The sequence below is a fragment of the Promicromonospora xylanilytica genome (genome assembly GCF_054782895.1).
The window spans coordinates 1-56801 of the sequence record NZ_BAAGRP010000071.1 but is presented as its reverse complement, the minus strand read 5'-3'; the positions used below and the strand labels follow the sequence as shown (position 1 = coordinate 56801).

48 protein-coding genes (1 of these 48 running past the window's edge) are annotated in these 56801 nt (G+C 72.3%); 26 read left to right on the top strand and 22 right to left on the bottom strand.

Annotation, left to right across the window (positions count from 1 at the left end):
* The 3 genes from ACYVK7_RS21230 to ACYVK7_RS21220 all read left to right on the top strand — a co-directional run.
* A protein-coding gene (locus ACYVK7_RS21230; protein WP_460889704.1) for an ABC transporter ATP-binding protein crosses the window boundary here: on the top strand, positions 1-493 show its 3' portion. It extends 293 nt beyond the left edge of the window; 493 of the gene's 786 nt are visible here — the last part of the coding sequence; the start codon falls outside the window, past its left edge; it ends in the stop codon at positions 491-493.
* A gap of 94 nt (positions 494-587) precedes the next feature.
* Positions 588-1703: a threonine aldolase family protein gene (locus ACYVK7_RS21225; RefSeq protein WP_460889703.1), complete on the top strand. Its 1116-nt coding sequence runs from the start codon at positions 588-590 to the stop codon at positions 1701-1703.
* A gap of 103 nt (positions 1704-1806) precedes the next feature.
* The gene (locus ACYVK7_RS21220) at positions 1807-3042 is read left to right on the top strand and encodes a glycoside hydrolase family 3 N-terminal domain-containing protein (RefSeq protein ID WP_460889702.1); all 1236 of its coding nucleotides are present in this window, start codon (positions 1807-1809) and stop codon (positions 3040-3042) included.
* Positions 3043-3072: 30 nt separating this feature from the next.
* Here the strand turns inward: ACYVK7_RS21220 and ACYVK7_RS21215 are convergent, their stop codons facing one another.
* Together ACYVK7_RS21215 and ACYVK7_RS21210 are read right to left on the bottom strand one after the other, a co-directional pair.
* A complete protein-coding gene (locus ACYVK7_RS21215; protein ID WP_460889701.1) occupies positions 3073-5352 on the bottom strand; it encodes a S9 family peptidase in 2280 nt (759 codons plus the stop codon).
* A gap of 92 nt (positions 5353-5444) precedes the next feature.
* Positions 5445-6752, bottom strand: coding sequence for an endonuclease/exonuclease/phosphatase family protein (locus tag ACYVK7_RS21210; RefSeq protein ID WP_460889700.1), 1308 nt, complete (start codon positions 6750-6752; stop codon positions 5445-5447).
* Between the two features lie 262 nt (positions 6753-7014).
* Between ACYVK7_RS21210 and ACYVK7_RS21205 the strand changes: the two genes are divergently transcribed.
* Positions 7015-7632, top strand: coding sequence for a septum formation family protein (locus ACYVK7_RS21205; protein ID WP_460889699.1), 618 nt, complete (start codon positions 7015-7017; stop codon positions 7630-7632).
* Here ACYVK7_RS21205 and ACYVK7_RS21200 read toward each other — a convergent pair.
* Positions 7613-8824: an MFS transporter gene (locus ACYVK7_RS21200; RefSeq protein WP_460889698.1), complete on the bottom strand. Its 1212-nt coding sequence runs from the start codon at positions 8822-8824 to the stop codon at positions 7613-7615. The genes ACYVK7_RS21205 and ACYVK7_RS21200 overlap by 20 nt on opposite strands.
* Before the next feature lie 255 nt (positions 8825-9079).
* Here ACYVK7_RS21200 and ACYVK7_RS21195 point away from each other — a divergent pair, with 255 nt between their 5' ends.
* Entirely contained in the window at positions 9080-11386 is a 2307-nt protein-coding gene (locus ACYVK7_RS21195; RefSeq protein ID WP_460889697.1) for an immune inhibitor A domain-containing protein, read from the top strand.
* 87 nt (positions 11387-11473) lie between these two features.
* On the top strand, positions 11474-12454 hold the full coding sequence (locus ACYVK7_RS21190; protein WP_460889696.1) for a Gfo/Idh/MocA family protein: 981 nt from the start codon (positions 11474-11476) through the stop codon (positions 12452-12454).
* A gap of 93 nt (positions 12455-12547) precedes the next feature.
* Here ACYVK7_RS21190 and ACYVK7_RS21185 read toward each other — a convergent pair whose 3' ends face one another.
* From ACYVK7_RS21185 to ACYVK7_RS21170, 4 genes are all read right to left on the bottom strand, one after another.
* A complete protein-coding gene (locus tag ACYVK7_RS21185; RefSeq protein WP_460889695.1) occupies positions 12548-13387 on the bottom strand; it encodes an amino acid ABC transporter ATP-binding protein in 840 nt (279 codons plus the stop codon).
* Positions 13374-14033: an amino acid ABC transporter permease gene (locus ACYVK7_RS21180; RefSeq protein ID WP_460889694.1), complete on the bottom strand. Its 660-nt coding sequence runs from the start codon at positions 14031-14033 to the stop codon at positions 13374-13376. Before ACYVK7_RS21180 ends, ACYVK7_RS21185 begins: the two co-directional genes overlap by 14 nt.
* 44 nt (positions 14034-14077) lie before the next feature.
* A complete protein-coding gene (locus ACYVK7_RS21175) occupies positions 14078-14875 on the bottom strand; it encodes an amino acid ABC transporter substrate-binding protein (protein WP_460889693.1) in 798 nt (265 codons plus the stop codon).
* Between the two features lie 77 nt (positions 14876-14952).
* Complete coding sequence (locus ACYVK7_RS21170) at positions 14953-15879, bottom strand: AraC family transcriptional regulator (protein ID WP_460889692.1); 927 nt, start codon at positions 15877-15879, stop codon at positions 14953-14955.
* A gap of 213 nt (positions 15880-16092) precedes the next feature.
* On the opposite strand from ACYVK7_RS21170, the gene ACYVK7_RS21165 reads away from it, so the two are divergent.
* The gene (locus tag ACYVK7_RS21165; RefSeq protein ID WP_460889691.1) at positions 16093-16848 is read left to right on the top strand and encodes a class I SAM-dependent methyltransferase; all 756 of its coding nucleotides are present in this window, start codon (positions 16093-16095) and stop codon (positions 16846-16848) included.
* 26 nt (positions 16849-16874) lie between these two features.
* Here ACYVK7_RS21165 and ACYVK7_RS21160 read toward each other — a convergent pair whose 3' ends face one another.
* Positions 16875-20390, bottom strand: coding sequence for a S41 family peptidase (locus ACYVK7_RS21160; RefSeq protein WP_460889690.1), 3516 nt, complete (start codon positions 20388-20390; stop codon positions 16875-16877).
* Between the two features lie 86 nt (positions 20391-20476).
* Between ACYVK7_RS21160 and ACYVK7_RS21155 the strand changes: the two genes are divergently transcribed.
* Positions 20477-21133 (top strand): nucleoside/nucleotide kinase family protein, encoded by a 657-nt coding sequence (locus ACYVK7_RS21155; RefSeq protein WP_460889689.1) that lies wholly within the window; start codon positions 20477-20479, stop codon positions 21131-21133.
* Positions 21134-21140: 7 nt separating this feature from the next.
* Here ACYVK7_RS21155 and ACYVK7_RS21150 read toward each other — a convergent pair whose 3' ends face one another.
* From ACYVK7_RS21150 to ACYVK7_RS21140, 3 genes are all read right to left on the bottom strand, one after another.
* A complete protein-coding gene (locus ACYVK7_RS21150) occupies positions 21141-21893 on the bottom strand; it encodes a VOC family protein (RefSeq protein WP_460889688.1) in 753 nt (250 codons plus the stop codon).
* A 154-nt stretch (positions 21894-22047) separates the two neighbouring features.
* Positions 22048-23124, bottom strand: a complete 1077-nt coding sequence (locus ACYVK7_RS21145) for an arsenate-mycothiol transferase ArsC (RefSeq protein ID WP_460889687.1) — start codon at positions 23122-23124, stop codon at positions 22048-22050.
* Positions 23125-23173: 49 nt separating this feature from the next.
* Positions 23174-23539, bottom strand: coding sequence for an ArsR/SmtB family transcription factor (locus tag ACYVK7_RS21140; protein ID WP_460889686.1), 366 nt, complete (start codon positions 23537-23539; stop codon positions 23174-23176).
* A 141-nt stretch (positions 23540-23680) separates the two neighbouring features.
* Here ACYVK7_RS21140 and ACYVK7_RS21135 point away from each other — a divergent pair, with 141 nt between their 5' ends.
* A complete protein-coding gene (locus tag ACYVK7_RS21135; protein WP_460889685.1) occupies positions 23681-25279 on the top strand; it encodes an FAD-dependent oxidoreductase in 1599 nt (532 codons plus the stop codon).
* Positions 25280-25540: 261 nt separating this feature from the next.
* On the opposite strand, the gene ACYVK7_RS21130 is transcribed toward ACYVK7_RS21135, so the two are convergent.
* From ACYVK7_RS21130 to ACYVK7_RS21105, 6 genes are all read right to left on the bottom strand, one after another.
* A complete protein-coding gene (locus tag ACYVK7_RS21130; protein ID WP_460889751.1) occupies positions 25541-26224 on the bottom strand; it encodes an aquaporin in 684 nt (227 codons plus the stop codon).
* A gap of 65 nt (positions 26225-26289) precedes the next feature.
* Positions 26290-26718, bottom strand: a complete 429-nt coding sequence (locus ACYVK7_RS21125) for an arsenate reductase ArsC (protein ID WP_460889684.1) — start codon at positions 26716-26718, stop codon at positions 26290-26292.
* Positions 26719-26758: 40 nt separating this feature from the next.
* Complete coding sequence (locus ACYVK7_RS21120; RefSeq protein ID WP_460889683.1) at positions 26759-28474, bottom strand: FAD-dependent oxidoreductase; 1716 nt, start codon at positions 28472-28474, stop codon at positions 26759-26761.
* Complete coding sequence (locus tag ACYVK7_RS21115) at positions 28471-29544, bottom strand: metalloregulator ArsR/SmtB family transcription factor (protein WP_460889682.1); 1074 nt, start codon at positions 29542-29544, stop codon at positions 28471-28473. The genes ACYVK7_RS21120 and ACYVK7_RS21115 overlap by 4 nt, the downstream gene beginning before the upstream one ends.
* 47 nt (positions 29545-29591) lie before the next feature.
* A complete protein-coding gene (locus ACYVK7_RS21110) occupies positions 29592-30635 on the bottom strand; it encodes a glycoside hydrolase family 5 protein (RefSeq protein ID WP_460889681.1) in 1044 nt (347 codons plus the stop codon).
* 96 nt (positions 30636-30731) lie between these two features.
* Complete coding sequence (locus tag ACYVK7_RS21105) at positions 30732-31991, bottom strand: NAD(P)/FAD-dependent oxidoreductase (RefSeq protein ID WP_460889750.1); 1260 nt, start codon at positions 31989-31991, stop codon at positions 30732-30734.
* A 194-nt stretch (positions 31992-32185) separates the two neighbouring features.
* On the opposite strand from ACYVK7_RS21105, the gene ACYVK7_RS21100 reads away from it, so the two are divergent.
* From ACYVK7_RS21100 to ACYVK7_RS21090, 3 genes are all read left to right on the top strand, one after another.
* Positions 32186-33583 carry an amino acid permease gene (locus tag ACYVK7_RS21100; protein WP_460889680.1) on the top strand — a complete coding sequence of 466 codons (1398 nt, stop codon included), beginning with the start codon at positions 32186-32188 and terminating at the stop codon, positions 33581-33583.
* Positions 33584-33658: 75 nt separating this feature from the next.
* Positions 33659-34921 (top strand): metallophosphoesterase family protein, encoded by a 1263-nt coding sequence (locus tag ACYVK7_RS21095; RefSeq protein WP_460889679.1) that lies wholly within the window; start codon positions 33659-33661, stop codon positions 34919-34921.
* 21 nt (positions 34922-34942) lie between these two features.
* A complete protein-coding gene (locus ACYVK7_RS21090) occupies positions 34943-35656 on the top strand; it encodes an MOSC domain-containing protein (RefSeq protein ID WP_460889678.1) in 714 nt (237 codons plus the stop codon).
* Between the two features lie 68 nt (positions 35657-35724).
* On the opposite strand, the gene ACYVK7_RS21085 is transcribed toward ACYVK7_RS21090, so the two are convergent.
* Positions 35725-36201, bottom strand: coding sequence for a DUF6194 family protein (locus ACYVK7_RS21085; RefSeq protein ID WP_460889677.1), 477 nt, complete (start codon positions 36199-36201; stop codon positions 35725-35727).
* A gap of 42 nt (positions 36202-36243) precedes the next feature.
* Between ACYVK7_RS21085 and ACYVK7_RS21080 the strand changes: the two genes are divergently transcribed.
* A complete protein-coding gene (locus ACYVK7_RS21080) occupies positions 36244-37047 on the top strand; it encodes a MerR family transcriptional regulator (RefSeq protein ID WP_460889676.1) in 804 nt (267 codons plus the stop codon).
* A gap of 15 nt (positions 37048-37062) precedes the next feature.
* Here ACYVK7_RS21080 and ACYVK7_RS21075 read toward each other — a convergent pair whose 3' ends face one another.
* Together ACYVK7_RS21075 and ACYVK7_RS21070 are read right to left on the bottom strand one after the other, a co-directional pair.
* The gene (locus ACYVK7_RS21075) at positions 37063-37554 is read right to left on the bottom strand and encodes a PH domain-containing protein (protein ID WP_460889675.1); all 492 of its coding nucleotides are present in this window, start codon (positions 37552-37554) and stop codon (positions 37063-37065) included.
* Positions 37555-37588: 34 nt separating this feature from the next.
* On the bottom strand, positions 37589-38257 hold the full coding sequence (locus ACYVK7_RS21070; protein WP_460889674.1) for a histidine phosphatase family protein: 669 nt from the start codon (positions 38255-38257) through the stop codon (positions 37589-37591).
* Between the two features lie 122 nt (positions 38258-38379).
* Here ACYVK7_RS21070 and ACYVK7_RS21065 point away from each other — a divergent pair, with 122 nt between their 5' ends.
* The 9 genes from ACYVK7_RS21065 (at position 38380) to ACYVK7_RS21025 (ending at position 48500) form a co-directional block, all read left to right on the top strand.
* Entirely contained in the window at positions 38380-40227 is a 1848-nt protein-coding gene (locus ACYVK7_RS21065) for an FAD-dependent oxidoreductase (protein ID WP_460889673.1), read from the top strand.
* Positions 40220-41176: a dioxygenase family protein gene (locus ACYVK7_RS21060; RefSeq protein ID WP_460889672.1), complete on the top strand. Its 957-nt coding sequence runs from the start codon at positions 40220-40222 to the stop codon at positions 41174-41176. The genes ACYVK7_RS21065 and ACYVK7_RS21060 overlap by 8 nt, the downstream gene beginning before the upstream one ends.
* Before the next feature lie 5 nt (positions 41177-41181).
* Positions 41182-42486, top strand: a complete 1305-nt coding sequence (locus tag ACYVK7_RS21055) for an ABC transporter substrate-binding protein (RefSeq protein WP_460889671.1) — start codon at positions 41182-41184, stop codon at positions 42484-42486.
* Complete coding sequence (locus ACYVK7_RS21050; RefSeq protein WP_460889670.1) at positions 42483-43325, top strand: ABC transporter ATP-binding protein; 843 nt, start codon at positions 42483-42485, stop codon at positions 43323-43325. Before ACYVK7_RS21055 ends, ACYVK7_RS21050 begins: the two co-directional genes overlap by 4 nt.
* Entirely contained in the window at positions 43322-44053 is a 732-nt protein-coding gene (locus ACYVK7_RS21045; RefSeq protein WP_460889669.1) for an ABC transporter ATP-binding protein, read from the top strand. The genes ACYVK7_RS21050 and ACYVK7_RS21045 overlap by 4 nt, the downstream gene beginning before the upstream one ends.
* A gap of 91 nt (positions 44054-44144) precedes the next feature.
* Entirely contained in the window at positions 44145-45068 is a 924-nt protein-coding gene (locus ACYVK7_RS21040; RefSeq protein ID WP_460889668.1) for a branched-chain amino acid ABC transporter permease, read from the top strand.
* Positions 45065-46108 carry a branched-chain amino acid ABC transporter permease gene (locus ACYVK7_RS21035; RefSeq protein ID WP_460889667.1) on the top strand — a complete coding sequence of 348 codons (1044 nt, stop codon included), beginning with the start codon at positions 45065-45067 and terminating at the stop codon, positions 46106-46108. The genes ACYVK7_RS21040 and ACYVK7_RS21035 overlap by 4 nt, the downstream gene beginning before the upstream one ends.
* 181 nt (positions 46109-46289) lie before the next feature.
* A complete protein-coding gene (locus ACYVK7_RS21030) occupies positions 46290-46433 on the top strand; it encodes a hypothetical protein (protein ID WP_460889666.1) in 144 nt (47 codons plus the stop codon).
* Positions 46434-47024: 591 nt separating this feature from the next.
* Entirely contained in the window at positions 47025-48500 is a 1476-nt protein-coding gene (locus ACYVK7_RS21025; protein WP_460889665.1) for a class-II fumarase/aspartase family protein, read from the top strand.
* 108 nt (positions 48501-48608) lie between these two features.
* Here the strand turns inward: ACYVK7_RS21025 and ACYVK7_RS21020 are convergent, their stop codons facing one another.
* The gene (locus tag ACYVK7_RS21020; RefSeq protein ID WP_460889664.1) at positions 48609-49220 is read right to left on the bottom strand and encodes a ribonuclease H family protein; all 612 of its coding nucleotides are present in this window, start codon (positions 49218-49220) and stop codon (positions 48609-48611) included.
* A 230-nt stretch (positions 49221-49450) separates the two neighbouring features.
* Between ACYVK7_RS21020 and ACYVK7_RS21015 the strand changes: the two genes are divergently transcribed.
* The 4 genes from ACYVK7_RS21015 to ACYVK7_RS21000 all read left to right on the top strand — a co-directional run bounded on the left by ACYVK7_RS21015 (position 49451) and on the right by ACYVK7_RS21000 (position 55146).
* Positions 49451-50581, top strand: a complete 1131-nt coding sequence (locus ACYVK7_RS21015) for a VIT1/CCC1 transporter family protein (RefSeq protein ID WP_460889749.1) — start codon at positions 49451-49453, stop codon at positions 50579-50581.
* A 223-nt stretch (positions 50582-50804) separates the two neighbouring features.
* A complete protein-coding gene (locus ACYVK7_RS21010) occupies positions 50805-52334 on the top strand; it encodes a DUF5585 domain-containing protein (protein ID WP_460889663.1) in 1530 nt (509 codons plus the stop codon).
* Between the two features lie 81 nt (positions 52335-52415).
* A complete protein-coding gene (locus ACYVK7_RS21005) occupies positions 52416-53555 on the top strand; it encodes a hypothetical protein (RefSeq protein WP_460889662.1) in 1140 nt (379 codons plus the stop codon).
* A 286-nt stretch (positions 53556-53841) separates the two neighbouring features.
* Positions 53842-55146, top strand: coding sequence for an MFS transporter (locus ACYVK7_RS21000; RefSeq protein WP_460889661.1), 1305 nt, complete (start codon positions 53842-53844; stop codon positions 55144-55146).
* Between the two features lie 110 nt (positions 55147-55256).
* Here the strand turns inward: ACYVK7_RS21000 and ACYVK7_RS20995 are convergent, their stop codons facing one another.
* The gene (locus ACYVK7_RS20995) at positions 55257-56714 is read right to left on the bottom strand and encodes a flotillin family protein (protein WP_460889660.1); all 1458 of its coding nucleotides are present in this window, start codon (positions 56712-56714) and stop codon (positions 55257-55259) included.
* Between the last annotated feature and the right edge of the window lie 87 nt (positions 56715-56801).

Sequence of the window (56801 nt, the reverse complement as noted above, 5' to 3'; positions counted from 1 at the left end):
CGGCTTCGTGCCGCAGAACAACAACGTGTTCCCCTCGCTCACCGTCGAGGAGAACATGCGCATGGGCGTGTTCCTGCGCCCCAAAACCTTCAAGGAGCGGTTCGAGTTCATCACCGACCTCTTCCCCAACCTGGGGGAGCGGCGCTCGCAGCGCGCGGGAGCCATGTCGGGCGGTGAGCGCCAGATGGTCGCGATGGCCCGCGCGCTCATGATGAACCCGTCGGTGCTGCTGCTCGACGAGCCGTCCGCCGGCCTGTCGCCGGTGCGGCAGGACGAGACGTTCCTGCGCACCCGCATGATCAACAAGGCGGGCGTCTCCGTGATCATGGTGGAGCAGAACGCGCGGCGCTGCCTGCAGATCTGCGACCGCGGCTACGTGCTCGACCAGGGCACGGACGCACACACCGGGACCGGCCGGGAGCTCCAGGCCGACCCGAAGGTGATCTCCCTGTACCTGGGCACTCTCGCGGAGGACGTCGACAAGGCCTCCTGATCCCCGCTGAGTGCTGGGTATCTGTCCGCCGGAACCGGTTGCGCACGACAGATACCCAGCACTCAACGGGTGGGGGGCGGGGGAGAATGGTCGGGTGCAGCACTTTGCGTCCGACAACTACGCCCCCGTTCATCCCGAGGTCATGGCCGCGATGGGCGCGGCCAACAGCGGGGCGGCCGTCTCGTACGGCGACGACCCCGTCTCCGCCCGGCTCCAGGAGCGCGCCACCGAGGTGTTCGGGGCGCAGGCCCGCATCTTCCCGGTCCTCAACGGCACGGGCGCGAACGTCATCAGCCTCATGGCCGCCGCACCGCGGTGGGGCGGCGTCATCGCCAGCGACGTCGCACACGTCCACACCGACGAGAACGGTGCCCCCGAACGGGTCGGGGGTCTCAAAGTCCTGGCCGTGCCGAGCGTCGAGGGCCGCATCGGGCCCGACGCCGTGGACCGTTACGCCGGCGACATCGGCAACGTGCAGCGCGCGCAGCCGGCGGTCCTGAGCCTCACGCAGGTCACCGAGCTGGGCACCGTCTACTCGCCGGCCGACCTCAAGCTCCTCGCCGACACCGCCCACGCGGTCGGCCTGCGCGTGCACGTCGACGGGTCACGCCTGGCGAACGCGGCGGCCACGCTCGGCGTCGCGCTGCGGGAGATCACCACCGACGTCGGCGTGGACATCGTCTCCCTGGGTGCGGCGAAGAACGGCGGCATGCTGGGCGAGGCGGTGGTGGTGCTGGCCGACGGCGCGGCGGCCCCGGGCGCGGCGGACGGCGCGGCGGCCGGACTCGTCGAGGCGGTGCCCTACCTGCGCAAGGCCACCATGCAGCTCGCGTCGAAGACCCGGTTCGTGTCGGCACAGCTCCTGGCCCTGCTCGGCGAGCCGGGCACACCGACGTCGGGCACGGGGCCGGACGCGCCGCTCTGGCTGCGCAACGCCGCGCACTCCAACGCGATGGCGGCGCGCCTGCGCGCCGGCGTCGAGGCGGCGGGCCTGACCGGGGCGGTCCGGATCACGCGCCCCACCGACGCCAACGTGGTCTTCGCGACCCTGCCCCGCGCCGCCGCCGACCGGCTGCGTGCCCACGCACGCTTCTACGACTGGGCCCCCGGCGAGACGGCGGACCGTGTCGAGGTGCGCTGGATGTGCGCGTGGGACACCACGGAGGCGGACGTGGACGGTTTCGTGCGAGCGCTCACCGCCGTCCTCTGAGCCGTTCCGGGCGTAGCGCCCGTACCGCCTGACGGCGCGGACGGAGGATCGTTGGGTGAGACTGAGAGCCATGACGCGGTTTCACCCACTCGGCCTTCTGGCGGTGCCCCTTCTTCTGGTCGCGGCCCTGGCCGGCGGTTGTTCCGGTCCGGCGCCGGAGCCGGATCCCACGGCGCTGCCCGGCCCTGTCCAGCCGGACGCCTCGCCGAGCACGCCGACGAGCACGCCGGAGAGCACACGGCCGAACACACAGCCCGGCACGTCGCCCTCCGGCCCGGAATCGCCGACGACGACACCGGATCCCGAGCCGGCGCCCGGCGCGCCCGACCTGTCGCTCGTGGCCGGCTGGACCCTGCGGGAGAAGGTGGGCCAGATCGTCATGGTCGGCCTGCCGGTGTCGGGCCCGTTCCAGCCGACGTTCGACATGCTCAGGGAGGAGCAGATCGGCGGGGTGTTCCTGCACGGCCGCACGACCGCCGGACGACAGCCGGTGAGGAATTTGGTGGACGCCGCCGTCGCCGCAGCGGCGAAGGAGCGACAGCCCCTCTTCGTGGCGACCGACCAGGAGGGCGGTGCGGTGCAGGTGCTGCGGGGCTCCGGCTTCAGCGACATCCCCAGCGCACTCGACCAGGCGGAACTGGACCCGTCCGACCTGCGGGAACGGTCCCGGTCCTGGGGCGACGAGCTGGCCGCGGCGGGCGTGAACCTGAACCTGGCACCGGTGCTCGATCTCGTGCCCGGCGAGACGGCGTCGTCGAACGCGCCGGTCGGCGTCTTCGGGCGCAACTACGGCTACTCGGCCGAGTCGGTGATCGCGCACGGCAACGCGTTCGCCCAGGGGCAGCGCGACGCCGGTGTGCAGACGTCCATCAAGCACTTCCCCGGCCTGGGGCGGGTCACCGGCAACACGGACGACACCGCGGGAGTGACGGACACGGTCACGGGAGCCGACGCCCCGTCGGTGGACGTGTTCCACGCGGGCATCGAGTCGGGTTCCGGGCTCGTCATGATGTCGTCGGCCGTCTACACGCGGATCGACCCGCAGGCACCCGCCGTGTTCAGCCCGGCGGCGGTGGGGCTGGTGCGCGAGCTCGGGTTCGACGGCGTCATCATCTCCGACGACCTGTCGGCGGCCGTGCAGGTCGCGAGCATCCCCGAAGGGAGGCGAGCGGTCCTCGCCGTCGGCGCGGGCGTGGACCTCGTGCTCGCCTCCGCGCGCCCGTCGGCCGCCCCGGCGATGGTCGACGCGCTGGTCGGGGCGGCCCGGGACGACCCGGACTTCGCCGCGAAGGTGGACGCGGCGGCGGCCCGGGTCGTCGCCGCCAAGGCCGGGCTCTGACACGTCAGGGCTCGGCCCCGGCCGGACGGCTCAGTGGTCGGCGAGGCCGAGTACGTCGAGCACCCAGGCGTGCTCGAACGCGATCTGCTCCCAGGCGGAGTAGCGCCCCGAGACGCCGCCGTGTCCCGCCGACATCTCGATCTTGAGCATCGCCGGCGCCCCGGCGGCCTGCAGCCGTGCCACCCACTTCGCCGGTTCCACGTACAGCACGCGGGTGTCGTTGAAGCTGGTCGTCGCGAGGATTCGGGGGTAGTGCGCCGCGTCGTCGGCCACGTTCTCGTACGGCGAGTACGAGCGCATGTACGCGTACACCTCCGGGTCGTGCAGCGGGTCGCCCCACTCGTCCCACTCGGTGACGGTCAGGGGGAGCGTCGGGTCGAGCATCGACGTCAGCGCGTCCACGAACGGCACCCCGGCGAGCACGCCGGCGAACAGCTCGGGCGCCAGGTTCGTGGCAGCCCCCACCAGGAGCCCGCCGGCGCTGCCGCCGTCGGCCACCATGCGGTCGGACGCCGTCCAGCCGGCGGCGACGAGGTGCCGGCCGGCGGCCACGAAGTCGGTGAAGGTGTTGCGCTTGGCGGCGAGCTTGCCGTCGTCGTACCAGGCGCGGCCCATCTCGCCGCCACCTCGCACGTGGGCGATCGCGAACACGACGCCGCGGTCCAGGAGGCTCAGGCGGGGTACCGAGAAGTAGGGGTCGATCGACATCTCGTACGCGCCGTAGCCGTAGAGGAGGAGGGGCGCCGGCTCGTCCGGCGCGCCGGACCCTGTGGCCGGGTCCGCCGCGAACCGCACCTTGTCCTTGCGCCAGACCAGGGAGATCGGGATGCGGGTACCGTCCTCGGCGACCGCCCACTCCCTGCGCTGGTCGTAGTCGCCCGGGTCGTAACCGCCGAGCACCGGCTGCTGCTTGAGCAGGGTGCGCTCGCCGGAGGCGACGTCGTACAGGTAGAGCGACTGGGGCGTCACGAACGACGTGTAGCCGGCCTTGAGGTTGGGCTGGTCCCACACGCCGACGCCCGCACCGACCGACTCCAGCGGCTGACCGAACGAGATCTCCTGGAAGTCCCAGTCCCGCTGGTCGAGGCGTGTCTCCAGCGGCAGCACCGCCGAGCGGGAGATCGCCTCGCGGCGGTAGTAGAGCACGAGGTAGCGCTTGCTCGCGCTCACACCCTCCAGGCGCACGTCCGGTGCGTGCGGCACGACGACGGTCGCCGCCTCCGGTGTGACCGTCTCGCCGGGTGCGGGCACCGGCGAGCAGACCAGCTCGAAGTTCAGGGCGTCCTTGTTGTGCAGGATCAGAAGCACGTCGCGGGTCGCGGACGCCGGGTCCTGGGTCTCGAGAGGCTCGACCAGCGAGGGCGGCTCGGACAGCGAAGGTGGCTCGACCAGCCCGGCGGGCAGCACCGCGTGCTCCACCGTGTACTCGACGCCCTCGCGGCGCGGCCAGACGACCCGGAACTCACCGGTCGGGTTGTCCGACTCCAGCAGCCACGACTCGCTCGTCACCTTGGAGCCGAGCTCGATCTGCAGGTACTTCTTGGACCGGGACAGCCCGACGCCCACCCAGTAGCGCTCGTCGGGCTCCTCGAACACGAGCGCGTCCTCGGACGCCGGCGTGCCGAGCCGGTGCCGCCAGACCCGCCAGGGGCGCCAGGCCTCGTCGACGGTGAGGTAGAAGACGTGCTCGCCGTCGGGGGCGAACAGAGCGCCGGGCGCCGTGTCCCGCACCTCGTCGGCAAGGTCCTCGCCCGTCGCCAGGTCGCGGACCCGCAGCGTGTAGCGCTCGTCACCGGCGGTGTCGGCCGCGTGGAGCAGCCGGGCGCCGTCCTCGGACACGTCGAGCGAGCCCAGCGCGAAGAAGTCATGGCCGTCGGCCGCCACGTTCTGGTCCAGGAGCACCTGCTCGCCCGGTACCGGCTCGCCGGGCTCGAGCAGGCGGGGCGTCCAGTCGTCCGGTCCGGCGGCGGGGTAGCGCGCGTGGATCGGGTACTGCTGGCCCTCGACCGTGCGGGCGTAGTACCACCAGTCGCCGTCGCGGGACGGGACCGAGAGGTCGGTCTCGAGGGTGCGGCCCTTGATCTCGTCGAACAGGGTCTGGCGCAGCGGTGCCAGGTGCTCCTGGCGGGCCAGCGTCCAGGCGTTCTGCGCCTCCAGGTGCGCGACGACCTCGGGGTCGTCCTTCTGGCGGAGCCACTCGTAGTCGTCCGTGACGGTGTCGCCGTGGAACGTGCGCGCGGTCGGGCGGCGCGCGGTGGAGGGGGGCGTGGTGGCGGGGTCGATCTCGGCGGGGGGAAGGGCGTCGGACACCGCGTCAGCCTATCCGCGAAGCGCACCGCTGAGTGCGGGATTCTCGCCCTCCAGACAGGGCCGGAGGGGCGAACATCCCGCACTCAGCGGTCTCAGGGCTTGAGGTCCGTCCAGACCAGGCGGTGGTCGCTGCTCGGGAACGGGTACTCGCCGGTGAGCCGGGACAGCGGGTCCGCAGCGGCGGGCCAGAAGACGCCGGCGTCCCGGACGCGCAGGTCACGCGACGGGAGCACGTAGTCCACGCGCAGGTTGCCGGGCGCCGTGTCGGCGAAGTCGGCGGTGTCCAGCGCGGGGTCGCCCAGGTGGTCGAGGTTCGCCCCGGCCTGGAGCGCGGCGGCCTCGGGGGCGCCCGCCGACGTCGCGAGCGGGTCGGTGATCCGCGGGTGGCGCAGCAGCTGGTCGATCGCCGAGTCCACGGAGTCGCCGTCGAGGGGGTCGGCGTTGTAGTCGCCCACGATCACGAACGACGATCCGGGACGCAGCCCACCGCGCCGGCCCTCGTCGTCGTACTGGTAGCGAGCGGCGCGGCCGCCGCGCACGTAGTCCGCCCAGAACCTGATCTCGTCATGGTTGCGCAGGCCGTTGCGGTCCTCGGCCCCGTCGAACGACGGCGGCGTGGGGTGCGCGGCCAGCACGTGCACCGTGTCGCGGCCGACGCGCACCGGGACGTCCCAGTGCGACTTGCTCGACAGCGGCAGGACCGCGAGCTCCTCGGCCGAGTACCAGTCGGCAGGAGCGTCGGTGGCCGGGTCGTCCGGCAGGAGTGCGCCGGGCATGTCCTGCCACCGGAAGTCCTGGAACGTGCGCACGCGGTCGTGCTGGATCGGGTACTTCGACAGCACCACCATGCCGTACTGCCCGGGGAACAGGCCGAAGCCGAGCGCGTCGTCGCCCCCGCCGACGGTCCCGTCGTTGTTCAGGTCGAACCCGCTCGGCACGCCGGTGTTCGACGGCGCCACGAAGGCGTACGGGTACTCCACCGGCGTGCCGGTGCCCTGCGGTACCTCGAGGTAGTTCTCGCGGAACAGGTCCGCGGCGGCGTAGGGGTCGGCGTCGCCGGAGTAGTCGAACTCGTTCAGCAGCACGACGTCCGGGTTCGCGTGCTGGATGACCTCGGCCACGGTCGCCGCCTGGGCGTCGTCGCCCGAGGACAGGTCGGCGACCAGCTCACCCTCCGTCGCACGGTTGAGCGACAGGTTGTAGGTGGCGGCGCGCAGGGTCCGGTGCCCGGCGCCGGGCCGGTCGCCGCCCGGTGCGGCGACCGCCGGCCCGCCGGCCGACGGTGTGCGTGCGGACGCCGGCTCGGCCGACGCCGTGCTCGCCGAGGCGAGGAATGCCCCGGCCAGCAGGGCCGCTGCCGCGGCTGCGCCGGTCAGGCGTGCGGGAGTACTGGCTCGCATGACTGCTCCTTCTTCGCCGGCGCCGTGGGTGCCACGGGTGCCGTGCGGTGGTGTGCTGCGCGGGTGGTCCGCAGCAGTCACCGTAGAACGCGGTCGGCTCGGCGGGGTGAACGGCGCGTGAACAGCCCGGCGCGGCGCGTCGTGACCGAATAGTTGCACGTCGGAGCCGTGCGAGGGCGTCCGTGACGGTAGTTTTCCGGAGCGGCCCTCCTGGCCGTGGCGCCGGCTCCGGTCGTCGCGCAGATCTTTCGAGGAAGAGTCGATGAACCGCACTTTCCGTTCCGTCAGCAACGTCGTCAGCAACGTCGTCCGCAGCGCCGAGCGGATGCCGGGCCGTCGCCCGGCCGGCCGTCCGGCCAGGCTGCTCGCGACCACCGCCGCGGTGGCCGTCTCGCTGACGATGCTCACCGGCTGCGGTGCCCTCGACGACCTCATCTCGGGCGGCGAGCCCCCGCGCGACGAGCCGGGCGGCGAGATCACCGCCTCGGCCGAGGCCGACGCGTTCGAGATCCGCACGGGCGACTGCATCGACCTCGGGGCGCTCGCCGGCTACGACGACCACGGGGAGGGCGAGGAGTACGAGGTCGAGTCCGTACCGGTCGTGCCCTGCGCCGAGCCGCACACCGGCGAGGTCTACGCCGAGCTGGTCATGGAGGGCGACGAGTTCCCGGGCGAGAAGGGCATGGCCAAGACGTTCGAGGACTGGTGCTACGCCGAGTTCGAGAAGTTCGTCGGCGTCTCCTACGACGAGTCGGTGTACAGCTTCACCGGTTTCTACCCGACCAAGGACACCTGGGAGCTGCTGGACGACCGCACCCTGCAGTGCATCGTCAGCTCGGAGGAGCCCGTGACGGGCACCCTCAAGGACGCGCTGCAGTAGCTCGCGTGGCGCGCAGGTCGACCGCGAGGACGACCAGCGCGCCCAGCACGAAAGCAGCCCCGACCAGGGGCACGGTGCCGACGCCGACCGTGGCCACCACCAGCGCCCCGAGTGCCGCTCCGCCGCCGATCCCGATGTTGAACACGGAGCTCGATATCGCGGTCGCCGACTCGGTGGCGCCCGGGGCGACCTGCATGGACAGGAAGGACAGGGCGGGCGGGATCGCGCTGAACGCGAGACCGAACAGGGCCAGCCCGACGAGGGCGAGAGCCTGGTTGTGCCCGAGCCCCCAGAGCAGCACCAGCGCGCCGGTCAGCAGGCCGAGAGCCACGACCACCGTCTGCCACGGCCGTTTGTCGAGCACCTGGCCGATCAGCAGCGTCCCCGTCAGGCCGGCGGCGCCCTGGCCCAGCAGCAGCGCGCTGAGGTACCGGTCGGGGAACCCCGCCGTCTCCAGCAGGAACTGGGTGACGAACGTGATCATCATGAACCCGCCGGTCACGAGCAGCACCGTGACCAGCATGAGCGCCAGGAACCGGCGCATGCTCGGGTGCGTGCCGCGGGCCGTCCCGCTCTGTTCGGCGTCGACGTTCGGCATGGCGATCGCCATCACGACGCACGCGACGAGGCTCACCACGGAGAACGCCAGGAAGGCGGTGCGCCAGCTCGACTGCTGCCCCACCCAGGTGCCGAGCGGCACGCCGAGCAGCGGCGCCAGCGAGTTGCCGATGGCGAGCCGCGCGATCATCTTGCCCCGGACGGCGGGGGCGAACAGGCTGGCGGCGGCCGGCGTGACGACCGACCAGAAGAGCGCCTGCCCCAGCGCCGTGATCATGCGTGCGGCCATCAGGTCCGCGTAGCCGATGGCGACCGCCGACCAGAGTGTTCCGACGGTGCACACCGCGGTGGTCGCCGCCAGCACGTAGCGGCGCGGGAACCGGCGCGTGACGCGCGAGAGCGGCCACGACGTGAGGACGACGACGGCGGCGTACGCGGTGACCAGCAGGCCGATCTCGGACGTGGTGCGGCCCAGGTCGGGGGCGATGAGGGTGAGCAGCCCGCCCGGCAGGTTCTCGGCCGTGACGAAGGTGAACGCGCTCACGGAGAGGGCGAGGAGCGCGACGGCCGCGCGCCGCTGGTCCACGGGGGGCGCGGCGAAGCTCGCTGCGGTGGCGGGCGTGCTCGCACTCATGCTGGTCTCCGGCTGGTCGGCGGGCTGGGCTTCACCCGGACGACGAAGAGGCCCGGCGGGCACGACAAAGATACGCGCCCTCGAATCGATTCTATCCAACCATCTCCGGCATACGGTGTGCACGAAACATGTGTCGTAGGCAACATTGTCGTAATATTTCCCTGCTTTCCTCTTCTGGGGACATTGGTGTCCCGGTAGGTCCGGCGACCAGATCCACCTCCTCGTCCCGGACGCCGCACTCTTCACGGAGGAAAGATGAACCGACGTATCTGTGCCGTCGGCGCGGGAGCGGCTCTGCTGCTCTCGACCGCCGTCGTGCCGATCACCGCCTCGGCAGCACCCCACGCCGAGGACGCACCGCCGCACGCGGCGCCGGCCAAGGAGGACAACCGTCCCGACGCCCTCGCCGAGAAGCAGACCGAGAAGCGGCAGCGCGCCGTCGACATGGTCGCGACCGGAGAGGCCGAGGTCGAGACCCGGGGCAAGGGCTCCCGCGCCTCGAAGGTGGTGGAGATCTCCCCGCGCGAGTACGTGCAGTACGGAGTCGAGGAGACGGCGCAGCTGTTCAGCATCCTCGTGGACTTCGGCGACGAGGTGGACGACCGCTACCCGGACGCCCCGGCGGGCCCCGCGCACAACGAGATCCCCGAGCCGGCCGAGGACGACAACTCCACCTACTGGGAGCCCGACTTCTCGCGCGAGCACTTCCAGGAGATGTTCTTCACCGGCCTGGAGGACCAGGGCGGGGAGTCGTTCCACGGCGTCTACGACGAGATGTCGTCGGGCCGGTTCGACCTGCAGGGCGACGTGTCCGACTGGGTCACGGTGCCGTACAGCACCGCGTCCTACGGCACCACCGAGTCCGGCGCGGACATGACGCGGTTCATCCAGGACACCGCGGACGCCTGGTACGCGGATCAGGTCGCCCAGGGCAAGACCGCCGAGGAGATCGACGCGTACCTCAAGTCGTTCGACGTCTGGGACCGCTACGACATGGACGGCGACGGCATCACGGCCGAGCCCGACGGGTACATCGACCACTTCCAGGCGATCCACGCCGGTGAGGGCGAGGAGGCCGGCGCACCCGAGTCGGCCATCTGGTCGCACCGCTGGGCGGTCAACCAGGGCGGTCTGGGCACGGACGGCCCGGCCGACTTCGAGAAGCTCGGCGGCATCAAGATCGGTGACTCGGACCTCTGGATCCGTGACTACACCACGGAGCCGGAGAACGGTGGCCTCGGCGTCTTCGCGCACGAGTTCGGCCACGACCTCGGCCTGCCGGACTACTACGACACCAACGGTGGCGAGAACGGCACCGGCTTCTGGAACCTCATGAGCTCCGGCTCGTGGCTGGGTCACGGTGACGGCACCATCGGCACCACGCCCAACCACATGGGCGCCACCGAGAAGCTCTTCCTCGGCTGGCTCGACTACGAGACCGTCGAGGCGGGCGAGAGCGGACGGGTCGACCTCGGCCCGTCGTTCCACGCCACCACCCGTGAGCAGGCCGCGATCGTGAACCTGCCCGACGGCGTCGCGCGGGAAGACCTCGAGGTGGAGGCGTTCGACGGCAAGTTCGCCTACTCCGGCACGGGCAACGACCTGAACAACACGTTCGTCTCGCCGTCGTTCACCGTGCCCGACGGCGCGTCGCTGACCGCGAAGGTCCAGTACGCCATCGAGCTCGACTTCGACTACGCGTTCGCGGAGATCTCCACCGACGACGGCGCGTCGTGGACCGCGCTGCCGAACAACCTCGCCGCCGCCGACGACCCGAACGGCACCAACCCGGGCAACGGCATCACCGGCAGCTCGGACGGCGCGTGGGTCGACCTCACCGCCGACCTCGCCGACTACGCGGGCCAGACGGCGTCGCTCCGGTTCCGCTACTCGAGCGACGGCGGTGTCGCGGAGAAGGGCCTCATGATCGACGACGTCACCGTGGGCACCGCGTTCGCCGAGGACTTCGAGGACGCGGCCGACTGGACCGCCGACGGCTTCCAGGTGGCCGACGCCGACGGCACCTACGAGGTCACGTACTCCCACTACTACGTCGCCGAGAACCGCGTGTACGGCGGCTACGACGCGACGCTGAAGTCCGGCCCGTACAACTTCGGCTGGACCTCGACCAACAGCGACCGGGTGGAGCACTACCCGTACCAGGACGGCCTGCTGATCTGGTACGTGAACAGCCGGTACGGCGACAACAACACGTCGCAGCACCCGGGTGGCGGCCAGGCCCTGCCGGTCGACGCTCGCCCCACATCGCTGACCTGGTCGGACGGCTCCATCGCCCGCAACAGGATCCAGTCGTTCGACTCGACGTTCGGTCTGCAGAAGACGGACGCGCTCTCGCTGCACCGTGAGGTGTCGGAGACCGAGATGACGCGCCTGTTCGCCTCGAAGCAGCGGCCCGTGCGGACCTTCGACGACAGCGACCCGGAGCGGTACTACGACCCGGCCAACCCGGGCCACTCCGTGAAGGTCGGCGGCACCGGCACCACCATCAAGGTGCTGAGCCAGGACACCCGCAGGGGCCACATGACCATCCAGGTCAACTGACCCCCGCACGACCTTCGTCCGCCAGACGCCCAGGCCACCGACGGTGACCTGGGCGTCTGGCACGTTCGGGGCATTACGCTCGAACTCATGACACACCTGCGATGGGGAATCCTGGGGGCCGGCGGAATCGCCTCGGCCTTCACTTCGGATCTGAACGACAACGGCTTCACCGTGCAGGCGGTGGGGTCACGGTCGCTGGAGAAGGCACAGGAGTTCGCGCAGCGCTCGGGCATCCCGACGGCGCACGGCTCGTACGAGAACCTCGTGAACGACCCCGAGGTCGACATCGTCTACGTGGCCACGCCGCACCCGATGCACGCCGCCGCCGCGAGGCTCGTGCTGGAGGCCGGCAAGCACGTGCTGGTCGAGAAGCCGTTCACGCTCAACGCCGCCGAGGCGCGCGAGATCACGGACCTGGCCGAGCAGAAGGGCCTCGTGGCGCTGGAGGCCATGTGGACCAGGTTCCTGCCGCACATGGCGCGCGTGCGCGAGATCATCGCCTCCGGCGTGCTCGGCGAGGTCCGGACCCTGATGGTGGACCACACCCAGGACCTGCCCGACGATCCCGCCCACCGCATCAACGACCTCGCCCTGGGCGGCGGCTCACTGCTCGACCTGGGGATCTATCCGGTCTCCTTCGCCTGGGACGTGTTCGGCGAGCCGCTCACGGTGCAGTCGCACGCGACGTTCAAGGAGACGGGCGCGGACGCGACCATCGCGACCATCTTCGGGTACGACGGCGCCCGCGTCGCCACGACGATCTCCGCCTCGGACACGAAGGGCCCCAACCGGGCATCGATCCTCGGCACGGAGGGCCGCATCGAGATCGATGCCGTCTGGTACAACCCCGCGACGGTCCACGTCTACGACGCGGCCGGCACCGAGACCGAGACCTTCCAGGTCGAGGTGACGGGACGCGGCATGCACTTCCAGGCCGCAGAGGCGGAGCGTCTGGTCGCGGCCGGCGAGCTGGACAGCCCGCTGCTGTCCCGCGCCGAGACGGTCGCGATCATGGCCACGCTGGACGAGATCCGCGCCCAGATCGGCCTGACCTACCCGGGCGAGTAGCCACCCCACCCCTCCGAGACCTCAGTCTGTTCGCAGTGCGGCCGCTCAAGGCGAAGGGACCTCAAGGCGAAGGGACTGAGGGCTCCGAGGGAGCTAGTCCAGGGGGTGGAGGATGCGGTCCAGGAAGCGGCGGGTGCGGTCCTCCGCGGGATCAGTGAAGAGCTGCGCCGGTGCGCCGCGCTCGACCACCACCCCGCCGTCGAGGAACAGCACCTCGTCGGCGACCTGGCGCGCGAACTGCAGCTCGTGGGTCACCACCACCATGGTCCAGCCCTCGTCCGCGAGCTCCTTCATGACGCCCAGCACCTCGCCGACGAGCTCGGGGTCGAGGGCCGACGTCGGCTCGTCGAACAGCAGGAGGTCCGGCTCGAGCGCGAGCGCACGGACGATGCCGACGCGCTGCTGCTGACCGCCGGACAGCTCGTGCGGGTAGGCGTCGCGCTTCTCGGCGAGGCCGACGCGGGCCAGGAGCTCCTCGGCGCGGCCGGTCGCCGTCGCGCGCGGCACCTGCTGGACCTGGCAGGGGCCCTCGATGACGTTCTCGAGCACCGTGCGGTGCGGGAACAGGTTGTGGTGCTGGAAGACCATGGCGGACCGGTCGCGCAGGGCCGCGCGCTCCGCCTTCGCCTGAGCGGCGGCGGCGCGCCGGCCGGACCAGCGGCCCGCCCGGGCAGCGGCCTGGGCGCCGAAGTCGACCACCGGCCCGCCGTCGAGCTCCAGGAGTCCGCCGTCGGGCGTCTCGAGCCCGTTGAGCGAGCGCAGCACCGTCGTCTTACCGCTCCCGGACGGCCCGATGAGGGCGACCACCTCGCCGCGCCGGACCTCCAGGTCCACCCCGCGCAGCACGTGGTTGGCGCCGAACGACTTCTGGATGCCGCGGGCGGTCAGCAGGCTCTCCGACCCGGGACGGTCGGCGCGGTCAGTGGGCGACATACCGGTCCAGCCTCTTCTCGAGTGCGTTCTGGCCGGTGGCGAGCACCGTGCAGAACAGCCAGTAGATCAAGGCCGCCTCCAGGTAGACCGTCATGAACTCGTTCGAGAACGTGGCGATCTCCTGAGCCTTGCGGAACATCTCGGTGACGAGGATGAGCGCCGCGAGCGACGTGTCCTTGACCAGCGAGATGAACGTGTTCGACAGCGGCGGCACCGACACGCGGGCGGCCTGCGGGAGGATGATCCGGCGCAGCGACCGGGCGGGGGACATGCCCACCGTCCAGCCCGCCTCCCACTGCCCCTTCGGGACCGACAGGATCGCCGCACGGATCACCTCGGCGGCATAACCGCCCACGTTCAGGGAGAACGCGATGATCGCGCTGGGCCACGGGTCGAGCAGGATGCCCACCGACGGCATGCCGTAGAAGATCACGAAGAGCTGCACGAGCAGCGGCGTGCCCCGGATCAGCGAGATGTAGGCGCCGGCGATCCACGACAGCAGCCGGTTCGGCGACAGGCGCATCAGCGCCACGACGAGCGCCAGCACCAGCCCGATCGCGAACGATGCCAACGCCAGCGGGATCGTGCCGGTGAGGCCGCCCAGCAGGAGCGGCCAGAACGAGTCGGCGATGAGCTGCCAGTCCATGTGTCCCTCTCCCCGCGGTCAGCGGAGAAGCGTCGCGGGGTGCGTCACTCGGAGACGTCCTCACCGAAGTACTTCTCGCCCAGCTCGGCGAGGGTCCCGTCGGTGCGCAGCTCCTCGAGGGCGCCGTCGATCGCCTCGGTGAGGGCCTCGCGCTCCGGGGTGGCGACGAACGCCGACTGCGACTCCTCGTCGGTCTCCGCTGCCACCTTGATGCCGGAGGCGTCCTCGGTGTTGGCGTAGTCGAGGTACGTGAGGGAGTCGTTGATCGTGGCGTCCACACGCCCCTGGTCGAGCAGTGCGATGGCCTGGGCCCAGCCCTCGACGGCCTCGACCTCGGCCCCGCTCTCCTGGGCGAGCGCGTTCCAGTTGCTCGTGAGCGACTGCGCGGTGGTCTTGCCCTCGAGGTCTTCGAAGCCCTTGATGTCGTTGTTGTCCGCGCTCACCACGAGCACGCCGTTCGACACGGTGTACGGCGTCGAGAAGACGTAGTCCTCCTCGCGCTCCGGGGTGATCGACACCTGGTTCGCGATGGTGTCGAAGCGGCTGCCGTCCAGGCCGGCGAAGATCGCGTCCCACTGCGTCTCCTGGAACTTGATCTCCACGCCCAGCTTCTCGGCGACGGCCTCGGCCACCTCGACGTCGTAGCCGACCAGCTTGCCCGACTCGTCGTGGTAGCTGAACGGCCGGTACGTGCCCTCGGTGGCGACCGTGAGCGTGTCCCCCGAGACGAGGCCGAGCTCCTCGCCGACACCGCCGGGCTCGCCGGAGCTGCCGCAGCCGGTCAGGGCCAGGAGGGCAGCCGAGGCTGCGGCGGCCGTGAGGAGGGCGCGGTTGCGAGACATGGGGGCTCCATTCGGTGAGTGACACAGATCGACATTGCCGATGCGCGCCCCAAAACTAACTGATGGACGGGGTGAACTCACAGCCGCTCGCTCCGTCGCCAGCGGTCAGGTGTGACCCCGTAGCGATCCCTGAACCGCCGGACCAGGTAGGTCGCGTCGCGCAGGCCGGTCCGTGCGGCCACGACACCGAGCGGCAGGTCGGTATCACGGAGCATCCGGCGCACCTCCGTCATCCGGCGCTCGGTGATCCACGCGAGCAGGGTGCGACCCGTGCGCTCGCGGACCACGGTGGTCAGGTACCCGGGCGTGTAGCCCAGCGCCGCCGCGACGCCGGCCGCCGACACCGGTTCCCGGAACGTCGCCTCGATCTCGTCGAAGACGCGCGTCACCAGCGGGTCGGCAGGGGCGGGGGCCGACGGCGCCAGCCGCGCCGCCCCGACGAGGATCCGCGTCAGCAGGGCGGCCGCCGCCTCGCGGGCACCCAGCCGGCCGGGCTCCGACAGCTCCTCCTCGAGCTCCGTCAGCCACGCCGACCAGCGCGGGCGCTCGACGGCGGGAACGGTGGCGTGCGCCCCGGCCGGCAGCGTCGCCAGCGCGAACAGGGCAAGGAGCGGGTGGTGGCCCCAGGCCAGGGGAGACACCGAGGCGAGCGACGGGACGGCGTCAGGCGTGAAGGCCACGCTCCAGGCCCGGCAGTGGCGGAGACCCGCGAGCGTCGCCGCGCCGATCGCCTGGCCCGGCGGGACGGCGTGCACGTCACCTCCGCGCAGCGGGGTGTCCTGACCGTTCAGCGTGACACTGCCGCCGCCGCGCTCGACGTAGACCAGCACGAGAAAGTCGTGCGCGTGCCGGTGGTCCGGCGGCACGTGGGCATGGTCGACGTCGACGTCGACCCGCGTGACCAGCACCGGCGGCGCCCCAGGGCCGGCCGGGTGCCCGTAGACGGGGATACCGTCCGGCCGCACCCTGCGGAGACGACCCGGTGCGGACTGCTGCCTCGGCACAGGAACCCTCCCACGTCGAGCCGGACCGGTGGACGGCGGAGCGCGCCACCACGACGATCCTAGCCGCGATCACCCGCATCATCCGAGGATCGTGCTATCACCACCGAACGACATGCTGCACTCCGACCGCAGGATGTCCGATGCTGGGGTGGCGAGACCTCGCGAACGGGCGCACGAGAGCGCCCGCTTCACCACCGGACGGAAGGCAGCCGGATGAACACGACCGTGCGAATCCTCGACCAGCGCACCCCCGAGGAACGTGATCGTGAGTTCCTCCCCGGGATGGGCAGGCCCTGGCTGCTCCCGTTCTACGACCTCTACTCGCGCCTGGCCCGCGTACCCGCCCTGCACGACCGGGTGGCGACGCTCGCGGACGTCGCGCCCGGCGAGTCGGTGCTCGACGTCGGCTGCGGCACCGCGAACCTGTCGCTCGCCGTGCTCCGTGCGCAGCCGGGCGCGGTCGTCACGGCCCTCGACCCCGACGGGGCTGCGCTGCGTACCGCCGCCCGCAAGGCATCCCGGCGCCGGGTCCCGCTCACGCTCGTCCGGGGGTTCGCCGAGAGGCTCCCGGCCGACGACGGCTCGCTCGACCACATCGTGTCCGCCCTCGCGCTGCACCACGTGCCCGAGGAGGACCGGGCCCGGTTCGCCCACGAGGCCTGGCGGGCGCTCCGGCCGGGCGGGCGGCTGACGATCGTCGACTTCGGAGACCCCGACGCCGGAGCGGAGGACGGCCGGCACGGCGGCGGTCGCGGGCGCCGCGGGCACGAGCACGCAGGGCACGGCGGCGGTCGCGGGCACGACCACGCGGGCCACGACCGGTCGCACCGCGGACACCCGCACCCCGCCCGGACGGGGGTCAGCCTGCTGCGCCTCCTCGCGGGCGCCGGGTTCGCCGACGCCCGCGAGGTGGAACGCGTGGAGCACCGCTTCGGTCCGCTCACGTTCGTGCAGGCCACGCACGGCTGACCGGATCCGCGCCCGGCCGACCAGGGCTACGCGCGGCGGCGCACCCGCGGCTCCGGGAGCGCGGGCGGCGTCGCCGCCGGACGCTCGGCGAGGCGGCGGAACGCCTCCGCCATACCGGCGTCGAGCTGCGGGTCGACGTCGGAGAAGTAGTCCGCCGGCGTGTGCCGCACCTCGATGTCGGGGTCGACGCCGTGGTTCTCCACGTCGAACCCCTTGCCGTCGAGCCAGAACCCGTACCGCGGCTGGGTGATACCCGTGCCGTCCACGAGGCTGAAGCGGCCGTCGATACCGATCACGCCGCCCCACGTCCGCACCCCGACCACCGGGCCGACGCCGAGCGCCTGCGCCGCCGCGTTCACGATGTCCCCGTCGGACCCGGCGTACTCGTTGGTGACCAGCACCACCGGCCCACGCGGGGCGCGGTCCGGGTAGGTGCTGGGCCGGTCGTAGTGCCGGTTCAGGCCCCAGCCGGCGACGCGCGCGGCGAGGCGTGCGATCACGAGCTGCGACGTGTGCCCGCCGCCGTTGAACCGCACGTCCACGACGATGCCCTCGCACTGGGTGGCGAGCCGCAGGTCGCGGTGCAGCTGCGCCCACCCGGTGCTCATCATGTCCGGTACGTGCACGTAGCCCAGCCGCCCCTCCGACCTCTTTGCGACGTACTCGCGGCGCGACCGCACCCAGGCCTGGTAGCGCAGGTCGGACTCTTCGGCGAGCGGCACCACGACGACCCGGCGGTCGGCACCGCTCGCGCCACCGCCGTCGGCCGAGCCGGGGCGTCGCAGCGTGAGCTCCACCGGAATGTCCGCCGCGCCGACCAGGTTCGCCGACGGGCCCGACACCGGGTCCACGGGCCGCCCGTCCACAGCGACGATGAGGTCGCCGGGCCGCGCGTCGACCCCGGCTGCGCGCAGCGGCGACCGTGCTCCGGGATCCGACGACTCGCTCGGCAGCACCCGCTCGATCCGCCAGCCGTCGGCTGTCCGGGTGAGGTCCGCGCCGAGCAGCCCGAGCCTGCGGGACGTGTCGCCCGGTGCGCGCGGACCGCGCACGTACGCGTGCGAGGTGTTGAGCTCGGCGACGGTCTCCCAGAGCACGTCCTCGAGGTCGTCGTGGGTGGCCACGCGGTCGACCAGCGGACGCCACCGGGCCACGACACCGTCCCAGTCGATGCCGTTCATGTCCGCGCGCCAGTAGTGGTCGCGCATGATGCGGGCGTTCTCGTCGAACATCTGGTGCCACTGGACCCTCGGGTCCACCTCGTACCGGATGCGGGACAGGTCGATGTCGAACGCGCTCGGGTCGTCGTCGCTGGGCTTGCTCGTCGCCGACTGCGTGCCGAGGCCGTACCGGTAGCGGATCACCACGCGCTCGCGATCGCCGGACACCGCATAGGTGCGCACCTTCTCGGCGACGTCCGTGGTCTTGCGCGCCTCGAACGACCAGAACTGCAGCACGTTGGGCACCGGGTCGGCCTCCGTACCGGCGTGCCGGGCGCCGAGCACACCCGCGTCGTCGGTCTCGTGCACCCAGAGCACACCGCCCTTGGCGGCGAGCAGACGCCGGTACCGGCCCGACGTGACAGGGAACGGGACCACCCGTTCCTCGGCGCCGTCGAAGTCGATGTCGGGGGAGCCCGCTTCCTGCTTTCGCGCCGTGCCCGATGCGTCGTCAGCCTTGCCCTCGGTCTCGCCGCTCACCTCGGCGCTCGCGGTGCCGTCCGCCGTGCCGTCCGCCGTGCCGTCCGCCGTGCCGTCCGCCGTGCCGTCGGCCTTGCCGTCGGCCTTGCCGCTCGCCTTCTTGTCCGGCTTGGCCAGACGCCAGCCGTCGGCGCTCGGGCCGAACGGCGCCGGCTCGGTCGCGGTGAGCGGGATCAGCCACGGCCGCGTGGCGGCGCTGAACGACAGGGCGAACTCGTGGGAGTCGTAGGACGGGTCGAACGTGCGGTCCGACAGGAACACGAGGTACTTGCCGTCGTCGCTGAACGCCGGCGAGAAGTCGTGGAACCGCCCGGACGTCAGCGGGGTCGCCGTCGGCTGCTCGGCGTGCAGGTCTGCCACGAGGATCTGGTGGTGGTCGCCCTCGCTGCCTGTGGGGCTCGACCAGGCCAGGTATCGCCCGTCCGGGGAGAACGTCGGCGACTCCGCCTCGCCGTTCCCTGACCGGCCCAGCAGGGTGACGGTGCCGGGTGCCGCGGCGGTACCGGCGCCCTCGTCGGTCCCGTCGGCCTCGTCGGTCCCGTCGGGCGGTACGGCGACCACGCTGATCCGGCCGTCGTGCGAGATGGCCGCCACCTTGTCGCCCGCAGGGCTCGCGGCGAGGTGCAGCACCCGGCCGAGCTCGCCGCCCGCGAGCCGCTGCGGCGGGGTGTCGGAGGCGTCGTCGGGCGAGCCGGGCAGCACGTGGATCTCGAGGGAGTCCTCCCTGCTCTCGCCCTGTGGGGTGCTGCGGGGCGCGTCCGTCACGACCATGGCACGTCCGGTGTCGCCGAGCAGCACGGGCTCGCGCACGCGGACCGACGGGTCGGCGACGAGCGCCCGGGCCGGGCCCGCGCGGTGGGTCACCCAGTACGCGGTGCCGAGCCAGCCGACCACGCTCGCGTCGCCGGTCTGGTCGACCGCCAGGCCGTCGATGCCGGCGGGGGCCGAGTCGGGGTCGGCGGAGTACGGCTGCGGCAGCGCGCCCGTGAGCGTGACGTCGATGCGTCGCGGGGTGCCGTCGAGTCCGTCGAGCAGCCAGAGGTCGCCACGGCTGTGCCACACGATGCGCGAGCCGTCGGAGGCCGCGTCACGGACGTAGCCCTCGGCCTCGGACTGGCGGGTCAGCAGGCGGGGCTCGGGGGTCTCCGTGGCGGTCGCGAGGCCGTCGAGCACCCAGAGGTTCGCCTGCTCGTCCGCGTGGTCGGGGAACGTCGCTCCGCGGTCCGACGTGAACACGAGCGCGTCGCCGATCCAGATCGGGTCGTAGATGCCCGCCTCGTCGTCGGGCAGGGGGCGTTGCCAGTCGCCCATGCCGCGGTCCGTCCACAGCACCGACGCGGTGCCGCCCCGGTACCGCTTCCAGTACGCCGGGGTGCGGTAGCCGGCGGAGACGAGCGCGGTCGTGCGGACACCGTCGGCGCCCTGGTGCTCGGCGACGCCCCAGGCGGGCCCGTAGCGCGGGGTCTCGACGGTGCCGTCGAGGCCGACCGTGCGCACCACGGTCAGCGACCGCTCGTGCGCGCCGGCGTTGGACGAGACGAGCACCGACTCGGCGTCCGCCCAGCCGAGCACCATGGTCGTGCTGCCGCCGAGCCAGGTCAGGCGCCGGGCGGCGCCGTCGGCCAGCTCGACCACGTAGGCCTCGGGATGGCCGTCCTTGTGCGACACGTAGGCGAGACGCGTGCCGTCGGGGGAGAAGCGGGGGGTGGTCGCGGGAGCGTGATCGTTGGTCAGGCGCCATGCGCGGCCGCCGGACACGGGAGCGAGCCAGACGTCGTCGTCGGCCACGAACGCGACCTGGTCGCCGTGGATGTGGGGAAACCGGAGATAGGGCTGGGTCACCGGTTCAACGTACTCGGGCGGTCCGACACGCGTCATCGGAAATCGCTGACGGCAGCGGCCGACCCACGTCATAGAGTCGTCCCACGATGAGCACACGTGTGGAACCCGTCAGTACGGCGCTCCTCGTCGAGCGGGTCACCGGGCTGGTCGTCGCCCGCGCGCAGTCCCGGGCAGGCCAGCCGGCCGGCCGGCAGCAGGACGACGGGCCGGTCCGGCTGCTCGTCGACGGGCACCCGTCCACGCGACCCGAGCGGCTCGCCGATGCCCTCGTCGCGCCGCTCGAAGCCGCGGGCCGGCCCGTGGCACGCGTCAGTGTCAGGGACTTCCTGCGCCGGCGCTCCCTCCGGCTCGAGCACGGGCGCGAGGACCCGGACAGCCTGCTCGACGCCTGGATCGACGTGGGCTCCTTGAACCGCGAGGTGCTGGCGCGTGTCGTCGAACGGCGGGAGTACCTGCCCAGCCTGCGCGACCCCGACACCGACCGCGCCACGCGGGCCGACTACCGGTACGCGGCGCCGGGCACCGTCGTGGTCCTCGACGGCACGCTCGCCGTCGGGCGCGGCCTCGCGCTCGACATCGCCGTGCATCTCGCGCTCAAACCGGCGACCCTCCGCCGCCGGACGCCGCCCGACGAGGCGTGGGCACTGTCGGCCTACGAGCGGTACGCCCGGGAGATCGCCGGCGTTCCGGACCTGGTGGTCCGGGTCGACCACCCGGACCACCCGGCCCTCGAGCACGCCTGACGCGTACTCAGCGCACCAGGCAGAACGGGTGCCCCGCCGGGTCGGCGAACACCCGGAAGCCGTCACCCTGGCCGGGTAGGCGCGTCGCACCGAGGGCGAGAACCGCCGCCTCGCCCGCGTCGAGGTCAGGCACCTCGATGTCGAGATGGAGCTGCTGCGGGTACGCGGGATCGGGCCAGCGCGGCGGGTTGTACCCCTCCACGGTCTGGAAGAGCAGCGGCCGGGAGCCGCCGACCATGGCGAGGCCGTCGGAGTCATACGTCACCCGCTCGCCCATCACGCCGGACCAGAACCGGGCGAGCGCCGACGCGTCCGCGCAGTCGAAGGTGGCACCCATGACGCTGACCCCCTCCGCCTTCTCGTCGAGGCACACGTCGAACGGATGCCCGGCCGGGTCCGCGAGCGTGATCCACTGCTCGTTCTCGCGCAGCACGGTGCCGCCCAGCTCCACGGCCCGGGCGCTCGCCGCCGCCAGGTCCGGTACGTAGAGGTCGAGGTGCGCCTGCTGTGGATGCTCCTGCCCCGGCCACTGCGGCGGGACGAGGTTCGGTGCGAGCTGGAACGCGATGCCCCACCGGTCGGGGGTCACGACGGTGATCCAGTCGTCGTCGGCCTTGGACACGGTGCCGTCCGTCAGCGCCGTCCAGAAGTCAGCATCGACGGCGAGGTCGGGGACGTCGAGGACCACGGAGTCCACGGTGCCCACTCCGCCGGAGGCGGTCGGCGTGTCCGCTGGTCCGCCGGAAGGTTGTTCGGTCATGGCTCAGCCCTTCACGAGGTGGTGGCACGAAGGATGTGCGTGCTACCACCTTGCACCGAGCCTCTGACACTCCCCACCGGGACGTCTGCCCCGGTAGTTGTGCACAGGGGTTATCCACAGACCTGTGCATATGTTCTGGACGGCTGGACGCCGGCTACCGCGCCTTGCGCCGGTCCTTCGCGCCGTCCGTGCCCGGGATCGCGGACCACGGGCTCCGGCTGGGGAGCGACGGCCACGCGGGGTGCGCGTCCGGCGCCGGCAGACGTGGGTTCGCGGGAGCCTCCGCGGCATCGATCTCCGCGAGCAGGGTCCGCACGCGGACCGTGATGTCGTCGACGATCCGCTCGACCTCCTCGACCGGGCGGCCCGCCGGGTCGTCGAGCGGCCAGTCGAGGTAGCGGCGTCCCGGGTAGACGGGACACGAGTCGCCGCAGCCCATCGTGACGATCACGCCGGAGGCGCGCACGATGTCGTCCGTGAGCTCGCGCGGGAACTCGATGAGCCCGTCGAGGCCACGCCGGGCCAGGACCGCCTCCGTGCGCGCGTCGGGCTCCGACGCCGGTCTGGTTCCCGCGGTGCGCACCCGGACGCGGTCGCCCGCGAGGCGTCGGGTGACCGCTGCCGCTATCTGGGAGCGGCCGGTGTTGTGGACGCAGACGAACAGCACGTCGCGCGGCGACCCGTACGTCACCTCGGTCATCGCGGCGAGGCGGTCGGTCGCGAGCCAGGCGGTGAGCGCCGGCAGGTGCGAGAACGACCTGATCTGCTTGCTCAGCGAGGCGTAGCACTCGCGCACGAGGCGGTCCACCGTGCCGGCGCCGGCGTTCGCGGCGAACCCGGCGGACAGGGTCTCGGTGAGCCGGGCGAGCAACGCCCCGTGGTCGTGCACCGCGAGCGCGGCTTCCCCCGGGTGGCGGGGTGCCGCGAGCGCAGCCGCCCCGAACCGTGCGATACCTCGGGACGACACCCGGTACAGCGGTGCGGTGGGGCGGGAGGGGCCGGCGAGTGAACCGTCGGGCAGCTGCCCGTCCGGCGTGACGGTGGCGACCAGGCCCACCGCGACCAGCGCGTCGAGGTCCTGCTCGACGGTCCCGGTCGCCGCGGGAAGGTGCGCCAAGTCCTGCGCGGTCGCGCCGCCTCCCGGATGCGTCAGCATGCGGGCCAGCAGGCGTAACCGCTCAGGGTTCGCCATGGTGAGTTTCTGCGCGGAGCGCAGCTCGTCCGGTGTCATGGGGGTTCTCCTTGGCCGACGGCGGTGTGGCCGAGCGCCAGGAGCGAGGCTACCGCGCCGCTTCGCTGAGGAGCGCACCGAGCCGGTCGAGAGACCCCGGAACCACGGAGTAGTAAGCCCATTTTCCGCGCTGTTCCCGGGCGAGCAGACCGGCATCGACCAGGATCTTCAGGTGGTGGCTCACGGTGGGCTGGCTCAGCCCGACGGGCTCGGTGAGATCGCAGACGCAGGCCTCGCCGCCGTCGTGCGCGGCGACGATCGAGAGCAGCCGAACCCGCGTGGGGTCGCCCAGGGCCTTGAAGGAGCGGGCGAGGTCGGCAGCGACGGCCGGGTCGGCAGCCTCGCGTACGAGCGGGGCGCAGCAGGTGCCGGACGTCGGTGCGGCCGGTGCGAGCTCGAGTGCGATCGTCGTCATGCGACCATCTTGCCACGCATCGAAGTTTCTGGATATGTTCACTCCGACACAACGCATCGATGTTCTTCGATCCGATCTGGCCGCCGACGGAGAAGACGGCGAAGATGAGCGAGGACGACAGCGAAGATGGGGACGGGCAACATGACGACAGCGCAGAACCTTCCGGTCATAGTGATCGGCGCGGGGCCCGTGGGCCTCGCCGCCGCGGCGCACCTCGCCGAGCGCGGGATCCAACCCCTGGTCATCGAGGCCGGGGACGGCGCGGGCGCCGCCGTCGCCCGGTGGGGCCACGTGCGCCTCTTCTCGCCGTGGCGGTACGACGTCGACGCCGCCGCCCGCCGCCTGCTCATGTCCGCCGACGCCGCGGGCGCCGAGCCGTGGACCGAGCCTGACCCGGACACGCTGCCCACCGGTGCCGAGCTCGTCGAGCGGTACCTCGCACCCCTGGCTGACGCGCTCGTGAACGGCGCGGGGGCGCAGATCCGGTACGGGACCCGCGTGCTCGCCGTGACCAAGGACGGCGCCGACCGCTCCCGCTCGCTGGGGCGCGAGCGCCTGCCGTACCTGGTCCGTCTGGCCACGGCACCCACGGGCGGTGCCGGCGGGACCGGGACCGTCGAGGAGATCCGCGCGCAGGCGGTGATCGACGCCTCCGGGACCTATGAGCAGCCCAACCCGCTGGGGACGTCCGGACTGCCGACCCTCGGCGAGCCCGAGTCGGCACCGTTCCTCACCGGCGCGCTGCCCGACGTGCTCGGCCGGGACCGTGACCGGTTCGCCGGGCGGCACACGCTCGTGGTCGGCATGGGGCACTCGGCGGCCAACACCCTGCTGAGCCTGGTCCAGCTCGCGGAGCAGGAGGCCGCACAGGGCAACCGGAGCACCCGGGTCACCTGGGCCATCCGTGGGGGCTCGCCGCGCCGCCTGTACGGCGGCGGGACCGGTGACGACCTGCCGGCCCGCGGCCTGCTCGGCACCCGGCTGCGCGACGCGGTGGAGGCCGGCCGGATCGAGCTGCTCACCCGCGTGGCGATCGACCGGCTGGAGCCGTCGACCGACCCGGCGAACGACACGGTGCGCGTCCTGGGAACGGCCCGCCGTGACGGCGGCGACGGGGCGCTCGACCTGACCGTGCACAACATCGCAGCTGCCACCGGGTTCCGGCCCGACCTGGCGATGCTGCGCGAGATTCGCCTCGACCTCGACCCCGTGGTGGAGGCACCGCGCCAGATCGCGCCCCTCATCGACCCCAACCTCCACTCGTGCGGCACCGTGCCCGCCCACGGTGAGGCCGAGCTGACCCACCCCGACGCAGGGTTCTACCTCGTGGGCATGAAGTCCTACGGGCGGGCCCCGACGTTCCTCCTCGCGACCGGCTACGAGCAGGTGCGCTCGATCGCGGCGGCGCTCGCCGGGGACCGCGCGGCGGCCGACTCGGTGGAGCTGAACCTGCCGGCGACCGGCGTCTGCTCGTCCGACCTCGCACTGTCCGCCGACGCGGACGGCCGGGTCTCCGCGAACGAGCTCGCCGCGGCCGGCTCCAGCTCCTGCTGCTCCGTCCCCGCGGAACCCCAGCCGGTCTCGATCGGGCGGGCGCCCTCTCGGGTCGGCCCGGTCGACGGTGGGCCGGTGGGTGCCGGGCCGGTGGGTGCTGGGTCGGCGGGTGCTGGGTCGGCGGGTGTCGGGTCGGTCGGCTTCAGCACCGGCGTCCCGCACGGCCGCTCGGGCGACCAGCTGTGAGCCGCCGACTGCAGACTTCGTCAGCAATCCGGTAGCCAACTGCAGACTTGGACGCGGTCAAAGGCCCCCGGACCGCGTCCAAGTCTGCAGTCGGCTCCGGCGTCCGCGACAAAGTCTGCAGTCAGCGGGGGCTGTCCGGGTCCGCTGCCGCCGCCCGCCCACCGCCGCCCGCCCACCGCCGCCCGCCCACCGCCGAAGAGCCCGCCGCCGAAGAGCCCGGCGACAGCCCACCGCCGAAGATCCCACCGAGCGGTCCCGCCGTCAGTGGCCGGACGCACCCGACCGCGCCGGATACAGCACCACGGCCAGCCCGACGCCGACCGCCCCGCCGACCAGCTGCGCGAGCACGAACGGCAGCACCGAACCCGGCGCGATCCCCGCGAAGCTGTCGCTGAACACACGGCCGACGGTGACAGCGGGGTTGGCGAACGACGTGGAGCTGGTGAACCAGTACGCCGCGCCGATGTAGGCACCCACCGCCGGAGCGATCAACGCGTCGCGCCCGGCGCGCAGCAGCCCGAAGATCACCAGGACGAGGCCGGCCGTCGCGACCACCTCGGCCACGAGCGTCGCGCCCGTGGCCCGGTCGGTGGTCGCGATCGTGGTCGGCTCGCCGAACATCACGTTGGCCAGCACGGCACCGCCGATACCTCCTGCCAGCTGCGCGGCGAGGTACACGGCCACGTCGGTGAGGCGCGGCCCTGCCGGGTCGCGCCGCCCGAGGAGCCCGTCGACGAGCGTGACCACCGGGTTGAGGTGCGCGCCGCTCACCGGCGCCAGCACGGCGATCAGCACGGCCAGTCCCAGTGCCGTGGCGAGCGAGTTCTCCAGCAGCTGCAACCCGACGTCGTCGGGTGACAGGGTCGCGGCCGCGATCCCGCTGCCGACCACCACGGTGACCAGCAGGCCGGTCCCGAGGAGCTCGGCGAGCGCCCGGCGCCACAGACCCGCCCGTTCACCGACGGCCGCCCCGACTACCGCAACCGACGCCGGTGCGCGCACAGGAGCGCTCACGCGACCGGCTCGACCCCGAGCTCGGCGAGCAGCCCGCGCACCCGCCGCTGGATCTCGTCGCGGATGGGGCGGATCGCCTCGATGCCCTGGCCCGCCGGGTCGTCGAGTTCCCAGTCCTGGTAGTTCTTGCCGGGGTAGTACGGGCAGGCGTCGCCACAGCCCATGGTGATCACGGCGTCCGAGGCCTCGACCGCCTCGGCCTCGAGCACCTTGGGCTTCTCGCCGCGGATGTCGATGCCCACCTCGAGCATGGCCTCCACGGCGACGGGGTTGATCTGGTCGGCGGGCATGGACCCGGCGGAGCGCACTTCGACGGCGCCGTCGGACAGCGCCCGGAGAAATCCGGCGGCCATCTGGGAGCGGCCCGCGTTGTGCACGCAGACGAACAGGGCGGACGGCTTGGTGGGTGTCGAGGTCTCGGACACGAGTGTTCTCCGGTGGGTTCGTGAGGTCTGGTCGTGAGGGTCAGGACGCCGTGGTGCGCGCCTGGTAGTTCTGGTTGCCGCCCGACAGGTTCGCGACGTCGGCGAATCCGAGGTTGCGCAGCACGTTCTGGCCGGCGTTCCCGGTGACGCCCTTGTTGCAGTAGGTCACCGTGGGCAGCGCGGGATCAAGCTCGCCCGACCGCTTGCGCAGCTCGGCCAGCGGGATGTGCACCGAGTTCGGTACGGCGGACTTTGCACGGTCCTTCGCCGAGCGCACGTCGACCACCTGGATCCGCTCGCCCTCCGCCCGACGCCGCTCCAGCTCGGCCGGCGTGACCAGCGGCGCCTGCCCGTGGATCGCGTTGGTCAGTGCCATGCCGGTGAAGTGGACCGGGTCCTTGGTGGTGGCGTACGTGGGGGAGTAGGCGAGGTCGAGGTGGAACAGGTCGGCGACGTCCGCCCCGAAGGTGATCGCGGTGGCCAGCACGTCGATGCGCTTGTCCGCCCCGGACGCCCCGATCGCCTGGGCGCCGAGCAGGCGCCCCGTGGCACGGTCGGCGACGGCCTTGAGGGCCAGGGCCGTGCCTCCCAGGTACTCGGGCCGGTCCGGCTTGATGTTGTGCAGCACCTCGACGTCGTACCCGGCGGCCCGCGCCTGGTCCTCGGTGAACCCGGTCTGGGCGACGCCGACGTCGAAGACCCGCACGATCGACGTTCCCAGGATCCCGCGGTGCTCCAACGGCCCGCCGGTCATCGCGTCGCCGGCGATGCGGCCCATCTTGTTCGCGGTCGAGCCGAGCGGTACCCATACGGGCTCGCCGGTGATCACGTGGAACGACTCGGCGACGTCGCCGACGGCCCACACGTGCTCCACGCTGGTGCGCTGCCTCCGGTCGACGGCGACGGCACCCGTAGGCCCGATCCGCGCGCCCGCCTGCTCGGCCAGGGCGGTGTTCGGTCGGACCCCCACGGAGACGATCACGAGCTCGGCGTCCACGTGCTCGCCCTCGGCGGAGCTGCCCTCCACGGTCACGCCGGTCACGCCGTCGCGGTCGGCGGTGACGGCGACGACGTTCGTGGCGAGGCGCAGGTCGACGTCGTGCCGTCGGAGCTCGCCGTCCACCCGGGCCGACATGTCCGCATCCATGCGCGGCATCGCGTGGTCGAGCGCCTCGACGACGGTCACGGCGAGGCCGCGGGCGACCAGCTGTTCGGTCATCTCGAGCCCGATGTACCCGGCCCCGACCACCACCGCACGGCGCACGGGCCGGCCCCGCGACTCGCTGTCCTCGATCCAGGCGCGGATGGCGCGCGCGTCGGTGGGAGTGCGCACGGAGAACACCCCGGGGGAGTCCACTCCCGAGATGGGCGGGACGACGGCGCGGACGCCGGTCGCGAGCACCAGCTCGTCGTAGGGGTCGACGAACGTCCGGCCGGTGGCCAGGTCCCGCACCGTGACGGTCCTGGCGTCGGCGTCGACCGCGACGACGTCGTGCCCGGTGCGCACGTCGACGTCGTACCGCGCCTTGAACCAGGCGGGGTCACGCGGGGTGAGGTCATCGATGTCTTCGACCGCACCGCCGATGAAGTAGGGCAGCCCGCAGCCGGAGTACGAGATGTCGTGGTCCCGTTCGTAGACGGTGATCTGCGCGGTCTCCGTGTTGCGGCGGGCCTTTGCGGCAGCGGAAGTTCCGGCGGCCACGGATCCGACGACGACGATCTTCAGGGGGGTGCTCGGCAGGGGCAGGGAGCTCATCGGGTTCCTCGGGTGGTCAGGGCGTCCTCGGCCGGCAGCAGCACGGCGAGCAGCTCGCGCACCCGCCGGTCCAGCTCGTCGCGGATGGCGGCCACCCCGGCGGGGGAGGCCAGCGCGGGGTCGCCGACGATCCAGTCCTCGTACCGTTTGCCGGGCAGCACCGGGCAGGCGTCGCCGCAGCCCATGGTCACCACGACGTCGGCGGCGCGGACGGCGTCGTCGGTCAGGGGCTTGGGGTAGAAGCGCGTGACGTCGTCGACGACGTCGGCGGCGGCGCCGTCACCGAGCTCCTCGAGAATGCCGCGCACGGCGGCGTGGACGTCGCTCGCCGGCGCCGAGCCCGCCGACCGGACCACCACCCGGTCGCCGGCGTAGTGCCGCATGAGGGCGGCGGCAAGCTGCGACCGGCCGGCGTTGGCGACGCACACGAAGAGCACCTGCGGCGCGCGGTCGGAGCCCGCCGCCAGCGCGCGTTCGGCGTCGACGATGCGCTGCCGTGCGAAGTGCTCGGTGAGCGGGACGAGGTGTGCCGCGCTGCCGCCGCGCCGGGCGAGCGCCGTGTAGGACTCCCTGACCACGCGGTAGCACTCGCGATCGGGGGTGCCGATGAAGCGTGCGGACAGCGAGGCGGCCACTCGGTCGAGGGCGGCGTCCACGTCGCCGAGCCCGGTGACCTCGTGGGTCCCGGCCCCCGAGGCTCCCGCCTGTGCGCCGTGCACCTCGACGGCCGCGGGGGCGAACCGGTCGAGCAGCGTGGTGACCGCGCCACGGTAGGCGGGGGAGATGCGGTACCAGACCCAGGTACCGCGGCGGTCCGACGTGAGCAGGCCCACGTCGCGCAGCACCTTGAGGTGGTGTGACACCGTGGGCTGCGAGACGGCGGTCAGGGTGGCGAGCTCGCCCGCCGTCGTCTCACCGGTGGGCGAGGTGGCGATCGCCGAGAGCATGCGGAGGCGCAGCGGGTCGGCGATCGCCTTGAGGGTCGCCGCGAGGCCGGCGGCGGCGTCGGCGCCGATCGCGTGCGCCTCGGCCGACGTGGCCGGCTCGGTACCTGAGCCCTGTATCGACATGTCTCTATGTTGACACCCGTCGATACAGGACGCAAGCACCCACGCCGTCAGTCGAACACGCGCGCCCGCACCGAGGTCTCGGCCAGGCCGTCAGGTCCGGTGATCACCCGGTTGCCCCACGAGGTCCGCTGCGCGGGGTCGAACCCGGTCACCATGTCCAGGTACTCGACGCCGCCGCCGTTGCCGCTCCAGGACCAGGCGAACCAGCCGATCCCCTGGGACCGGGTGTACGACATGATCGTGTCCTCGTCGGGGTTGCCGTCGGAGTGGTCGTGCCCGAACTCGCCGACGATGATCGGCAGGCCCTGGCTCGTGAAGGCGTCGAGGTAGGAGGTCACCTCGGCGGCGGTGTCGTACACGCCGTACATGTGCACGGAGAACACCGTGTTGCCGTCGGGGTCGGCGGCGAGCACGTCGGCCGCGGAGTCCCGCATGATGCCCTGCCAGTCCTGGCCCCAGGACGGCGCGTCCACGACGATCGTGTGCTCGAACCCGGCGTCACGCAGACGCTGGATCGCGGCGCTCGTGTCGGCGGCCCAGCTCGCGTTGACCGCGGCGTCGTTGCCGTAGGGCTCGTTGCCGAGGTTGACGAGCACGCGGTCCTCCGTGCCCTGGAGGACCGGCAGCAGCGAGATCCAGTAGTCCGCCGCCGTGTCGAGGGTGCTGGCCGCGGCCTCCTCGCCGTAGCCGGTCGTGTCGTGGTCCTCCAGCACGCAGATCAGCCGGTTCTCCTCGCACAGGCCGACGACGCCCGCGACGTCCTCCGGGCCGTTGCGCGTCCAGCGCGTCCCGTCGCTGAGCACCACGCGCACCGCGTTGGCGCCGGCGGCGGAGATCTCGGCGAACGACCCGGTCTCCCCGGCGTACCAGGTGTGGGCGTGGCTGATGCCGCGCAGCAGCAGGGGTGATCCGTCGCCCTCGACGAGCCGGCCGCCCGAGACGTGGAGGCCGACGGCGTTCGGGGCGTCTGCCTCGGCGCCGCCGTCGGGAGCCGCGGGTGCCGCCGCGCCCGCCGGCTGGCCGAGCAGCGGGACGAGCAGCAGGCCGAGGATCGCCGCGGCCGCGGAGGTGGTCGCGCGGATGGGTCTCATGGTGCCTCCCCTTCGAGGTGTACGTGCCGGTACGACGCTCGAAGCGTCCCCGCGCGGGTGCGCGAGGAGCCAGGGGGTGAATCGCTTAACGCGCCGTCAGACGCCGGGCTTGGGCGGGCGGACCGTCGGCACGTCGCCGACGATCGGGATGGGCCTCCGGTGGAACGGGAAGCCATAGCGGGTGACCAGGCCGGCGAGCGTCGTGACCCGGTTGCGGGGTCCGATCAGCGACATGATGTGCACGAACAGCCAGACCAGCCAGGCCAGACCCTTGGTGATCCGCAGCGGCTTGCCGCCGGGCAGGTTGATCTCGGCGATCGCGGCGCGACGCCCGATCACCGCCATCGTGCCCTTGTCGACGTACTGCAGCTCCTGCACCGGGCCGCCCGCCAGCAACGCCGCGATGTTGCGGCCGACCACCGTGCCGCCCTGGATGGCCGGCTGGGCCAGCTGCGGCAGGTCGGCGGGCGAGACGGCGATGTCGCCGGCGGCGAAGACGCCCGGCAGGCCCTCGACCTGCAGGTCCTCACCCACCTTGATGCGGCCGCCCTCGTCCTGCGGCAGGCCCCACGCGGAGACCTCCTCGTGGGGGTGCACGCCCGCGGACCAGACGGTCAGGTCGGCGTGGATGCGCGTGCCGTCGGTGAGGACCACCGCGTCGCGCTCCACGGCGGCGACACCGGCGCCCAGGTGCAGCGAGACACCGCGCCGGGACAGCTCCTTGGCCGCGTAGGCGCGCAGCTCGGGCGCGAAGGCCTTCAGGATCTCGCCGCCGCGCTGGACCACCTTGACCTCGAACGCGTCGCCGTGGATCTCCGGGTAGGCGGGAGCCAGGCCGGCGGTGCGCAGCTCCGCGAGCGCCCCGGCAACCTCGACCCCGGTCGCGCCGCCGCCCACGACGACGACGCGGAGGCCGTCGTCGACCCGCTTCGACTTCGCCGCCTTCTCCAGCCGGATGAACAGGTTGTCGCGGATGCGCATGGCCTGCGACCGCGAGTACATCGGGAACGCGTACTCCTTGGCGCCGGGCGTCCCGAAGAAGTTGGTGGTCACGCCGGCCGTCACGACGAGGTAGTCGTAGCTGACCCAGTGGTCGTTGAGCAGGCGGATCTTCTTGGCCTGGTGGTCCGCCTCGACGAGGTGCTCGTGGACCACGTGCACGTTCTTCTGCTTCAGTCGCAGGCCGCGCAGGAAGTAGGTGACGTCGCCGGGGTTCAGCCCGCCGGTCGCCACCTGGTACAGCAGCGGCTGGAACGTGTTGTAGACGCGGCGGTCGATCAGCGTGATCCGCACCGGGGCGTCCCGCAACGCCTTGACCACCGCCATGCCCGCGAACCCGCCGCCCACCACGACCACGTGCGGCAGCGGCTCGGGGTGGCCGGTCAGCGGCGTCTCGAGGCCGTAGTCCTCCTCCTCCACGGCGTGGTTCTCACCAGCGTGCGCGGGGGTGGGTGCGGAGTCGGTCACGTGCAGAATTCTCTCACCGGGGGTGCCGCACTCACATCCGCAGCGGCCCGGGCACGCCTCCGCTCGGGTTACCGTGGTCGGTCGTGAGCACTACCGACGACCTGAGCCAGCAGCTCGCCCACGGGCTGCGCCCCCGGCACCTGACGATGATGGGCCTGGGCTCCGCCATCGGGGCGGGGCTGTTCCTGGGCTCCGGCCTGGGCATCGCGGCGGCCGGGCCCGCCGTCCTCCTCAGCTACGCGATCGCCGGCGCGATCGTGGTGCTCGTCATGCGGATGCTCGCGGAGATGGCGTCCGCGCTCCCGTCGAGCGGCTCCTTCTCCGTGTACGCGGAGGCGGCGTTGGGCCGCTGGGCCGGGTTCCTGATCGGCTGGCTGTACTGGTTCACCATCGTCATGGTGCTCGGCGTCGAGGTGACGGGCGTGGCCGGCATCGTGCACGGCTGGTGGCCCGCGGTGCCGCAGTGGGTCGTGGCGGCGGCCATCGTCGCCGTGTTCGGCGCGATCAACCTGGTGGGCGTCCGCCAGTTCGGCGAGGCCGAGTTCTGGTTCGCGACCATCAAGGTCGCGGCGATCGTCGGGTTCCTGGTGCTGGGCCTGCTCATCGTGGTCGGCGTGGTGCCGGTGTCCGGGAGCGTCCTGGGGGACTGGGCGGCGAACGGCGGCTTCGCACCGGAAGGCCTGCCTGGCATCGCCGCCGGCCTCCTCACCGTCGTGTTCGCCTTCGGGGGCATCGAGATCGTCACGATCGCGGCCGCAGAGGCCCGCGACCCGCGTTCGGCGGTGGCGACGGCCACCCGCACCATCCTCTGGCGCATCCTGTTCTTCTACGTGGGCTCGGTGGCCATCATGGTCGCGCTGATCCCCTGGACGGACGCCGCCCGCCTCGAGTCGCCGTTCGTGTCGGTGCTGGAGATGGCGGGGTTCGACGGCGCGGCGCGGCTCATGGAGGTCGTCGTGGTGCTCGCGCTGCTGAGCGCCTTCAACGCCAACGTCTACGCGACGTCCCGCATGCTCTTCTCGCTCGGCGGTCGCGGTGACGCGCCGACGGTCGCGACCCGGGTCTCCCGCCGCGACGTGCCGTGGGTGGCGGTGCTGGTGTCGGTGTTCTTCGGCGTCGTCGCGGTGCTGCTGAACTACCTGCTGCCCGAGTCGCTGCTCGGCGTGCTGCTCAACGCCGTCGGCTCGGCGCTGCTCGTGGTGTGGCTGCTGGTCGTCGTCTCGCAGCTGCGGCTGCGGCCGCGGCTCGAGGCCGCAGCCGCGGAGAGCGGCGAGCCGCTGCGTCTGCGCGCCTGGGGCTATCCGTGGCTCTCGTGGGCCACGCTGGTGGCGCTCCTCGCCGTGGTGGGCCTCATGCTGTCCGACTCCGCCGCCCGGTCCCAGATCGCCGCGACCACCGGACTCGTCGTGGTCATCCTGGTGGTCTACGCGATCACGCGCGCGGTCCGGCGGGCGGGGGCGGGCGAGCGAGCCGAGCGGTAGGCGTTCAGCAGACCGTCATCGGGGGTCCACCCGCCGGTCGGACGGCCGCCAGCCGGGCCTCCGATCGTCGTCGGCATGAGCGAGCAGATTCCCGGCGGCATGCCGGGCGAGACCGACCCGGCGGCCAGCGACCTGACCGGCAGCGACCTGGCGCAGACCGCCGAGGGCGGCGTGGACCGCCGGACGTTCCTGTCCCTGAGCAGCCTCGGCGCGGCGGGTGCCGCGACGGCGGTGGCCGCCGGCGGCGCGGCACCGGCGGAGGCCGCCCAGCTCACGCAGCACCCGCAGCGCGGGCTGCGGTTCGGGCGGGACGGGAAGTTCAAGATCGTCCAGTTCAACGACACGCAGGACGACGAGAAGATCGACCGCCGCACCCTCGAGCTGATGCGGGCGGTGCTCGACGACGAGCGCCCCGACCTCGTGATCCTGAACGGCGACAACATCACCGGCGGCTGCGACACCCCGCTCGAGATGCGCCAGGCGATGAACAACGTGGTGCAGCCGATGGAGGAGCGGGAGGTGCCGTGGGCCATCACCTTCGGCAACCACGACGAGGACTCGACGCCCGACAGCGGCCTCGACGAGGCAGACATGCTGGCCTTCTACCGGTCCTACCGCTACAACGTGAACGGCCCGACGGCGCGCGGCGTGACGGGCCAGGGCAACTCGAACCTGCTGATCGCGGGCAGGAACGGCCGGCCCGCGTTCAACCTCTGGCTGCTCGACTCCGGGCGCTACGCCCCGGAGACGCTGGCCGGCCAGGACTTCGAGGGCTATCCCACGTGGGACTGGCTGCGGATGGACCAGGTCAAGTGGTACTACGACACCTCCGTGCAGATCGAGCGCAAGGCCGGGCACGTGGTCCCGGCGCTGATGTTCATCCACATCCCGCTGTGGGAGTACCGCTTCATGTGGTTCGGCTCGGTGGACGGACGTACCGACGCCGACCACGAGCGGGGCAAGGCCCGGCACGGCATCGAGGGTGAGCGCAACGAGGAGGAGTGCCCGGGACCGTTCAACTCCGGCATGTTCTCGGCGATCCAGCACCGTGGCGACGTCCGCGGCGTCTTCTGCGGTCACGACCACGTGAACACGTACTCGGGCGACTACTACGGCGTTCAGCTCGGCTACGCGGGAAACACCGGGTTCGGCACCTACGGCCTCTCGGGCGCCGAGCGGAACCGGCTGCGCGGAGCACGGGTCTACGACCTCGACGAGTCGGTGGACGGCGTGCTGGCCGGTACGCGCATGCGCTTCGCCGGCGAGTTCGGCATCGACCTCACGGCGAACGACCAGTGGATGGACCCGCTGCCCCTCCCGGACGGCAAGCGGGTGTGACGGGGGTGAGAGCATGTGCGCATGCCTGAGCTCCTCGCGGTCTGCCGCGTTCACGTCCTGCTTCCAGACGCCGGCACCGTAGGAGTCACCGCGATCGACAAGCGTCCCGTCGAGGGGCGCGTCAAGGTCCGGCCCCTCGGGCTGTACGCGGACCTCCAGGCGGACCGCAAGGACCACGGCGGCCCCGACCAGGCGGTCTACGCCTACGCGCAGGAGGACGCCGACTACTGGTCGGCCGAGCTGGACCGCCCGGTGCCGCCCGGCCTGTTCGGCGAGAACCTCCGCGTTCGTGGGCTGGACGTGAACGGTGCGGTGATCGGCGAACGCTGGCGGATCGGCTCCACGCTGCTCGAGGTGACGCAGCCGCGCGTGCCCTGCCAGACGTTCGCGCGCCGGCTCGGCGAGCAGCGCTGGGTGCGCCGGTTCACGCAGGCGAACCGCACGGGCGCCTACCTGCGCGTGGTGGAGAACGGCGAGATCGGCGCCGGCGACACCCTCGACGTCGTGCAGACGCCGGTGCACGGAGTGACCATCGAGGACTGGTTCGCCGCCCGCTACGGCGTCGTGCGCGACGAGGACCTGGCGACGAGCGTGCGGTCCGAGCGGGCCGGCGAGAAGGACGCCGCCGACCCGCACACGCTCGAGAAGCTCGCCCGGCGGCTGCTGGACGCGCACGCCGTGGGCGAGATCCGGCTGAGCGCCGACATGCTGCGCCGCAGCGAGCAGGCGGCCTGATCCGCCCCGGCGAGAACGGGCTCGTGCTCGTCCGAGCGGCTGCTGCGACCACGGCCCCGTGCTGGGTCTCAGTGCCGGCGATCGAACCGGACGCGGGCGGCGGCGTGCGCCTCGCGCAGGAGGCGCAGCACCGTGCCGACCGTACGCGGTCCGGGGTTCACGACGCAGACCCAGTCGGCGTTCCCGTAGACCGGGTGCGGTAGCACGACGTCGTCGGCTGCGTGGTCCACAGCGGCGTCCGCGCCGTGCCCGCCGCCCTGCCCGGTGAGCGTCCGGAACGACGCGCGGCCGACATGGATGTTCACGCGCCACCGGCCGGGCATGTCGAGGTCCGACTCGGTGTCGTCCGGGTAGTTCTTGGTGACGACGGTCCCGTAGGGCTGCACGGTCCTGGGCATCTCGCCGTCCGGTGAGTAGTAGAAGAATGCGTCACCCCAGGCCAGCTCAGGAAAATTCGGGTCGCCGACGGCAGGGGCCACGACGAGGGAGCCCTCGAGCCGCGCGACGGTGGCGACGATCCGGTCGATACTTGTCCCGGTGTTCATGCTTCAAGCATCACCTTCAAGTGCTTATGTGGGGTTGTGCGCATGACGCGAGAGATCCGCCCGCTCCGTACCGCCGACGTCGCGCGGGAGTCGGGCTACTCCGTGCAGCAGGTCCGCGACCTGGAGCGCCTGGGTGTGCTCCCGCCTGCCACCCGTGCGGCCAACGGCTACCGGACCTATACGGCCCGCCACGTCCAGGCACTGCGTGCGTACCGAGGCCTCGCGCGTGCGGCCGGGCCCGTGGCCGCCCGCCGTCTCCTCGCCAGCCTCTTCGCCGGGAGCACGCCCGCCGGGAGCACGCCTGCCGTGGAGGGCACCCCACCCCGGACCACGCCCCTCGCCGACGCCGCCGCCGCGATCGGCGCCGTGCACGTGCAGCTCGCACGCGAGCGCGACGAGGCGCTCCGTGCGCGGCGGGCGTTGCGCGCGATCCAGGCCGAGGCCGTGTCCGAGGACTCGGAGGTACTTCCGGCGCCGGACGCCGACCCCATGACCATCACGGAGCTCGCAGCCGCCCTCGGCGTACGTACCTCCACGCTGCGGTTCTGGGAGCAGGAAGGGCTCGCCGTCCCGGATCGGGTGACCAGCCTGCGCGCCCGTCAGTACCGTGCCGGGGCGATCCGGGAGGCACGCGTCGTGGCCGCCCTGCGCGGCAGCGGGTACGGCATCCCGGCGGTGCGGGACGTCGTCTCGACGCTGCGCCAGGTCGACGGGATCGCCGAGGGGGTCGCCGAGGCCGAGCGGATCCTCGACGTCCGTCTCGATCAGATCGCCGGCCGGACCGTCGACCTGCTGCGGGCCGGCTCCGACCTTGCCGCCGTCCTGGAGCCCGACCCTCCGGAATGACCTCCCGGACCGGCCTCAGTCGTCGCTGAGCTGCTTGCCCTGCCGCACCAGGTCCTGCAGGGCGCGCTGGACCGACTCCACGTCGGGCACGTCGTCGAGCACCATGCCCGGCTGGTCGGTCCCGTCGGAGATCACGAGCGTGCCACAGCCCCAGATCCGGTCGCTGAGCTGCTTCTCGAACGTGACGTTGTTGATCCGGTAGAGCGGGATGTCCCGGCCGGTCTGCGTCAGGATCCCGGTGCGCAGCGCGACGCGCTGGTTGGTGATGATGTAGCGGGTCGTGCGCCAGCGCAGGAACGGCGCGGCGGCGGCCGCCAGGCCGAGCACCACCAGCACGAGCGTCGCGAACCAGAGCACGATGCCGTCCACGGGAAGCGGCAGCACCCACACCGCGACCAGGACCGCCAGCAGCAGCAGGAGCAGCAGGACCGGCTTGATGACCTTCTTCGGGTGGGTGCGGAGCTGCATCACGATGGTCTCGCCGTCGGCGAGGTGCTCTTCCCTCATTCCGCGAATACTGCCTTACCGGGGTGACCGGGATCTACTGCGCGGCCAGGTTCCATCCCTCGATGGTGCGCAGGTTGTGCCCGTACCCCAACAGGCAGACGGCAGCGGTACCCAGCTCGAACCGGGAGCCGAGCCGCGGGTCCACGCCGAGCCAGACGGTGGCGAGCACGCGCAGCAGGTGGCCGTGCGCGACGAGCAGCACGTCGCCGCCACCGTCCGGCCCGGTCCGGCCCGCGAGCGTCTCCTCCGCCCGCGCCACCATCCGCGCGGCCCGCACCGCCACCTGACCCAGCGTCTCGCCCTCGCGCCCGTCGCCGTGCTCGGCCGACGGCGGCAGGATCCGCACCCCGTCGTCGAAGATGAGGAACTCCCGCCCGAGCTCCTCGGAGACGTCGGCGGAGGTGCGGCCGTCGACAGGCCCGTAGTCCCACTCGGCCAGGTCGTCGTCCACGATCGCGTCGGGGTAGCCAGCCAGCTCCGCGCTCCGGCGGGCCCGGAGCAGCGGGGATGTGTAGACGGCCGCGAACTCGTAGTCGGCGAGGATCGTTCCGGCGACTCGTGCCTGTTCCTCGCCGGCCGTGGTGAGCGGCAGGTCGGTGCGCCCCGTGTGCTGCCCGCTCGCGCTCCACTCGGTCTGACCGTGCCGCAGGAGCACGAGCTGTGGGTCGCGCGAGGGCTTGAGCGGGGTCGGCTGGGCAGGCATGTGACGAGCATCCTGCGTCCGGCGGTGACACGCACCTCTGCTCGTCGCCCGCACCAGAACTTTCTGCGAAATATTACTGGTTTGCCCTTTTCTGGACGGTGGTCTCACGCCATCCTGTGCTCATGCCTGAGTTCGATGACGGTCAGCCCGAGACCGCACTGCCCAGCACCGCCGCCACCAGCACAGGAACCGGTACCGGGACCGCCACCGACGTCGTCGTCGAGACCGACGTGCTGGTCGTCGGCTCGGGCCCCGCCGGCTCGTCGGCGGCTCTGTTCCTCTCCAGCCTCGGGGTCAGCAACATCATGATCACCAAGTACCGCTGGACGGCGAACACGCCCCGCGCGCACATCACCAACCAGCGGACCATGGAGATCTTCCGCGACCTGGGCATCGAGGACCAGGTCCTCGCCGACGCCACGCCGCACGAGCTCGTGGGCGACACGGTGTTCTGCACGACGATCGCGGGAGAGGAGATCGGCCGCATCCTCACGTGGGAGACGCACCCGGCCCGCGAGGCGGACGCACGGCTCGCCTCGCCGTCGCTCACCGTGGACATCCCGCAGACCTACCTGGAGCCCGTCCTGGTCAAGAACGCGACCCAGCGGGGCACGCAGTCGCGGTTCTCCACGGAGTACCTGAGCCACACCCAGGACGACGACGGCGTGCGCACCCGCGTGCTCGACCGAGTCACCGGCACGGAGTACACGATCCGGTCGAAGTACCTGATCGGCGGCGACGGCGCGCGCTCCCAGGTGGCCGCCGACATCGGCCTGCCGTTCGAGGGCGCCATGGACATCGCCGGCTCCATGAACATCACGTTCAAGGCCGACCTCACCCACCTCGTGGGTCACCGCCCGTCGGTCCTGTACTGGGTCCTGCAGCCGGGGTCCGACGTCGGCGGGATCGGCGCGGGCCTGGTCCGCATGGTCCGGCCGTGGAACGAGTGGCTGATCGTCTGGGGCTACGACATCGCGGGCGACCCGCCACAGCTCGACGACGCCGCGGCCGCCGACATCGTGCGCCAGCTCGTCGGCGTCGACGACCTGGACGTCGAGATCACGGGCTACTCGCTGTGGGGCAACAACCAGATGTACGCGACCCACCTGCAGAAGGGCCGTGTGTTCTGTGCCGGCGACGCCGTGCACAGGCACCCGCCGAGCAACGGGCTGGGCTCCAACACGTCGGTCCAGGACTCGTACAACCTGGCGTGGAAGATCGCGGCGGTCCTGAACGGCCAGGCGGCGCCGTCGCTGCTGGACACGTACTCGACGGAGCGTGCGCCGATCGCCGAGCAGATCGTGCTGCGGGCGAACAAGTCCGGCGGCGAGTTCCGGTTCATGGAGGTGCTCGGCGTGCTCGACGCCGAGACCCCCGAGGCGATGCAGGCCGCCATCGACGAGCGCAAGGCCAACACGCCGGCGGGCGAGGCCAAGCGCAAGGCCCTCGTCGAGGCGATGGACCTCAAGCACTACGAGTTCAACGCGCACGGCGTGGACATGGGCCAGTTCTACGAGTCGGCCGCCGTCGTCCCGGACGGTTCGCCCCAGCCCCTGGACGAGCGTGACCCGGAGCTCTACTACAAGCAGTCCACGGTCCCCGGGGCGCGGTTCCCGCACGTGTGGGTGGCGGACGTCCACGGCTACAAGCGCTCGACCCACGACCTGGTGCCGTACGGGCAGTTCACGCTGGTCACCGGTATCGCGGGCGAGGCATGGGCCGACGCCGCCGCGAAGGTCGGCGAAGAGCTGGGCGTGCCGCTCGAGGCCGTGGTGATCGGGCCGGGCCGCGACGTCATCGACACGTACTACGACTGGGCGAGGATGCGGGGTGTCGAGGAGTCGGGGGCGATCCTCGTGCGCCCCGACTCGCACGTCGCGTGGCGTGCGCAGACGCTTCCCGGCGACCCGGCAGGGGAGCTGGGCGACGCGCTGCGGTCGGTGCTCGGCCGGAGCGAGCAGGATGCCTGAGCCGGTCCCGGACCCCGCCGCCGCCGCCGAGCAGGCAGCCGCCGAGCAGGCCGCACGCGAGCAGGAGCTCACCGACCAGGTGGTCGCGTCGTTCGCGGGCGCCGACGACGAGCGGCTGAGGGCCGTCATGCAGGCCCTGACCCGGCACCTGCACGCGTTCCTGCGCGAGGTGCGCCTCACCGAGGACGAGTGGGCCAAGGGCATCGAGTTCCTGACCGCCGCGGGCCACATCACCGACGACAAGCGGCAGGAGCTCATCCTGCTGTCCGACGTGCTGGGCGCCTCGATGCAGACGATCGCCATCAACAACGAGGCGTACGGAGGCGCGACCGAGGCCACGGTGTTCGGGCCCTTCTTCGTGGACGACGCCCCGCGCATCGACAACGGCGGTGACATCTCCGGCGGTGCGACAGGTCAGCCGTGCTGGGTCGAGGGCACGGTCACCGACACGTCGGGCAACCCGGTCCAGGGTGCCCGGATCGAGGTGTGGGAGGCCGACGAGGACGGTTTCTACGACGTCCAGTACGCCGACGACCGCACCGCCGGCCGCGCGCACCTCTTCTCGGACGCCGACGGCGGCTACCGGTTCTGGGGTACGACGCCGACGCCGTACCCGATCCCGCACGACGGTCCGGTCGGCGCGCTGCTCGCGGCGTCGGGCCGCTCGCCCCTGCGTGCCGCGCACCTGCACTTCATGGTGAGCGCGCCGGGTCTGCGGACGCTCGTGACCCACATCTTCGTGCGCGGCGACGAGCTGCTCGGCGCCGACTCCGTGTTCGGGGTCAAGGAGTCGCTCGTCATGGACTTCCAGGAGCAGCCGGCGGGCACGCCGACACCGGACGGCCGCGCGCTCGACAGCACGTGGTCCCGCACCCGCTTCGACATCGTCCTGGCCCCCGCGGACCGGCACCGAACACCCTCAGGCTCTTCTTCTACCGACTTGGAGTGACGACGATGGTTCGCAACGGACGGTCCCTGAACGCGCGGGTGGCAGTGGCCTGGGCGTCGACAGCGGCGCTGGCCGGAGTCCTCACGGGCTGCGGCGAGGTCGGCGGTGGCGCGGTGGGCGCCGGCGGCGGAGACGACGACGTGCTGAAGATCGGCTTCGTCTCGACCGAGACGGGCCCGTCGGCGCCGTTCGGTGAGGCCAACGCCTACGTGATCGACGCCATGGAGCAGTGGTTCGCCGGCCACCCGGTGACCATCGACGGCACCGAGCACACCGTCGAGATCATCGTGAAGGACTCGCAGTCCAGCTCGGCCCGCGCGGGCGAGGTGGCGGCCGAGCTGATCAACGGCGACGGCGTCGACCTGGTGCTGACGTCCTCCACGCCCGACATCACCAACCCCGTCTCGGAGCAGTGCGAGGCCAACTCGGTCCCGTGCATCTCGACGGTCGCGCCGTGGCAGCCCTTCGCCATCCGGGAGGGTGACGAGCCCGCGGACCTCAAGTACAGCTATCACGCGTTCTGGGGTCTCGAGGACGTGTCGGCGGTGTATGCGGACATGTGGGGCCAGGTCGACACGAACCAGAAGGCGGCCGGCCTGTTCCCGAACGACCCGGACGGTCAGGCGTGGAGCGCGAACTTCCCCGCCCTCACGGCCGACACCGGCGTCACCATCGACGACCCGGGCCTGTACCCGAACGGCACCCAGGACTTCTCGGCACAGCTCTCCGCGTTCAAGGGGCACGACATCCTGGTCGGCGTTCCGATCCCGCCGGACTTCACCACGTTCTGGCAGCAGGCCGGGCAGCAGGGCTACCAGCCGAAGGTCGCGACCATCGGCAAGGCCCTCCTGTTCCCGTCCGCGGTCGAGGCGCTGGGCAACGCGGGCGACGGCCTCACCTCCGAGGTCTGGTGGCACCCGACTGCGCCGTTCACCTCGTCGCTGACGGGGCAGACCGCGCAGGAGCTGGCGGACCGGTACGAGGCCGACACGGGCAAGCAGTGGACCCAGCCGCTCGGTTTCGCGGAGGCCCTGTTCGAGGTCACCGTCGCCGCCGTCGAGCAGGCCGGCTCCACCGAGCCGGACGCGATCACCGAGGCGCTGTCCACGCTCGAGGTCTCCACGGTGGTCGGCGACATCGCCTGGGGCGTGGACGACGGCGTCCCGCCGTACGTCGCGAAGACGCCGCTCGTCGGCGGGCAGTGGCGCCTGGACGAGAGCGAGGGCGAGCACCCCTACGAGCTCGTCGTGGTCTCCAACGAGCTCGCCCCGCAGATCCCGACGGCGGGCGAGGTCGAGCCGCTCCGGTGAGCGAACCCCTGCTGCGGGTGACGGGCGTCGCCAAGCGCTTCGGACACGTCGTCACGGCACGCGACGTGTCGTTCGGGGTGGCCGCGGGCGAGGCACTCGGCCTCGTGGGCCCGAACGGCGCGGGCAAGACCACGCTGCTCGACATCGTCGCGGGCACCCAGCGGGCCGACGCGGGGACCGTGGTGCTCGACGGCCACGACGTCACCCGGCTCGGCGCCGCCGCCCGTGCCGACCGGGGGATCGCCCGGTCGTACCAGGTGCCGCGCCCCTTCGGCGGTCTCACCGTGTTCGAGAACGTGCTCGTCGGGGCGTCGTTCGCCGGCCGGGCGCACGCCGGGCGGACCGCGTCCCGGCGCGCCGCCTCCCGGCACAGCAGAACCCAGGCCTGGCACGCGCTTGAGGTGACCGGCATGACCGAGGCGGCCGACACGCCGTCGGGCAGCCTGCGGCTGCTGGACCGCAAGCGGCTGGAGGTGGCGAGAGCCCTCGCCACCGGTCCGCGCCTGCTCCTCCTGGACGAGATCGCGGGAGGTCTCACGGACAGCGAGCTGCCGCAGGTCGTGCGCCTGGTCCGCCGTCTGCGGGACGACGGCGTCGCGGTGATCTGGATCGAGCACGTGCTGCACGCGCTGCTCGACGTCGTCGACCGGCTGATGTGCCTCGCCGGCGGCGAGGTGATCGCGCAGGGCGACCCGCACGACGTGATCCGCAGCCCCGAGGTGGTGGAGGTGTACCTCGGCTCGACCGTCGACGCGGCGCCGGCCGCGGACCAGGGCACGACCGCGAATCCCGGCGCCACCGCGGATCCTGGCGCCACCGCGGGGGAGGTGACCGCGTGAACGTGCTCGAGGCGACCGGCCTGGAGGTCCGGTACGGCGACCTGACGGCCGTCGACGGCGTGGCCCTCTCGCTCGCCGAGGGGGAGACGCTCGCGGTGCTCGGCGCCAACGGTGCGGGCAAGTCCACGCTGCTGGCGGCGCTCGCGGGCACCCACCTGCCCACGTCGGGCACGGTGCTGCTCGACGGCGAGCCCGTCACCCGGCTGCCCGCCCACCGGCGCGTGCGGCGGGGCATCGCGCTCGTCCCCGAGGGGCGACGCGTGTTCGGGTCGCTCACCGTCGAGGAGAACCTGCTCATGGGGCGCTTCCCGAGACGCGGCGGACCGTGGGACCTGCGCACCGTCTACGCCCTGTTCCCGCAGGTCGCCGAGATGAGGGACCGGCGGGGCAGCGTCCTGTCCGGCGGGCAGCAGCAGGCGGTCGCCATCGGCAGGGCGCTGCTGGCGAACCCGCGGGTGCTGCTGCTCGACGAGGTGTCGCTCGGGCTCGCGCCGTCCGTGGTGGCCCAGCTCTACGACGTGGTGGGGCGCATCACGGCGGAGGGCACCACCGCGCTCGTCGTCGAACAGGATCTCGACCAGGCGCTGCGCGTGGCCGACCGCGTCCAGTGCCTGCTCGGCGGCCGGACCGTGCTGGAGGCACCGGCGGCAGGCCTGGACCGGGACACCGTCGCGGACGCCTACTTCGGCATCACCCAACCCCGCCGAGGTAGTCACCTGCCGAGGTAGTCACCTGGCGAGGTAGTCACGTAGCGAAGAGGTACTACTTCGCCAGATGACTACCTCGGCGCGACAGAACCCCAGCGAGACCGGAGGACCGATGGACTGGCTCAACGCCGGTGTGCAAGGTGTGCTGCTCGGCGGGCAGTACGCCCTCCTGGCCTGCGGCCTGTCGCTGATCTTCGGCGTGATGCGCATCGTCAACCTGGCGCACGGCGTGCTCGCGGTGCTCGCCGCCTACCTCTCGCTGGTGCTGGTGCAGCAGGGGCTGCCGCTGTGGCTCGCGGTCGTCGTGGTGGTCCCGGTGTTCGCGGCCCTCGGGTACGCGGTGCAGCGCGGCCTGTTCAACCCGGCGCTCGCGCAGGTGGGCAGAGACATGAGCGCCGGCCCGCGCAGGCGCACGCGTGGCGGTTCGCGCAGCGCGGGCGAGCTGGCGCCGCTGCTCGTGTCGTTCGGTGTCGCCGTCGCGCTGACCAGCCTGCTCCAGGAGGTCTTCAGCGCGGACACCCGCAAGATCCCCACGGGCGGCCTCGCGTCGGCAGGTCTGCCGCTCGGAGGCCTGTCGGTCGGTGTGCTGCCGCTGATCACCCTTGCGGTGGCGGTGGTGGTCATCGCGGCGGTCCAGCTCTTCCTCGCGCGCACCGCGACAGGGCGGGCGATGCGCGCCGTCGCGGACGACGCAGGCGCCGCCGCCATGACGGGAGTCGACCCCAGGCACATGTATGGCCTCGCGACGGCCCTCGCGTTCGCCACCCTGGCGCTCGCCGGCGTGTTCGTCGGGGTGAGCACGCAGTTCTCGCCCGGGTACGGCGACCTGGTGCTGCTGTTCGCGTTCGAGGCCGTGATCATCGGCGGGCTGGGCTCGTTGTGGGGCACGCTCGCCGGCGGCGTGGTGCTCGGCCTGGCCCAGACGGTCGGCGCCCAGATCGACCCCCAGTCCGGGGTGCTCGCCGGGCACCTCGTCTTCCTCGCCGTGCTGGTGGTCCGGCCGGGCGGCCTGATGCCGAGGAGCGTGTCGGCATGAGCCGCCCCGCCGTCGACCCGGCCACCGAGACCGCCGCGCCCGAAGGCCCAGGCCCCGTCGTGACCAGGGGTGGACGCGGGTCCCTGGTCGGCGCGGGTGGCCTGCTGGTCGTCGTGGTGCTGCTCGCCGCCGTCGTGCCGTACGCGGTGACGCTCGGGGCACTGTCCAGCCTCGTGATGCTCTTCGCCCTTGTGATACTCGGTACCACCTGGAACCTGCTCGCCGGGTACGGCGGCATGGTGAGCGTGGGCCAGCAGGCCTACGTCGGCGTGGGCGGGTATGCCCTGATCCAGCTCGCCGACGCCGTCGGCGCCCCGGCGTGGGCGGCGGTCCTCGCCGCCGGGCTGGTAGGGGGCGCCATCGCGCTGCCGACGAGCTACCTCGTGTTCCGCCTGGCCGGCGGGTACTTCGCGATCGGCACCTGGGTGGTGGCCGAGGTGTTTCGGCTGGTCACCATGCAGATCGACGGTCTCGGCGGCGGATCGGGGCTGTCCCTGGTCGCATTCCGCGGAACGGATCGGGTGGAGCGGGTCGCCTTCGTCTACTGGTTCGCGCTGGCGCTCATGGTCGCCGTCGTCCTCGGGACCTACCTGCTCCTGCGCTCCCGCGTGGGACTCGGGCTCACGGCGATCCGCGACGACCGGGTCGCCGCGAGCAGCCTCGGGGTGGCCGTGGACCGCGGCCGCCGCCTCGTGTACGTCGCCGGGTCCGCCGGCGCGGCGCTCGCGGGCGCGCTGATCGCCCTGAGCACGCTGGGCGTGACCCCAGGGTCGATCTACTCCGTGAACTGGACTGCGGCCATGATCTTCATCGTGGTGGTCGGCGGTATCGGGACCATCGAGGGCCCGATCGTCGGCGCGGTCCTGTACTGGGTGCTCCAGCAGGCCCTCGCGCCCCTCGGCACCTGGTACCTCGTGGTGCTCGGTGCGGTCGCCGTGGCCGTGGTGCTCCTCGCGCCGAGCGGCCTGTGGGGCCTGGTCGCGGGCCGCTATCAGCTCTTTCCCCTGACCCACCACGTCCGACGCCCGTCGCGGGCGTGACCGGCTCCCGGCCAGGTAGCCGCAACGATCGCGCCCGCGACAAAGTTCTGACGGAGCGGTGAGGCTCATATCACAGCTTCTTCAGTCGACGGCGCGACTCGGTATCAACGAAAATGGCTGATCCGCACATCAGCGGTGAACCACGTGCACCGTCGCCGTACGCCTGCACCGGAGGAGGACCATGACGGACGCCAACGACGCCCAGTACCACTCCATCGCCAACCCTCGCCGGACCACGCTCCTGCATCGGAGCGTCGCCGACACCTACGTGTCCCAACATGAGGAGCACCAAGCCCCGGCCGACGACGCCGCGGCTGCGGGCTGACTCGCCCGGCGCTCGCGCCGAACGCCCCACCTCGACAGAGAGCCCGGCCGCACGCCCTATCGGCACGTGCGGCCGGGCTCGCTGCGTGGTCGAGGTCGTGTGTCCGACCGGTCCGCGCCGGCCGGCCCGCGCCGACCGTCCGCGCCGGCCGGCCCGTCGACCGGGTCCGGCATGTGAGACGGCTGGCGTGGCGCAGAAGTTCACCCCCACGCGGTCAGGCGCCGTCAAGCCGCAGGTCACGGGCCGGCTGGTCGCAGGAGCACGCGTGACGGACCTCACCCGCGTTACATTCCCGAAACAGTTCCGCTAACCTGGATGAAGCGATTCCTTCCACGATCCGGAACGCCGGGTCGGCGCACGGCAGGTTGGTGCATCGCGCAGCCGGTACAGAGGCGACACGGCGCGTTCAGCACGGCGGGCAGGCGGGCAAGGCCCCGCGGCGGCCGGTGCGAGATGGATCAGGAGCTCGCGGGGCAGGTCGGACCCACCAGGGACAGGTCTGTCAGCACGTCCGGTCACGTACGACGACTCAACCGAGTGGGGAACTCAGAAATGCACAGCGAATCGATTCGACACTTCACTGACGGACGCGTGCCCGACGCCGGTATCGCGCACCTCTTCAGCGTCGAGAACCGATTCCAGGCGCGACTCGACGTCGAGGCCGCGCTCGCGCTCGCCGAGGCCGAGGTCGGCCTGATCCCGGAACCAGCGGGAGAGGCCATCGCGCAGGCGGCGCAGATCGAGAAGCTGGACCTCGCCCGGGTGGCGGCCGAGACGGTGTCGGCGAGCCACCCCCTGATGCCGCTCATCGAGGAGTTCGCGCGAGTGGTCGGGCGCGAGCACGGCGGGTGGGTGCACTGGGGCGCCACGACCCAGAACATTACGCAGACGGCCGACGTACTGGTCCTGCGCGACGCGCACAGCGCGGTCAAGGCCCTGCTCGCCAAGGTGCTGCGGGGCATGTCGAAGCTGGCGGAGGCGTCCGCCGCCGTGCCGATGGCCGGCCGTACCCACAGCCAGCACGCGGTGCCGGTGACGTTCGGGTTCAAGGTAGCCGTCTGGATCGACGAGCTGACGGCCCACACCGACCGGCTGGAGCGCCTCGAGGACCGCCTGTTCCGGGTCCTGATGGGTGGCGCCGTCGGTACGTTCGCGTCGTTCGGGCCCGCCGGGCGCGAGGTGGAGAGCAGGGTCGCCGACCACCTCGGGCTGGGCACCATGCCGGTGCCGTCACGGGCGATCAACGACGGCATCGTCGAGCTGGTGCTCGTCCTCGGCCAGGTCGCCGGGACCGCCGGCAAGATCGGCAAGGACATCTACTCGATGATGCAGCCGGAGTTCGGCGAGGCGTTCGAGCCCATCCCGGACGGAACGGTCGGCAGCTCGACCATGCCGCACAAGCGCAACCCGCAGCTCGCCCTCGACCTGTTGTCGATGAGTGCCCAGCTCCGCGCGCTCGCCGCGCCGGCGCTCGAGTCGATACAGCACGACCACGAGGCGAACGGCGGCATGACCGACCTGCTCGAGGAGACGGCCAAGCGTGCCACCGTGCTGGGCGGCGACATCCTGACCCGGCTCGACGTCATTCTCGGCGGTCTCGAGCTGGACGAGCAGCGGATGCGCGCCAACCTCGCGCTGAGCGAGGGGCTGATCGGCTCGGAGTCGCTCATGATGGAGCTGGGCGAGCGCATCGGGCGGCAGAAGGCGCACGAGGTCGTGTACGAGGTGGCTCAGGAGTCCGCCGTCGGCGACGCGCAGTTCCTCGACCTGCTGGTGCGCAACACGACCGTGAGCGCCTATTTCGACCGCGACGAGATCCGTCGTCTGATCGACCCGCGCGCGTACCTGGGTGAGAGCGTCACCATCGCGCACGAGATGGCGCAGCACGCGCGTGCCGTCGCAGACCGGCTCGAGTTCCGCGCCCGTACGGCCGAGCCGGTCCCGCTGTTCGTGCGAGCGGCCGCCGCGCCGGACGACGTCGACGAGGACGACGCCGAGCCGGTCACCGCCGGCCGGGTCGCGCCGGACGCGCGCACCGCTGAGGAGCTCCTGCTCCTCGGTCTGTAGCCGGCGGTGGCCGGCCCGGGACCGGAACGAGGCCTGCGGCCCTGACCCGGCGTACCAGGTACGTCGCGTCAGGGCCGCAGGCCTTCTCGTCCTGTCCTGGTTCGACCGTCAGTCGAACAGGGTCTCCGACACCCAGGTCCGCCCGGCCGAGGTTCCGACCGGGGCCGGGGGCGCCACCGGCGCGCGGGTCTCGGGCACCTCGGCGGTGAAGCCGGCACCGCGCAGCTCGGCGTCGGGGATCATCCCGGCGTCGGGCACGAGCATCTCGCCGACGCCGCCGCGCCCCGCGTCCCACTCCTCCGCGGCGAAGCCCGCGAGCTGGTCCACCCGGTCGTTGTACGGGTTGCCCACGTGTCCGCGCACCCAGTGGAACCGGACAGGTCCCGTGCGTTCCGTGACGGCGCGGTCGATGTGCTGCACCAGGTCGACGTTGGGGACGGGATCGCCGGACGGCGACCGCCAACCGTTGCGCTTCCATCCGTCGGACCACTCGGACACGGATCGGACGGCGTACTGCGAGCCGGACTCCACGAGCAGCGGTTCGTCACCGGGGTGCGCCTCGATCGCGCGCAACAAGGCCGAGAGCGCGGCCACCTGGTCGTTTCCCCGGGCAGCGCCGCCCGAGTCGAACTGGCCACCCGCGTGGTTGATCCACGCCCATCCGATCGCGCCGCCGGGTGCGGCCGACCCGTGCGTGCTGACGATGATCACGGCGTCCATTGTGCATCCTTCTGCGCGAGAAACCGTACGGCAGGCCGAGGGGCGGCAGGTTCGGACCCGGACGGGCGAGAGTTCGGCCACGCGAACCCGGAGCCCCGGAGCCACGAAACCCATGGGCCACGATCCGTGGGCATGATGGCGGAGTGCCTCACCTACCCTCCGACCCGTCCCGTGACCCGGCACGGCGTACGTCCGACCGCACCCCGACGCCGGCCGAGCGGGCCCAGGGGCTGCACCCGTCACGCCGTCGAACCCCCGCCGACATCCGGCGGTGGCGCAGGCTGCTCGCGGACGAGTGGGCCGAGGCGGCGGTGTACCGGGACCTCGCCGGCCGGCGTTCCGGGGAGGAGCGCGAGATCCTGCTCGCGCTCGCGCGCGCGGAGAAGCGGCACGAGTCGCACTGGCTCGAGCTCCTCGGTCCCGACGCCGGCGCTCCGGTACGCGGCGACCTGCGCACGCGCGCGCTCGGTTTCCTCGCTCGCCGGTTCGGTGGCGTCTTCGTGCTGGCGCTGGCCCAGCGGGCCGAGGCCAGGTCGTCGTACGCGCACGACGCCGACGCGACCGTGACCATGGCGGCCGACGAGCAGATCCACGAAGAGGTGGTGCGTGCCCTGGCCACCAGGGGCCGGAACCGGCTGTCCGGGACGTTCCGTGCCGCGGTGTTCGGCGCGAACGACGGGCTCGTGTCGAACCTCGCGCTCGTGCTCGGTATCGGCGCATCCGGCGTGGCGACCAGCACGGTCCTGCTGTCCGGGCTCGCGGGCCTCCTCGCGGGGGCGCTCTCCATGGGCGCCGGCGAGTTCGTCTCGGTGCGGTCGCAGCGGGAGCTGCTCGAGGCGTCGTCGCCGTCGCCCGCCGCCGGTGCCGCGCTGCCGCATCTGGACGTCGACGCCAACGAGCTCGCGCTCGTCTACCGCGCCAGGGGGATGAGCGTCGAGAATGCGACGGCGCACGCCGACGCCGTGCTCGCTCGCCTCGCGGTCACGCCCGTCGAGCACCAGGGCCCGCTGCTGCGTGTGCAGGAGGCACCGGCCGGCGACCGTCCGGCGGGGTCGGCGGACGAGGCCGACGACCTCGAGACGCACGGGACCGCGTGGGGCGCCGCGGTCTCGTCCTTCTGCTTCTTCGCGTCGGGTGCAGTGGTGCCGGTGCTGCCCTACCTGCTCGGCCTGGACGGCCTCGTCGCGGTCCTTGTCGCGACCGGCCTCGTCGGGCTCGCGCTGCTGGTGACGGGCGCGGTCGTCGGCCTGCTGTCGGGTACGTCCCCGCTCTCCCGGGCGCTGCGCCAGGTCGCGATCGGGCTCGGGGCGGCGGGTGCCACGTACGCTCTCGGTCTCGTCTTCGGCGCCACCGTCGGCTGACCGGGGCCAGTTCACCCAGGTTTTGAGCAAGGGCCGAGATCGCGTCGATTACCCCGAGATAGGCGAGATAATGCGCCTCTTCCGACATGTCGCAGTTCCGGAGCACAAAATTCTCGATCCGCAAACCGCAGGCGTGCGGTTGCCGAACTTCGGGGCTCCCCGAAGATTAAATGTGTATGCATGACTGCTGGCGGCCCTGACCGGGCCGGAGAGCGGGAGACCGATGTCGAAGGACGCGCAGCTGAGCACGGGGGACCGCCTCCGTCATGCCGTCGCGCGTGCCGCCGGAACTCTCGCGCTCAGTGCCGTGGGCCTCGCGCTCGGCGTCACGCTCGCGGCCCCCTCGGGCGCCGCGGAGCGCGGCCCGCTCGGCTCCGCCCTCGGCGACACGGTGGATGCGACGGCGCAGACCGTCGCCCGGGCAACCGGCCTACTCGCGCCGAGCACAGCCGCCGGGTCCCGGCAGGCCGTGGCCGACGGCGATCCGGTGGCCCCGCAGCAGTCCGCGCCGGAGCCGGTCGCTCCCGAGCCGGACGCGCCGGAGCAGGTTGTGCCGGAGCCGGACGTGTCGGAGCCCGGCACGACCACCGATGCCGCGCCGCAGGCCGGGCCCGCGCCAGCCGAGCCGGAGGCACAGACGGCAGGCGAGGAGCCGGCTACCGCGAAGCCGGCAGCCAGGCCCGCCGCCGATCCGGTCGCCGCAACTGTCGACGACGCCGTGGCGCTGGTCTCCGAAGGCGTGCTGAAGCCGGTGACCGAGCCGGTCCGCACAGCGGTGACCGAACCGGTGGCCGAGAGCGTCACCCGGCTCACCGAGCAGCCCGTCGCGAACGCCAGCGAGGTCGTCGAGCAGGTCTCCGACCCCGCCCTCAAGCCCGTCACCGAGCAGGTCGGCGGGGTCGCTCAGCCCGTGACCGGGGCCCTGGGTGGTCTGCTGGCGCCGGTGACCGGCCTGGTCGGGGAGGTCGCCTCGCCACTGACACCCGTGCTCGGCGCCGTGACCGAGCCGATCGCACCGGTGACCGGCGGCCTGCTGGCTCCCGTGGTCGGCCTGGTCTCCCCGGTGACCGGGGTCGTCGGCGACGTGAGCGCCCCGATCGTGGGCGCCCTCAAGCCGGCGACCGACCCGGTCACGGAGGCGCTCACGCCGGTCCTCACGCCTGTCGGTGAGGCGGTCGCTCCGGTCGTCGTACCTCTCGTCCCGATCGTCGAGCCGCTGAGCCCGGCCGTCGAGCCGCTCCTTCCGGTACCTGGCGGCCTGGTGCCGGAGTTCCCTGCCCAGCCCGCGGTGCCGGGCGGGCTCAGCCCGGTGGTCCCGACCACGCGGGCCGTGGACGCCGAGTCGACGTACCCGGGAGCGCTGCAGGCTCCCGGTGACGTCGCGGTCATGGACCGGACCTCCACCGGAGCCTGGTCCGCACCGCTCGGTGAGGTGAGCGTCCCGCGAGGCGCCACCGCGGCCGACACCGCGCTCGCCCTGAGCGTCGCCACGTCCGGCGTCGTCCACGCGGGTGGCGCAGGCTTCCTCGGGGCGGGCCTCCCGCTCGCCGGGGGTGCGGGGAACGCGGTCGTCGCGGCCTCCGCCGGTCTCCTGGGCGGCGGCGCACCGCAGCTGAAGGGGCTCGGCGGCGACGGTGTCGCGGTGCTCTCCGCCCTGCTCGTCTTCCGGGCGCGCTCCTGGGGCGTGTCGGCCGACGAGTCGCGTGGCAAGCTGTCGAGCAGCTACACGGACGTCCCTGTCTCACCTGCCTGACCTGGCTGGGCCGCGCCCTCGCGCGCGGCACCTCCCGACGGTGCATCTGCCGTCGGCTCCACGCCAGCCAAGGAGAGACTCATGGACAGGAACTTCCGACGGGTGCTGTACACGGCGCTTGTCGCGGGCGGCCTCGCGGTCGTCGGCGCTTCCTCCGCGCACGCCGCAGGGGAAGGTCCGCCGGATCCAGTCACTCAGGAGACCACCGCCACGACCGAGCACGCGTCCGTCACGGGCGGTGACCTCGACGCGGCCACGTCTCCGGCGGCCACGGGAGCCGAGACTCAGGGCGCCGGTGTCGGCACGAGCGACGAGACGGGCCTGGCGGACGACGTCGTCGGCCCTGACGGCATCGTCCGGTCCCTGCTGAGCGCCGACCTCGCAGACGTGGTCGACGGGACACTGGGCGAGGACGGCCTGGTCGACGACCTGCTGACGGGGGTCCCGTCGGGTGACGACGAAGCGCCTCTGCCGGAGGAGCCGGGTACGGATGCGCCCGGAGCTGTCGACCCTCCTGGAACCGACGAGCCTGGAACCGACGAGCCTGGAACCGACGAGCCCGGAACCGACGAGCCCGGAACCGACACGCCCGGAACCGACGAGCCCGGAACCGACAAGCCCGGAACCGACAAGCCCGGAACGGCGGGACCCGGCCGTCCGGGAACCGGCAGTCATGACCCTGGGCCTCGCCCGGCGCATCCCGGTGCCGGCGACGAGGGAACCGACGCTCCCGCCGACTCGCACGCACCGAAGCCGCGGACACCCGAGTCCGGCACCACAGAGCCCCGCACCACAGAGCCCCGCACCACCGAACCGCGTACGGGGTACTCCGGTGGGTACCCGGTCAGCGCAGGAACGCCGGGGGCGATCCCTGTCGGCCACGTGCCGAGCGACTCCGCTGTCCCGGCCCGCGCGGCCGTTCAGCCGGTCCGCGGCACCGCCGAGCCGATGGGCGAGCACCCGCTGGTCCAGGGGGTCGACCTCACCTGGGGCGCCACGGGCGGTTCGGTTCCGACGTCCAGCAGCGGGAGCATCCGGTCGGGCGACATGGACGACCGTCCTCACCGCCCGGTGACCGAGCCCGTGGCGGAGCCGGTAGCACGGCGGGTAGTGCCCGACGCGGATCTCGCGGAGACGGGCCACATGATCACGGGGCAGCTTTCGCTGATCTCGCTCCTGATGGGGCTGGGGATCGCGGCGCTCCGCACACGTCGCCGGTAGAGCGTGGCTTGACCACGTTCTACCGGTCGACAGCCGGCCCGGGTCCGGTCCCCGGTCGTGAGCCATCAAGGTGACTCGTGACCGAGGACCGACCCAGACCCGGGTCGGTAGGTTCGAGGGTCGGGGCGCCGCTGGGGGGCGCCCCGGCCCGCGGACCAGGAAAGTACAGAGCGGGAGCTCAGGACATCGGGGGGTGTCCTGACCTCCCGCTCTGTCGTGCGCGGGAGACGTACCTCACCTCGGGCGCCACGGCCAGGTCGCCAGGGCGAGGCCTACGATCGCCATCATGCGTCACCTGCTCGCCGACACCACGCCGCTGAGGGTGTCATCGGACTACCGGCGTCTGTGGTTCGGGCTGTCGATCTCGAACATCGGCACGCAGGTGACCATCGTGGCCGTGGGCCTGCAGATCTACGCCCTCACCGGGTCCACCCTCGCGGTCGGCCTGCTGGGCCTGTTCTCGCTGGTCCCGCTCGTAGCCCTCGGCCTGTACGGCGGGGCGCTCGTGGACCACTACGACCGGCGCAAGGTCTCGCTCCTGTCCTCGTGCGTGCTGTGGGTCGTCGTCGCGGGCATCGCGGCGCAGGCCTGGTTCGAGGTCGAGTCGGTGCACCTCCTGTACGGGCTGGTCGCTCTGCAGAGCGCGGCGTTCGCCATCAACAACCCCGCCCGGTCGGCGATCATCCCGCGCCTGCTTGCCCCGGAGCTCCTGCCCGCGGCCAACGCGCTGGCCACGCTCTCGATGAACGTCGCGCTGACCGGCGGACCGCTGATCGGCGCCGTGCTGGTCGCCCAGCTGGGCTACGCCTGGGCGTACACGCTGGACATGGTGTTGTTCCTCGCGGCCCTGTGGTCGGTGTTCAAGCTGCCGCCGGTGCCTCCGGAGCGCGCCGGCGCCGTCGAGCTGAACAGCCGGGGCAGGGTGCGCGCCGTCGGGCTGCGGTCGGTCTTCGACGGACTGCGCTACCTCGCCACCCAGCCCAACGTCCGCACGACGTTCGTCGTCGACATCTGTGCGATGGTGCTCGCCTTTCCGCGCGTGCTGTGGCCGGCCGCCGGCGTCGTCTACCTGGGCGGCGGTGAGACGACCACCGGCGTGCTCGCCGCGACCTTCGCCGTCGGCGGCATCCTCGCGAGCGTGTTCTCCGGCGGGCTGACCCGCATGCGCAAGCAGGGGCAGGTGATCATCTGGGCCATCACGGCGTGGGGCGTGTCGATCGCCGCGTTCGGGCTCGTCCTCGTCCTCGTGGGCCGGGGCTCACCGGACGGGCCGATCGTCTGGGCCGTCGTCGCGGCGGGTATCGCCCTCGCGTTCGCCGGCGGGTCCGACAGCATCTCGTCCGTGTTCCGGCAGAGCATCCTGCAGACCGCGACGCCGGACCACATGCGCGGACGGCTGCAGGGCGTGTTCATCGTGGTCGTGGCGGGCGGGCCGCGCCTGGGGGAGATGGTCCTCGGCGCCGAGGCGACGTGGTTCGGCGAGGGCTGGGCCGCGGTCGTGGGAGGCCTGACGTGCCTGGTGCTGCTCTGGCTGGTCGTCCGCCTGTCCCCCCGCTTCTGGCGCTACGACGCGCACCACCCGGAGCCGTGACGCCGGGGAGAGCGACCCGGGGCAGCGACCCCGGGAACCGTCCCGACGTGCCAGACCCTCAGGTCACCAGCGTGACCTGAGGGTCTGGGACGTTCTACGCGTTCCGGGGGTCAGTTCTTCTCGGCCGCGCCCGGGGCGTCGGTCGAGTCGGGCCCGACGCCGTTCGTCGGGCCGGCGAGGTTCGAGATGAGCTGATTGATGTCGACGCCCGTGAGCTGCTTGATGACGCCCTGGCCCTCGCCGATCACGGAGGCCACGTTCTTCGTGACGGCGGAGGCGCCGTCCGTCGAGATCACGGTCATGCCCTGGATCGAGGACATGGGCTCGGCAGCGGCGCGGACGATGTCGGGCATCCGCTCGATGAGCTCCTGCACCAGGGCGGCCTCGCCGTACTTGCGCAGTGCCTCTGCCTTGGCGTCGATGGTGGCGGCCTCGGCGAGACCCTCCGCCTCGACGGCGGCTGCCCGGGCCCGGCCCTCCGCCTCGATACCGGCGGCGAGTGCCACCTGCTTGTCGCGCTCGGCCTCACCGGCGCGGCGCACCGACTCCGCGGACGCCTCCGCGTCCTGCAACGCCGCCGTCTTGTTCGCCTGGGCGATGGTGGTCCGCTTGAAGGCCTCGGCCTCGGTGGCCGCGTTCTCGGCGTCACGACGGGCGTTGGCGTTCTGCACCTCCGCGTAGGCCTTGGCCTCGGCGGGCTTGCGGACCTCGATGTCGAGGCGCTCCTGCTCGACGCGCGCCTTCTCGGCCATGGCCTCGCGCTCCTGCTGGGCCACGAGGCGGTCCTGCTCGGCGCGGGCGAGCTGGCCGGCGGCCTCTGCCTCGGCGTTCGCCTTGTCGGTCTCGGCCTTGATGGTGGCCTGCTTCAGGTCGAGCGCCTTCTTGCGCTCGGCGATCTGCTCGGCCGCCTCGATCACGGCGAACTCGGACGCCCGGTTGGCCTCCGCCTCGGAGACCTCCGCGAGCTGCCGGGCGTTGGCGGCCTCGGCGCGACCGAGGTTCGCGAGGTAGTCCGACCCCGGCGTCGAGATGTCGGAGATGTTGAGCAGGTCGACCTGGAGGCCCTGCTCGGAGAGGTCGGTCTTCGTGGACTGGACCACGCGGTCGGACAGGCCCTTACGGTCCGAGATGATCTGCTCGATCGTCATGTCGCCGACGATCGACCGCAGCGAGCCCTCGAGGGACTCCTTGATGATCTCGGTCAGCAGGTGCTGCTGGGACAGGAAGCGCTGGGCTGCCCGCCGCACGCCCTCCTCGTCGCCACGCACCTTGAAGTTGATCGATGCCTTGATGGCGATCTTGATGCGGTTCTTGTCGACGCCCTCGACGGTGATGCCGATCTGCCGCTGCTCCAGGGAGATCGCGAAGCCCTGCTGCAGCACCGGCCACACGAAGGCCCGGCCGCCCACGACGACGCGCTGGCTCGAGAGCTGGGCCTCGGACTTTCCTGCGCCGCGGCCCACGATGATCAGGGCCTCGTTCGGCGGCACCCGCCGGATGCGGCTCGCGACGAACGCGAGGACGAGGAAGATCGCGAGCGCGATCACCACGACCGCGATGACGCCCACTAGTTGTTGCTGGTCATGACGTTGGTGACGCCGGTCGGTAGCTTCGTGGCTGGGGGCTGGTTCCCGACGGCGGTGTGGGCCCGATGG

What these genes read in the sequence shown, in the direction of transcription:
- ACYVK7_RS21205 (WP_460889699.1), top strand. Translation starts at nt 7,015, where the DNA reads ATGAACCGCACTTTCCGTTCCGTCAGCAACGTCGTCAGCAACGTCGTC.
- ACYVK7_RS21185 (WP_460889695.1), bottom strand. Translation starts at nt 13,387, where the DNA reads ATGTCGCCCACTGACCGCGCCGACCGTCCCGGGTCGGAGAGCCTGCTG.
- ACYVK7_RS21110 (WP_460889681.1), bottom strand. Translation starts at nt 30,635, where the DNA reads ATGAGACCCATCCGCGCGACCACCTCCGCGGCCGCGGCGATCCTCGGC.
- ACYVK7_RS21005 (WP_460889662.1), top strand. Translation starts at nt 52,416, where the DNA reads ATGGACAGGAACTTCCGACGGGTGCTGTACACGGCGCTTGTCGCGGGC.
- ACYVK7_RS21195 (WP_460889697.1), top strand. Translation starts at nt 9,080, where the DNA reads ATGAACCGACGTATCTGTGCCGTCGGCGCGGGAGCGGCTCTGCTGCTC.
- ACYVK7_RS21120 (WP_460889683.1), bottom strand. Translation starts at nt 28,474, where the DNA reads ATGAGCTCCCTGCCCCTGCCGAGCACCCCCCTGAAGATCGTCGTCGTC.
- ACYVK7_RS21060 (WP_460889672.1), top strand. Translation starts at nt 40,220, where the DNA reads ATGCCTGAGCCGGTCCCGGACCCCGCCGCCGCCGCCGAGCAGGCAGCC.
- ACYVK7_RS21140 (WP_460889686.1), bottom strand. Translation starts at nt 23,539, where the DNA reads ATGACGACGATCGCACTCGAGCTCGCACCGGCCGCACCGACGTCCGGC.
- ACYVK7_RS21175 (WP_460889693.1), bottom strand. Translation starts at nt 14,875, where the DNA reads ATGTCTCGCAACCGCGCCCTCCTCACGGCCGCCGCAGCCTCGGCTGCC.
- ACYVK7_RS21095 (WP_460889679.1), top strand. Translation starts at nt 33,659, where the DNA reads ATGAGCGAGCAGATTCCCGGCGGCATGCCGGGCGAGACCGACCCGGCG.
- ACYVK7_RS21040 (WP_460889668.1), top strand. Translation starts at nt 44,145, where the DNA reads ATGGACTGGCTCAACGCCGGTGTGCAAGGTGTGCTGCTCGGCGGGCAG.
- ACYVK7_RS21180 (WP_460889694.1), bottom strand. Translation starts at nt 14,033, where the DNA reads ATGGACTGGCAGCTCATCGCCGACTCGTTCTGGCCGCTCCTGCTGGGC.
- ACYVK7_RS21090 (WP_460889678.1), top strand. Translation starts at nt 34,943, where the DNA reads ATGCCTGAGCTCCTCGCGGTCTGCCGCGTTCACGTCCTGCTTCCAGAC.
- ACYVK7_RS21165 (WP_460889691.1), top strand. Translation starts at nt 16,093, where the DNA reads ATGAACACGACCGTGCGAATCCTCGACCAGCGCACCCCCGAGGAACGT.
- ACYVK7_RS21145 (WP_460889687.1), bottom strand. Translation starts at nt 23,124, where the DNA reads ATGACACCGGACGAGCTGCGCTCCGCGCAGAAACTCACCATGGCGAAC.
- ACYVK7_RS21020 (WP_460889664.1), bottom strand. Translation starts at nt 49,220, where the DNA reads ATGGACGCCGTGATCATCGTCAGCACGCACGGGTCGGCCGCACCCGGC.
- ACYVK7_RS21080 (WP_460889676.1), top strand. Translation starts at nt 36,244, where the DNA reads ATGACGCGAGAGATCCGCCCGCTCCGTACCGCCGACGTCGCGCGGGAG.
- ACYVK7_RS21135 (WP_460889685.1), top strand. Translation starts at nt 23,681, where the DNA reads ATGACGACAGCGCAGAACCTTCCGGTCATAGTGATCGGCGCGGGGCCC.
- ACYVK7_RS21075 (WP_460889675.1), bottom strand. Translation starts at nt 37,554, where the DNA reads ATGAGGGAAGAGCACCTCGCCGACGGCGAGACCATCGTGATGCAGCTC.
- ACYVK7_RS21085 (WP_460889677.1), bottom strand. Translation starts at nt 36,201, where the DNA reads ATGAACACCGGGACAAGTATCGACCGGATCGTCGCCACCGTCGCGCGG.
- ACYVK7_RS21055 (WP_460889671.1), top strand. Translation starts at nt 41,182, where the DNA reads ATGGTTCGCAACGGACGGTCCCTGAACGCGCGGGTGGCAGTGGCCTGG.
- ACYVK7_RS21035 (WP_460889667.1), top strand. Translation starts at nt 45,065, where the DNA reads ATGAGCCGCCCCGCCGTCGACCCGGCCACCGAGACCGCCGCGCCCGAA.
- ACYVK7_RS21030 (WP_460889666.1), top strand. Translation starts at nt 46,290, where the DNA reads ATGACGGACGCCAACGACGCCCAGTACCACTCCATCGCCAACCCTCGC.
- ACYVK7_RS21210 (WP_460889700.1), bottom strand. Translation starts at nt 6,752, where the DNA reads ATGCGAGCCAGTACTCCCGCACGCCTGACCGGCGCAGCCGCGGCAGCG.
- ACYVK7_RS21065 (WP_460889673.1), top strand. Translation starts at nt 38,380, where the DNA reads ATGCCTGAGTTCGATGACGGTCAGCCCGAGACCGCACTGCCCAGCACC.
- ACYVK7_RS21010 (WP_460889663.1), top strand. Translation starts at nt 50,805, where the DNA reads ATGTCGAAGGACGCGCAGCTGAGCACGGGGGACCGCCTCCGTCATGCC.
- ACYVK7_RS21070 (WP_460889674.1), bottom strand. Translation starts at nt 38,257, where the DNA reads ATGCCTGCCCAGCCGACCCCGCTCAAGCCCTCGCGCGACCCACAGCTC.
- ACYVK7_RS21200 (WP_460889698.1), bottom strand. Translation starts at nt 8,824, where the DNA reads ATGAGTGCGAGCACGCCCGCCACCGCAGCGAGCTTCGCCGCGCCCCCC.
- ACYVK7_RS21190 (WP_460889696.1), top strand. Translation starts at nt 11,474, where the DNA reads ATGACACACCTGCGATGGGGAATCCTGGGGGCCGGCGGAATCGCCTCG.
- ACYVK7_RS21000 (WP_460889661.1), top strand. Translation starts at nt 53,842, where the DNA reads ATGCGTCACCTGCTCGCCGACACCACGCCGCTGAGGGTGTCATCGGAC.
- ACYVK7_RS21115 (WP_460889682.1), bottom strand. Translation starts at nt 29,544, where the DNA reads ATGTCGATACAGGGCTCAGGTACCGAGCCGGCCACGTCGGCCGAGGCG.
- ACYVK7_RS21155 (WP_460889689.1), top strand. Translation starts at nt 20,477, where the DNA reads ATGAGCACACGTGTGGAACCCGTCAGTACGGCGCTCCTCGTCGAGCGG.
- ACYVK7_RS21150 (WP_460889688.1), bottom strand. Translation starts at nt 21,893, where the DNA reads ATGACCGAACAACCTTCCGGCGGACCAGCGGACACGCCGACCGCCTCC.